This window comes from Streptomyces sp. NPDC004266, assembly GCF_042874095.1.
In the GTDB taxonomy this organism is placed as follows: domain Bacteria; phylum Actinomycetota; class Actinomycetes; order Streptomycetales; family Streptomycetaceae; genus Streptomyces.
This window is the reverse complement of the sequence record NZ_JBIAMM010000003.1, coordinates 556,063-609,970: the sequence shown is the minus strand read 5'-3', so window position 1 is coordinate 609,970 and position 53,908 is coordinate 556,063. Positions and strand designations below refer to the sequence as shown.

Annotated in this window: 57 protein-coding genes and 1 pseudogene (2 of these 58 running past the window's edge); 34 read left to right on the top strand and 24 right to left on the bottom strand. The window is 71.9% G+C overall.

The features are described 5' to 3' along the window. Together ACFYUZ_RS10930 and ACFYUZ_RS10925 are read left to right on the top strand one after the other, a co-directional pair. Nucleotides 1-236, top strand: partial view of a DUF1416 domain-containing protein gene (locus ACFYUZ_RS10930; RefSeq protein WP_389307668.1) — the 3' portion only. 55 nt of this gene lie to the left of the window's left edge; only the last 236 of its 291 coding nucleotides appear in the window; its start codon lies beyond the left edge, outside the window; it ends in the stop codon at nt 234-236. Between the two features lie 228 nt (nt 237-464). Then, nucleotides 465-728: a DUF3099 domain-containing protein gene (locus ACFYUZ_RS10925; RefSeq protein WP_389307666.1), complete on the top strand. Its 264-nt coding sequence runs from the start codon at nt 465-467 to the stop codon at nt 726-728. Between the two features lie 27 nt (nt 729-755). Here the strand turns inward: ACFYUZ_RS10925 and ACFYUZ_RS10920 are convergent, their stop codons facing one another. Next, the gene (locus ACFYUZ_RS10920; protein WP_389307664.1) at nt 756-1,118 is read right to left on the bottom strand and encodes a DsrE family protein; all 363 of its coding nucleotides are present in this window, start codon (nt 1,116-1,118) and stop codon (nt 756-758) included. 130 nt (nt 1,119-1,248) lie between these two features. Here ACFYUZ_RS10920 and ACFYUZ_RS10915 point away from each other — a divergent pair, with 130 nt between their 5' ends. The 6 genes from ACFYUZ_RS10915 to ACFYUZ_RS10890 all read left to right on the top strand — a co-directional run bounded on the left by ACFYUZ_RS10915 (nt 1,249) and on the right by ACFYUZ_RS10890 (nt 6,144). Further along, on the top strand, nt 1,249-2,040 hold the full coding sequence (locus ACFYUZ_RS10915) for a hypothetical protein (RefSeq protein WP_389307662.1): 792 nt from the start codon (nt 1,249-1,251) through the stop codon (nt 2,038-2,040). 17 nt (nt 2,041-2,057) lie between these two features. Continuing rightward, nucleotides 2,058-2,867: a hypothetical protein gene (locus ACFYUZ_RS10910; RefSeq protein WP_389307660.1), complete on the top strand. Its 810-nt coding sequence runs from the start codon at nt 2,058-2,060 to the stop codon at nt 2,865-2,867. Beyond that, nucleotides 2,864-3,712 (top strand): hypothetical protein, encoded by an 849-nt coding sequence (locus ACFYUZ_RS10905; protein WP_389307658.1) that lies wholly within the window; start codon nt 2,864-2,866, stop codon nt 3,710-3,712. The genes ACFYUZ_RS10910 and ACFYUZ_RS10905 overlap by 4 nt, the downstream gene beginning before the upstream one ends. A gap of 229 nt (nt 3,713-3,941) precedes the next feature. Further along, a complete protein-coding gene (locus tag ACFYUZ_RS10900; RefSeq protein WP_389307656.1) occupies nt 3,942-4,514 on the top strand; it encodes an FABP family protein in 573 nt (190 codons plus the stop codon). A gap of 216 nt (nt 4,515-4,730) precedes the next feature. Continuing rightward, a complete protein-coding gene (locus ACFYUZ_RS10895) occupies nt 4,731-5,168 on the top strand; it encodes a Fur family transcriptional regulator (RefSeq protein ID WP_389307654.1) in 438 nt (145 codons plus the stop codon). A 10-nt stretch (nt 5,169-5,178) separates the two neighbouring features. Then, nucleotides 5,179-6,144, top strand: coding sequence for a YgfZ/GcvT domain-containing protein (locus ACFYUZ_RS10890; protein ID WP_389307652.1), 966 nt, complete (start codon nt 5,179-5,181; stop codon nt 6,142-6,144). A gap of 4 nt (nt 6,145-6,148) precedes the next feature. On the opposite strand, the gene dtd is transcribed toward ACFYUZ_RS10890, so the two are convergent. Continuing rightward, nucleotides 6,149-6,574 carry a D-aminoacyl-tRNA deacylase gene (gene dtd / locus ACFYUZ_RS10885; RefSeq protein ID WP_389307650.1) on the bottom strand — a complete coding sequence of 142 codons (426 nt, stop codon included), beginning with the start codon at nt 6,572-6,574 and terminating at the stop codon, nt 6,149-6,151. A gap of 141 nt (nt 6,575-6,715) precedes the next feature. On the opposite strand from dtd, the gene ACFYUZ_RS10880 reads away from it, so the two are divergent. From ACFYUZ_RS10880 to ACFYUZ_RS10865, 4 genes are all read left to right on the top strand, one after another. After that, nucleotides 6,716-7,330: an ABC transporter substrate-binding protein gene (locus ACFYUZ_RS10880; protein WP_389307649.1), complete on the top strand. Its 615-nt coding sequence runs from the start codon at nt 6,716-6,718 to the stop codon at nt 7,328-7,330. Between the two features lie 54 nt (nt 7,331-7,384). Next, a complete protein-coding gene (locus tag ACFYUZ_RS10875; RefSeq protein WP_389307647.1) occupies nt 7,385-8,629 on the top strand; it encodes a GNAT family N-acetyltransferase in 1,245 nt (414 codons plus the stop codon). 56 nt (nt 8,630-8,685) lie between these two features. Then, entirely contained in the window at nt 8,686-9,318 is a 633-nt protein-coding gene (locus tag ACFYUZ_RS10870; RefSeq protein WP_389307646.1) for a TetR/AcrR family transcriptional regulator, read from the top strand. Between the two features lie 62 nt (nt 9,319-9,380). After that, nucleotides 9,381-11,372 carry a HelD family protein gene (locus tag ACFYUZ_RS10865; protein WP_389307644.1) on the top strand — a complete coding sequence of 664 codons (1,992 nt, stop codon included), beginning with the start codon at nt 9,381-9,383 and terminating at the stop codon, nt 11,370-11,372. 69 nt (nt 11,373-11,441) lie between these two features. Here the strand turns inward: ACFYUZ_RS10865 and ACFYUZ_RS10860 are convergent, their stop codons facing one another. The 5 genes from ACFYUZ_RS10860 to ACFYUZ_RS10840 all read right to left on the bottom strand — a co-directional run bounded on the left by ACFYUZ_RS10860 (nt 11,442) and on the right by ACFYUZ_RS10840 (nt 15,329). Continuing rightward, nucleotides 11,442-12,881 carry an MFS transporter gene (locus tag ACFYUZ_RS10860; protein ID WP_389307642.1) on the bottom strand — a complete coding sequence of 480 codons (1,440 nt, stop codon included), beginning with the start codon at nt 12,879-12,881 and terminating at the stop codon, nt 11,442-11,444. Nucleotides 12,882-12,968: 87 nt separating this feature from the next. After that, a complete protein-coding gene (locus ACFYUZ_RS10855; protein WP_389307641.1) occupies nt 12,969-13,454 on the bottom strand; it encodes a MarR family winged helix-turn-helix transcriptional regulator in 486 nt (161 codons plus the stop codon). A 120-nt stretch (nt 13,455-13,574) separates the two neighbouring features. Continuing rightward, nucleotides 13,575-14,141 carry a DinB family protein gene (locus ACFYUZ_RS10850; RefSeq protein WP_389307639.1) on the bottom strand — a complete coding sequence of 189 codons (567 nt, stop codon included), beginning with the start codon at nt 14,139-14,141 and terminating at the stop codon, nt 13,575-13,577. Nucleotides 14,142-14,431: 290 nt separating this feature from the next. After that, nucleotides 14,432-14,848 (bottom strand): VOC family protein, encoded by a 417-nt coding sequence (locus tag ACFYUZ_RS10845; RefSeq protein WP_389307637.1) that lies wholly within the window; start codon nt 14,846-14,848, stop codon nt 14,432-14,434. A gap of 10 nt (nt 14,849-14,858) precedes the next feature. Then, nucleotides 14,859-15,329, bottom strand: a complete 471-nt coding sequence (locus ACFYUZ_RS10840; protein WP_389307635.1) for a helix-turn-helix transcriptional regulator — start codon at nt 15,327-15,329, stop codon at nt 14,859-14,861. Between the two features lie 91 nt (nt 15,330-15,420). Here ACFYUZ_RS10840 and ACFYUZ_RS10835 point away from each other — a divergent pair, with 91 nt between their 5' ends. The 3 genes from ACFYUZ_RS10835 (at nt 15,421) to ACFYUZ_RS10825 (ending at nt 16,873) form a co-directional block, all read left to right on the top strand. After that, nucleotides 15,421-15,810 (top strand): helix-turn-helix domain-containing protein, encoded by a 390-nt coding sequence (locus tag ACFYUZ_RS10835; protein ID WP_389307633.1) that lies wholly within the window; start codon nt 15,421-15,423, stop codon nt 15,808-15,810. Nucleotides 15,811-15,847: 37 nt separating this feature from the next. Continuing rightward, nucleotides 15,848-16,435 carry a hypothetical protein gene (locus ACFYUZ_RS10830; RefSeq protein ID WP_389307631.1) on the top strand — a complete coding sequence of 196 codons (588 nt, stop codon included), beginning with the start codon at nt 15,848-15,850 and terminating at the stop codon, nt 16,433-16,435. A 90-nt stretch (nt 16,436-16,525) separates the two neighbouring features. Beyond that, nucleotides 16,526-16,873 carry a DUF2516 family protein gene (locus ACFYUZ_RS10825; protein WP_351180359.1) on the top strand — a complete coding sequence of 116 codons (348 nt, stop codon included), beginning with the start codon at nt 16,526-16,528 and terminating at the stop codon, nt 16,871-16,873. A 31-nt stretch (nt 16,874-16,904) separates the two neighbouring features. Here ACFYUZ_RS10825 and ACFYUZ_RS10820 read toward each other — a convergent pair whose 3' ends face one another. The 3 genes from ACFYUZ_RS10820 to ACFYUZ_RS10810 all read right to left on the bottom strand — a co-directional run bounded on the left by ACFYUZ_RS10820 (nt 16,905) and on the right by ACFYUZ_RS10810 (nt 20,591). Then, nucleotides 16,905-18,206 (bottom strand): PP2C family protein-serine/threonine phosphatase, encoded by a 1,302-nt coding sequence (locus ACFYUZ_RS10820; protein WP_389307628.1) that lies wholly within the window; start codon nt 18,204-18,206, stop codon nt 16,905-16,907. 312 nt (nt 18,207-18,518) lie between these two features. Next, nucleotides 18,519-19,568, bottom strand: coding sequence for a C40 family peptidase (locus ACFYUZ_RS10815; protein ID WP_389307626.1), 1,050 nt, complete (start codon nt 19,566-19,568; stop codon nt 18,519-18,521). A 228-nt stretch (nt 19,569-19,796) separates the two neighbouring features. Then, on the bottom strand, nt 19,797-20,591 hold the full coding sequence (locus tag ACFYUZ_RS10810) for a class I SAM-dependent methyltransferase (RefSeq protein ID WP_389307624.1): 795 nt from the start codon (nt 20,589-20,591) through the stop codon (nt 19,797-19,799). Nucleotides 20,592-20,900: 309 nt separating this feature from the next. Between ACFYUZ_RS10810 and mshA the strand changes: the two genes are divergently transcribed. After that, nucleotides 20,901-22,268 (top strand): D-inositol-3-phosphate glycosyltransferase, encoded by a 1,368-nt coding sequence (mshA, locus tag ACFYUZ_RS10805; RefSeq protein ID WP_389307622.1) that lies wholly within the window; start codon nt 20,901-20,903, stop codon nt 22,266-22,268. After that, a complete protein-coding gene (locus ACFYUZ_RS10800) occupies nt 22,261-22,755 on the top strand; it encodes a YbjN domain-containing protein (protein WP_389307620.1) in 495 nt (164 codons plus the stop codon). Before mshA ends, ACFYUZ_RS10800 begins: the two co-directional genes overlap by 8 nt. On the opposite strand, the gene ACFYUZ_RS10795 is transcribed toward ACFYUZ_RS10800, so the two are convergent. After that, nucleotides 22,724-23,671, bottom strand: a complete 948-nt coding sequence (locus ACFYUZ_RS10795) for an AraC family transcriptional regulator (protein WP_389307618.1) — start codon at nt 23,669-23,671, stop codon at nt 22,724-22,726. The two genes, ACFYUZ_RS10800 and ACFYUZ_RS10795, sit on opposite strands and share 32 nt — an antisense overlap. A gap of 109 nt (nt 23,672-23,780) precedes the next feature. Between ACFYUZ_RS10795 and ACFYUZ_RS10790 the strand changes: the two genes are divergently transcribed. Further along, nucleotides 23,781-24,713 carry an MBL fold metallo-hydrolase gene (locus ACFYUZ_RS10790; RefSeq protein WP_389307616.1) on the top strand — a complete coding sequence of 311 codons (933 nt, stop codon included), beginning with the start codon at nt 23,781-23,783 and terminating at the stop codon, nt 24,711-24,713. On the opposite strand, the gene ACFYUZ_RS10785 is transcribed toward ACFYUZ_RS10790, so the two are convergent. Further along, nucleotides 24,703-25,989, bottom strand: a complete 1,287-nt coding sequence (locus tag ACFYUZ_RS10785) for an MDR family MFS transporter (protein ID WP_389307614.1) — start codon at nt 25,987-25,989, stop codon at nt 24,703-24,705. The genes ACFYUZ_RS10790 and ACFYUZ_RS10785 overlap by 11 nt on opposite strands. Before the next feature lie 125 nt (nt 25,990-26,114). Here ACFYUZ_RS10785 and ACFYUZ_RS10780 point away from each other — a divergent pair, with 125 nt between their 5' ends. Continuing rightward, nucleotides 26,115-26,876: a phosphoglyceromutase gene (locus tag ACFYUZ_RS10780; protein WP_389307612.1), complete on the top strand. Its 762-nt coding sequence runs from the start codon at nt 26,115-26,117 to the stop codon at nt 26,874-26,876. A 78-nt stretch (nt 26,877-26,954) separates the two neighbouring features. Here the strand turns inward: ACFYUZ_RS10780 and ACFYUZ_RS10775 are convergent, their stop codons facing one another. From ACFYUZ_RS10775 to ACFYUZ_RS10750, 6 genes are all read right to left on the bottom strand, one after another. Beyond that, nucleotides 26,955-28,190: a tyrosine-type recombinase/integrase gene (locus ACFYUZ_RS10775; RefSeq protein WP_389307610.1), complete on the bottom strand. Its 1,236-nt coding sequence runs from the start codon at nt 28,188-28,190 to the stop codon at nt 26,955-26,957. Nucleotides 28,191-28,616: 426 nt separating this feature from the next. Beyond that, nucleotides 28,617-28,841, bottom strand: a complete 225-nt coding sequence (locus ACFYUZ_RS10770) for a helix-turn-helix transcriptional regulator (protein ID WP_389307609.1) — start codon at nt 28,839-28,841, stop codon at nt 28,617-28,619. Nucleotides 28,842-29,082: 241 nt separating this feature from the next. Beyond that, nucleotides 29,083-30,738 (bottom strand): ATP-binding protein, encoded by a 1,656-nt coding sequence (locus ACFYUZ_RS10765; protein WP_389307607.1) that lies wholly within the window; start codon nt 30,736-30,738, stop codon nt 29,083-29,085. Then, entirely contained in the window at nt 30,735-31,280 is a 546-nt protein-coding gene (locus ACFYUZ_RS10760) for an HNH endonuclease (protein WP_389307605.1), read from the bottom strand. The genes ACFYUZ_RS10765 and ACFYUZ_RS10760 overlap by 4 nt, the downstream gene beginning before the upstream one ends. Next, nucleotides 31,277-31,729 carry a helix-turn-helix domain-containing protein gene (locus ACFYUZ_RS10755; protein WP_389307603.1) on the bottom strand — a complete coding sequence of 151 codons (453 nt, stop codon included), beginning with the start codon at nt 31,727-31,729 and terminating at the stop codon, nt 31,277-31,279. The genes ACFYUZ_RS10760 and ACFYUZ_RS10755 overlap by 4 nt, the downstream gene beginning before the upstream one ends. After that, the gene (locus ACFYUZ_RS10750) at nt 31,726-32,055 is read right to left on the bottom strand and encodes a hypothetical protein (protein ID WP_389307601.1); all 330 of its coding nucleotides are present in this window, start codon (nt 32,053-32,055) and stop codon (nt 31,726-31,728) included. The genes ACFYUZ_RS10755 and ACFYUZ_RS10750 overlap by 4 nt, the downstream gene beginning before the upstream one ends. 273 nt (nt 32,056-32,328) lie before the next feature. Between ACFYUZ_RS10750 and ACFYUZ_RS10745 the strand changes: the two genes are divergently transcribed. The 3 genes from ACFYUZ_RS10745 to ACFYUZ_RS10735 all read left to right on the top strand — a co-directional run bounded on the left by ACFYUZ_RS10745 (nt 32,329) and on the right by ACFYUZ_RS10735 (nt 36,301). Then, nucleotides 32,329-33,108 carry a GntR family transcriptional regulator gene (locus ACFYUZ_RS10745; RefSeq protein ID WP_389307599.1) on the top strand — a complete coding sequence of 260 codons (780 nt, stop codon included), beginning with the start codon at nt 32,329-32,331 and terminating at the stop codon, nt 33,106-33,108. Next, nucleotides 33,105-33,665: an AAA family ATPase gene (locus tag ACFYUZ_RS10740; RefSeq protein WP_389307598.1), complete on the top strand. Its 561-nt coding sequence runs from the start codon at nt 33,105-33,107 to the stop codon at nt 33,663-33,665. Before ACFYUZ_RS10745 ends, ACFYUZ_RS10740 begins: the two co-directional genes overlap by 4 nt. Nucleotides 33,666-34,438: 773 nt before the next feature. Beyond that, on the top strand, nt 34,439-36,301 hold the full coding sequence (locus tag ACFYUZ_RS10735; protein ID WP_389307596.1) for a hypothetical protein: 1,863 nt from the start codon (nt 34,439-34,441) through the stop codon (nt 36,299-36,301). 32 nt (nt 36,302-36,333) lie between these two features. On the opposite strand, the pseudogene ACFYUZ_RS10730 reads toward ACFYUZ_RS10735, so the two are convergent. Beyond that, nucleotides 36,334-36,582: pseudogene (locus ACFYUZ_RS10730) on the bottom strand (transposase); the annotation flags it as partial. A gap of 988 nt (nt 36,583-37,570) precedes the next feature. On the opposite strand from ACFYUZ_RS10730, the gene ACFYUZ_RS10725 reads away from it, so the two are divergent. From ACFYUZ_RS10725 to ACFYUZ_RS10710, 4 genes are all read left to right on the top strand, one after another. Beyond that, the gene (locus ACFYUZ_RS10725; RefSeq protein ID WP_389307594.1) at nt 37,571-38,146 is read left to right on the top strand and encodes a hypothetical protein; all 576 of its coding nucleotides are present in this window, start codon (nt 37,571-37,573) and stop codon (nt 38,144-38,146) included. Nucleotides 38,147-38,820: 674 nt separating this feature from the next. After that, nucleotides 38,821-39,687: a tetratricopeptide repeat protein gene (locus ACFYUZ_RS10720; protein ID WP_389307592.1), complete on the top strand. Its 867-nt coding sequence runs from the start codon at nt 38,821-38,823 to the stop codon at nt 39,685-39,687. Between the two features lie 329 nt (nt 39,688-40,016). Then, nucleotides 40,017-40,685 carry a hypothetical protein gene (locus ACFYUZ_RS10715; protein WP_389307591.1) on the top strand — a complete coding sequence of 223 codons (669 nt, stop codon included), beginning with the start codon at nt 40,017-40,019 and terminating at the stop codon, nt 40,683-40,685. A 109-nt stretch (nt 40,686-40,794) separates the two neighbouring features. Further along, nucleotides 40,795-41,262, top strand: a complete 468-nt coding sequence (locus ACFYUZ_RS10710; RefSeq protein ID WP_389307589.1) for a GNAT family N-acetyltransferase — start codon at nt 40,795-40,797, stop codon at nt 41,260-41,262. 51 nt (nt 41,263-41,313) lie between these two features. Here the strand turns inward: ACFYUZ_RS10710 and ACFYUZ_RS10705 are convergent, their stop codons facing one another. Continuing rightward, the gene (locus ACFYUZ_RS10705; RefSeq protein WP_190107204.1) at nt 41,314-41,466 is read right to left on the bottom strand and encodes a hypothetical protein; all 153 of its coding nucleotides are present in this window, start codon (nt 41,464-41,466) and stop codon (nt 41,314-41,316) included. Between the two features lie 91 nt (nt 41,467-41,557). Beyond that, on the bottom strand, nt 41,558-42,238 hold the full coding sequence (gene phoU / locus ACFYUZ_RS10700) for a phosphate signaling complex protein PhoU (protein ID WP_389307587.1): 681 nt from the start codon (nt 42,236-42,238) through the stop codon (nt 41,558-41,560). A 265-nt stretch (nt 42,239-42,503) separates the two neighbouring features. On the opposite strand from phoU, the gene ACFYUZ_RS10695 reads away from it, so the two are divergent. Beyond that, nucleotides 42,504-43,733, top strand: a complete 1,230-nt coding sequence (locus ACFYUZ_RS10695; RefSeq protein WP_389307585.1) for a sensor histidine kinase — start codon at nt 42,504-42,506, stop codon at nt 43,731-43,733. Next, a complete protein-coding gene (locus tag ACFYUZ_RS10690) occupies nt 43,730-44,410 on the top strand; it encodes a response regulator transcription factor (protein WP_017242433.1) in 681 nt (226 codons plus the stop codon). Before ACFYUZ_RS10695 ends, ACFYUZ_RS10690 begins: the two co-directional genes overlap by 4 nt. 243 nt (nt 44,411-44,653) lie before the next feature. Here ACFYUZ_RS10690 and ACFYUZ_RS10685 read toward each other — a convergent pair whose 3' ends face one another. Then, nucleotides 44,654-45,301: a DUF461 domain-containing protein gene (locus ACFYUZ_RS10685; RefSeq protein WP_389307583.1), complete on the bottom strand. Its 648-nt coding sequence runs from the start codon at nt 45,299-45,301 to the stop codon at nt 44,654-44,656. A gap of 664 nt (nt 45,302-45,965) precedes the next feature. Between ACFYUZ_RS10685 and ACFYUZ_RS10680 the strand changes: the two genes are divergently transcribed. The 5 genes from ACFYUZ_RS10680 to rlmB all read left to right on the top strand — a co-directional run bounded on the left by ACFYUZ_RS10680 (nt 45,966) and on the right by rlmB (nt 50,522). Next, nucleotides 45,966-46,448, top strand: coding sequence for a CarD family transcriptional regulator (locus ACFYUZ_RS10680; RefSeq protein ID WP_003953493.1), 483 nt, complete (start codon nt 45,966-45,968; stop codon nt 46,446-46,448). Nucleotides 46,449-46,760: 312 nt separating this feature from the next. After that, complete coding sequence (gene ispD, locus ACFYUZ_RS10675; protein ID WP_389307581.1) at nt 46,761-47,519, top strand: 2-C-methyl-D-erythritol 4-phosphate cytidylyltransferase; 759 nt, start codon at nt 46,761-46,763, stop codon at nt 47,517-47,519. Next, nucleotides 47,509-48,024 carry a 2-C-methyl-D-erythritol 2,4-cyclodiphosphate synthase gene (gene ispF, locus ACFYUZ_RS10670; RefSeq protein ID WP_389307579.1) on the top strand — a complete coding sequence of 172 codons (516 nt, stop codon included), beginning with the start codon at nt 47,509-47,511 and terminating at the stop codon, nt 48,022-48,024. The genes ispD and ispF overlap by 11 nt, the downstream gene beginning before the upstream one ends. Nucleotides 48,025-48,088: 64 nt before the next feature. After that, nucleotides 48,089-49,486, top strand: coding sequence for a cysteine--tRNA ligase (gene cysS, locus ACFYUZ_RS10665; protein ID WP_389307577.1), 1,398 nt, complete (start codon nt 48,089-48,091; stop codon nt 49,484-49,486). Between the two features lie 76 nt (nt 49,487-49,562). Further along, a complete protein-coding gene (gene rlmB, locus ACFYUZ_RS10660; protein ID WP_389307575.1) occupies nt 49,563-50,522 on the top strand; it encodes a 23S rRNA (guanosine(2251)-2'-O)-methyltransferase RlmB in 960 nt (319 codons plus the stop codon). A 68-nt stretch (nt 50,523-50,590) separates the two neighbouring features. Here rlmB and ACFYUZ_RS10655 read toward each other — a convergent pair whose 3' ends face one another. After that, nucleotides 50,591-51,223 carry an NUDIX hydrolase gene (locus ACFYUZ_RS10655; RefSeq protein ID WP_389307573.1) on the bottom strand — a complete coding sequence of 211 codons (633 nt, stop codon included), beginning with the start codon at nt 51,221-51,223 and terminating at the stop codon, nt 50,591-50,593. A gap of 14 nt (nt 51,224-51,237) precedes the next feature. After that, nucleotides 51,238-52,806, bottom strand: a complete 1,569-nt coding sequence (locus tag ACFYUZ_RS10650; RefSeq protein ID WP_389307571.1) for a hypothetical protein — start codon at nt 52,804-52,806, stop codon at nt 51,238-51,240. Between the two features lie 176 nt (nt 52,807-52,982). Between ACFYUZ_RS10650 and ACFYUZ_RS10645 the strand changes: the two genes are divergently transcribed. After that, nucleotides 52,983-53,908, top strand: the 5' portion of a protein-coding gene (locus tag ACFYUZ_RS10645) for a DoxX family membrane protein (RefSeq protein ID WP_389307569.1). Its footprint extends 631 nt past the window's final position; 926 of the gene's 1,557 nt are visible here — the first part of the coding sequence; its start codon is at nt 52,983-52,985; its stop codon lies beyond the right edge, outside the window.

The window sequence follows — 53,908 nt, the reverse complement described above, 5'->3', positions numbered from 1 at the left end:
CGGCCATCCAGGGCCAGGTGACCAAGGACGGCGAGCCCGTCACCGGTTACGTGCGCCTCCTCGACGGCTCCGGCGAGTTCACCGCCGAGGTCCCGACCTCGGCCACCGGCCAGTTCCGCTTCTACGCGGCGACCGGCGAGTGGACCCTCCGCGCCCTGGTCCCCGGCGCCCAGGCCGACCGCAAGGTCGTCGTCACCGAGGCCGGCGGCCTGACGGACGTGGCCATCGCGGTCTGATTCCCTGACGCGCCCCACGCGCCGCTCGGCGCCGGGGCGCCTCACGGGCTTCGCCACGCCGCGCCGACGTGACACCAGCCGCTCCGCGGAGGGCGCACGTCGGGGCCGGCGCGGCGCGAAGTCCCATCGAACGGCCGGAGGGCCGTGCCTCCTGGGGGGTTGGACGCCTATTCCAGGACCTGAGGCACGGCCCTCCGGTCTTTCCCGTTCCGGTCGTACGCTGAAGGTGTGATCGCACGACGTCGGCGCGTCTACTTCTGGATGATGGGCGTCTGCCTGGTGCTTTTCGTGGGCGCCTGGGCCGTCGTGCGCCTGTTCTCGATGCCCGTCGCCATCGGCATGTGCGTCGTCGCCATGGTCATCCCCCCGATCGCCGCGATGATCGCGAACCGCCGGGGCCCGGACGACCGCTGGTGGGACGATCCGTCCGGGGACCCGCAGTCGGACGAGTGGTGGGACGAGCTGGACGGCAAGAAGCGCCGGGGGCCGTGAGGGACCGGCGCGCCCGGAGCGTCGAAATCAGTAGACGAGGGCCTGCGTCCCGTCGGACATCGCCTCCTGGACGAAGACCTGGGCGCCGGCGATGCGGACGCCGTCCAGGACGTCCTTCTCCGTGATCTCGCGGCGGGCCGCGCACTGCGTGCAGAGCGTGACGCGGCCGGCCGCCAGGATCGAGTCGATCAGCTCCGGCAGCGGCGCCGCGTGCGGGAGCTCGAACTCCGCCGCGCGGCCCGGGAGGGCGAACCAGGAGGACTCGCCGGTCAGCCAGAGCGAGACCTCGACCCCGCTGGCGACGGCGACGGCGGCCACCGTGAAGGCCTGGGAGCAGCGTTCGGGGGCGTCGGCCCCTGCGGTCACCTTGATCACGAGCTTCTTCGCCATATGCCGAACTGTAATGCGCGGCGGTGCAACCTCATGCGCCCCTCACGGGTCAGCTGGATGCGCGGGTGACGGAACCCGCGCTTCAGGTCTCGTGGGGGGACTCTTGAGTGTCGAAGAAAGTATCCGAAACGTGGATACACCAGAACCGCCAGGGGCGGAGGCGGCCGCGGAAACCGCCCCTCCGGTCCCGCGCCCGCGCCGCCGGGTCCTCCGTACCGTCGGACTGATCGCCGTCGCCGCCGTCATCGGCCTCGTCGGAGGCACCGCCGTCGGCTACGGCATCCAGGCCGACCGCGAGCCGACCGCCCTGCCGCCGCTGAACCAGCCCGGCCTCGCGTACCCGGCGAAGCCGCTGCCGAAGGGGCAGGAGCCGGCACCGCTCTCGGCGAAGGAGGACCGCCAGGCGAAGGCACAGGGCGACCTGCGGAAGCTGCTGGTGGCCAAGCCGGCCGGCGCGAAGGCGGACGAGTTCGCCGACAACGTCGACGGCTGGATGTCGGTGCCCGTGTACGCCTCGGACTTCAAGAGGCCCAGCGCCGCTCTCGACTACCAGCTGGACCTCGGCATCAGGCGGGTCGCCGCGACGTCCTGGGCGTCGGGCGAGCACCGGCGGACCGAGGTCCGCCTCGTCCAGTACCGCTCCGGTGACGCCCTCGGCGCGCAGGAGCACACCGAGGACCAGCAGGCCTACATGCCGCAGGAGGAGTACGCCCGCAGCGAGGGCACAGCCCTCAAGGGCTCGTCCAACGGCCGCTACTACGTCTTCCCCGTCCAGCGTGAGGCCGGCTACCTGGACATCTACGAGGCCCGGGCCTACTTCCACCGCGGTGACATCGCGGTCGAGATCTTCATGTTCGACACGAAGAAGATCTCCGAGAAGGAGATCCGTTCACTGGCCGAGCGACAGCTGGGGCGCCTGTGAGTGAGGACCGGAACGACGTGACCGAAACCGTGACCGAGCCCGTGGTGGATCAGAAGCCGAGGAAGCGGGGTGCCCGGCGGATCCTGCTCGGCGTCGTCCTGCCCTCCGTGCTCGTCCTCGGCCTGATCGGCGGCGGCGTCACGTACACCGCCGTCACCGTCTCCTCCGCCGACCGCACCGCGCCGACGCAGCTGTGGAGCGCCGAGGAGAAGACGGGGAAGAACGAGGACCCGGCCGCCGCCCTGGCGCGCGGCAAGGCCGGCACGCCGCTGAGCAGGCTCCTGCTGCCCCTGCCGGAGGGGTACGAGTTCGGCCCCGACGAGGAGCTGTACGGGAACGACGGCGAGCTCGGCGCCGCGGAGGCCACCGCGCTGATGAAGCAGGCGGGCGAGGGGCTGTCCGGGAAGAAGCGCCGCGCGTTCGAGAAGGACGTCGACAAGCTCGGCATAGAAGGCATCGGAGTCCGCTCCTTCGCCGACTCGAACAGCGACGTCGTCGTCACGTTCCAGCTCGCGCGGATGAAGGACAAGAAGCAGATCAAGGCCAGCTACCGGATCCGCAAGGAGGTCATGGACGTCCTGGAGTTCCCGAAGGGGCCCAAGGTGAAGGACCACCGGAACGCCGTCTGCTACATGGCGCCCGTGGACGACTCCCTCGACAAGAAGGAGCGGGCCGCGGCGCTGGACGAGATGATCTGCCTCGCGTACGACTCCGAGGTCCTCGTCACCATGACGGCGGCGGGCGCCAAGCCGTTCGACAAGGCGGCCGTGGCGAAGCTGCTGACGCAGCAGCTCGACCACATCGCATCCCCGGGGGAGTACGTATGACCGAGCAGACGCAGACCGAGGAGCTCGTCCCCGCGCAGACGGCGGCCGAGCCCGTCCGCGCGCCGGAGCAGCCGGCCAAGCCGAAGAAGTCCCGCAAGCCCCTCCTCCGGGGCATCGCCCGCTGGACCGCCGCCGTCCTCGTCTGCGGTGGTGTCGGAGCCGGTACGGCCATGGGGATCACCGCCATGGACCGCACCGACGTGCCGGGACTCGCGACCGAGTCCGACGGGCGCTGGAAGTACCCGAAGCTCTCCCTTCCGGCGCTGCCCGCGGACGCCCCGCGGCCGTTCACCGAAGGCAACGACGGCGAGATCCACCACGCCGACCTGCGGAAGCTCCTGCTGCCCGCTCCGGCGGGGGCCACGGTCGACCCGAAGCTCGACGGCGGCTGGGTCGGGCTCGACTCCTATCTGGCGCTGATGAAGGAGAAGGACCGGGGCGAGGTGAAGGAGGAGCTGGCCGACTCCGCGCTCCGGCACGTCGCCGCCCGCGGCTGGACGATGCCGGACGGCACGACCACCCGGATCCACCTGCTGCGGTTCTCGTCGGTGGCGTTCTCGGAGGCGTACAAGGACGAGTCGGTGCGCGAGGTCTCGGCGCAGGTCCGCCGACTGCCCGACGGGGTCGAGTCGGCGGAGATCGACACGTCCACTCAGGGCGTCGACGTGCCGTACCTCTCCGTCTACTCCTACGAGGAGAAGGCGCCGTACGGCCCCGAGCAGACCCGCTGGGCCTACATCCAGGCAGGGGACACCCTCGCGGTGGTCACCCAGACCCGGAAGGGCGGGGCGCTCACGGTGCCGTTCCAGCAGACGGTCGCGCTCCAGGCGCAGCTGCTCGGCTAGCCGTACTCCGCTAGACCCACCTCACAGGGTGGGCCGGACCCCCGCCCACTAAGCTGGGGTCCGGCCCGTTCCGCCTTCACCGCTCAGTCTGAGGAGCACCCCGTGATCGCTTTCTTCGAAACCCTCCTGGTCCTGGTCGCCGTCGGCGTGATCGCCTTCGCCGGTCTGACCGTGAAGAAGCTGTACCAGGGCCAGCGGTAACCACTTCTAGAGAACGCCAGAGCTGCTCATGATCGAGATCCCGTCCGACCTCAACCCGGACCTCGTCCCCCTCGCGTTCCTGCTCGGTACGTGGGAGGGCGCGGGCGTCTCCGACTTCCCCGGCGCCGAGAAGTGCAACTTCGGCCAGTCCGTGACCTTCAGCCACGACGGCCGGGACTTCCTCGAGTACCACTCGCACTCGTGGGTCCTGGACAACGAGGGCAACAAGGTCCGCCCGCTGGAGAGCGAGAGCGGCTACTGGCGGATCGACAAGGACCGCAAGGTCGAGGTCGTCATGGTCCGCGACCAGGGCATCGTCGAGATCTGGTACGGCGAGCTCGCCGACCAGAAGCCGCAGATCGACCTGGCGACGGACGCCGTCGCCCGGACCGCCGCCTCGGACGCGTACAGCGGTGGCAAGCGGCTCTACGGCTACGTGAAGAGCGACCTGATGTGGGTCGGCGAGAAGTCGACCCCCGAGGTCCCGCTCCGCCCGTACATGTCGGCGCACCTGAAGAAGGTCGTGACGCCGGAGGAGGTCGCGGAGATGGCCCGCAACCTGCCCGACATGCCGGACGACGGCATCGCCTTCTTCCGCTAGACACGCAACTCCCGAAGGGCCCGTCGACATGCCCGACGGGCCCTTCGGCGTGCCCACCGGAGCACCCACGTCGGGGTGGGTGATCACTCGTCGTCGAACCGCAGGACGTGGAGACCTCGGGGCACCCGGTCTGTGAAGCGTCAACCGCCTACTGGGCCGCGTGCGGCCTGAGAAGGGCTCTGCCCGTTCAAGGGCGGGGGATGTCAAACTGGGGGCGTGGTGAGCACCGACTGGAAGAGCGATCTGCGGCAGCGCGGCTATCGGCTGACGCCGCAGCGGCAGCTTGTCCTGGAAGCCGTGGACAGGCTGGAGCACGCGACCCCGGACGACATCCTCGTCGAGGTCCGCAGGACGGCCTCCGGGGTGAACATCTCCACCGTGTACCGGACACTGGAGCTCCTGGAGGAGCTGGGGCTGGTCAGTCACGCGCATCTGGGGCACGGCGCCCCGACCTACCACCTCGCCGACCGGCACCACCATCTGCACCTGGTGTGCCGGGACTGCTCCGAGGTGATCGAGGCGGACGTCGAGGTGGCCGCCGAGTTCACGGGGAAGCTCCGTGAGACCTTCGGGTTCGAGACGGACATGAAGCACTTCGCGATCTTCGGCCGCTGCCGGGACTGTTCGAACAAGGAAGCTGCCGCCGAGTCGTAGGCTCTTCTGTATGAAGAGCCCTCTGTTGTCCCTGCCCGGCGCCGTCCCCGCCGAAGGCCGCGACGAAGGCGTCGCCGCCCACTACGGCGACCTGTTCCGCGAGCAGCGCGCCCTCGCCGAAGGCAACGGCTTCGTCGACCTCTCGCACCGGGGGGTCGTCGCCGTCTCCGGCGACGACCGGCTGAGCTGGCTGCACCTGCTCGTCACCCAGCACATGACCGAGCTGCCGCGCGGCCAGGCGACCGAGGCGCTGATCCTCTCCGCCAACGGGCACATCGAGCACGCCCTGTACCTCGTCGACGACGGCGAGACGGTGTGGGCGCACGTCGAGCCGGGGACGCGCGAGGAGCTCGTCGCGTACCTGGAGTCGATGAAGTTCTTCTACCGGGTGGAGGTCGCCGACCGCACGGAGGACCTCGCGGTCGTCCACCTTCCGGCCGGTTCGATCGCCGAGGTGCCCGAGGGCGTGGTCGTACGGGAGACCGCGCACGGACGTGATCTGTTCCTGCCGCGTGAGGACCTGGAGGCCTTCGCGGCCTCGCACGGGCCGGCCGCCGGGATCCTCGCGTACGAGGCGCTGCGGGTCGAGGCGCACCGGCCGCGGCTCGGCTTCGAGACCGACCACCGGACCATCCCGCACGAGGTCGGCCTCATCGGCAGCGCCGTCCACCTCCAGAAGGGCTGCTACCGGGGCCAGGAGACCGTCGCCCGGGTGCAGAACCTGGGGAAGCCGCCGCGCCGCCTGGTCTTCCTGCACCTGGACGGCAGCGAGGTCCTGCTGCCCGCCCACGGCACCCCGGTGCGGCTCGCGTCCGACGGCGAGGAGGGCCGCCAGCTCGGTTTCGTCACGACGGCCGTCCGCCACCACGAGCTCGGGCCGATCGCCCTGGCCCTGGTGAAGCGCAACGTGCCGGTGGACGCCCCGCTGATCGCCGGGACGACGGCCGCCGCGCAGGAGACGGTCGTCGAGCCCTGAGGGCTCAGACCTCGATCAGCACCGTGAACGGGCCGTCGTTCGTGAGGGAGACGCGCATCTTCGCTCCGAAGCGGCCCGTCTCCACGTGGGCGCCCAGGTCGCGGAGCCGGGCGACGACCTCGTCGACGAGGGGTTCGGCGACCGGGCCGGGGGCCGCCGCGTTCCAGGTGGGGCGGCGGCCCTTGCGGGCGTCTCCGTAGAGGGTGAACTGGGAGACGACGAGCAGCGGCGCGTTCACGTCGGAGCACGACTTCTCGTCGTTCAGCACTCGGACGGACCAGAGCTTTCTGGCCATTTGGGCGGCCTTCTCCGGGGTGTCGTCGTGGGTCACCCCGACCAGGACGCACAGCCCTTCGCCGGTGATCTCCCCGACGGTCTCCCCTGCGACGACGACGCTCGCCCCGTCGACCCTCTGCACCACTGCTCGCATGCGCACCAACCTACCGAGCGGGTGGCGGGCCGAAGGACGAGGGGCCGAACGGGTGCAGAGCGCCTGCACGCGCGCGTGCAGGAGTGGCACCATGCGTGTGAGGCGGTGCGGCCGACCGCACCGGTCGAGGGGACGATTCTCATGAGTGCACCTGGCACCGGGCCGACGCCGTCCGGTCCCGTACCGCTGATCCGCTCCGGAGCCCGGGGCGGGGGACCGGGCGGAGGACCCGCGACGCGCCCACCCGTGCAGCGGACCGCCGATCCGGCGGACCGGACGCAGCCCGACCTCGGCGCCCTGAGGCTGCCCGAGCTGCGGGCGCTGCGCCGGGACGCGCAGAGCGACGAGGCCGATCTGAGCTATGTGCGCCGGATGCTCCAGGGCCGGATCGACATCCTGCGGGCCGAGCTGGCGCGGCGGACCGATCCGGAGGCCCCGGTCCTCGACCGGCTCTCCGAGATCCTCGCCGACGTGCCCTCGCGGCACCGCAGCTCGGCGCGGCACGTGACGCTGTCGACCCCGCGCGGCGAGGAGTACCGGCGGCTCGCGACCGAGATGCTGTCGGAGGTCGAGCTGTCGGACCTGACGGCCCGGACGGACGACGAGCTGCACGCGGCGATGGGCAGGCTCGCGGGGTACGAGCAGCAGGTCTCGCGGCGCCGGCAGCACCTCCAGCGGACCGCCGACGACTGCAGCGCGGAGATCGCCCGACGCTACCGGGAGGGCGAGGCCCAGGTCGACGACCTGCTGGCCTGACCGCGGGGGGAAAGTGGGGTGCGGTGCCGGCCGCGCCGTGCGTAGGGTCGGGGGATGGGTGTCGACGTGCGCGCGGTGACGGAGTCCGAGTTCCACGACTGGCAGCGGGCGTTGCGCACCGGGTTCCTGAGGACCCCGGTCGTCTCCGACGAGGAGGTCGCGGACCGGCTGGCCCACGCGGATCTGGCGCGGACGCTCGGCGCCTTCGACGGGGACCGGATCGTCGCCACCTTCCGGTCCTTCCGCCAGGAGGTCAGCACGGTCGGCGGAGGCGGTCTGACCGCCGACGCGATCACCCAGGTGACGGTCTCGCCGACGCACCGCAGGCGCGGGCTGCTGAGCCGGATGATGGCCGCGGACCTCGCCGCCGCGAAGGAGCGGGGCGACGCGATCGCGACGCTGATCGCCGCCGAGTACCCGATCTACGGGAGGTTCGGTTTCGGTCCGGTGAGCTGGACCGCCGAGTGGAGCGTCGACGTGAACCGGGCCGGTCTCGACCCGCGCCGCTCGGGCCGTCCGGAGGACGGCGGCCGGATCGACCTGACGGACGGCGACGAGATCCGCCGGGTGGGCCCCGGGGTGCACCGCCGTCTGGCCGGCGTCCGCGCCGGGGTCACGAACCGCGACGAGCGGGGCTGGGAGCAGGGCACCGGGCTCGGCCACCAGAGCCACCCGTGGCGGGAGCCGTACTACGCGGTGTACCGGTCGGAGTCCGGCGAGGTAGAGGGGTACGCCGCGTACACCGCCGACGACAAGTGGGACGACGCGAAGCGTCCGCTGAACACGGCGACCGTGCGGGACCTGGTGGCCGTCACCCCGGCCGCCGAGCGCGCCCTGTGGCACTACCTCTGCTCGATCGACTGGATCGCCACGGTCCGCTCCGGCTACCGGGCGCCCGACGACCCGCTGCCGCTGCTGCTGCCCGACCCGCGCGCGGCCAGGATGCTGACGTACGTGGACATGCTGTGGGCCCGGGTCCTGGACGTGGTCCGGGTCCTGGAGGGCCGGACGTATCCGGTGGAGGAGAGCCTGGTCCTGGAGGTGCGGGACGCCGACGGGCTCGCCGGCGGGCGCTTCCGGCTCGACGCCTCACCGGTGGGCGCGGCCTGTGTCCGTACGACCGGGTCGGCCGATCTGGCCCTCGGCGTCGCGGAGGTGGGAACGCTCGCGTTCGGTGACGAGTCGGCGGTACGGCTGGCCCGGCTCGGGCGCGTGGAGGAGCTGACGCCCGGCGCGGCCGCCCGCGCCGACCTGCTGTTCCGCACCCCGCTGCGGCCCTTCTCGCCCGACCTCTTCTGAGACCCGGGCGGTGTCGGCGGGCGTCCTAGGATGGCGTCCTACGAAGGAGGCGCCTGGTGGCGGAGGACGGTGTGACCAGCCCGGCCGGTCTTCGCGAGCGGAAGAAGGCGCGGACCCGGCAGGCCCTGTCGGACGCGGCGATCGCGCTCTTCCTGGAGAAGGGTTTCGACGCGGTGTCCGTCGCGGAGGTGGCCGCCGCCGCAGAGGTCTCGAAGCCGACGCTCTTCCGGTACTTCCCCGCCAAGGAGGACCTGGTCCTGCACCGGTTCGCCGACCACGAGGACGAGTCCGCGCGCGTGGTGACGGGCGGGCGGGCGGACGGCAGGGCCCCGCTCGACGCGCTGTGCGAGCACCTGCTCGCGGGCCTTCAGCGGCGCGATCCGGTGACCGGGCTCTGTGACGTGCCGGCGGTCCTCGCGTACCACCGCCTCCTGTACGGGACGCCGGCCCTGCTCGCCGGGATCCACGCCTACCAGCAGCGTTCGGAGGAGGCCCTCGCGCGGGCGCTCGGCGGCGACCCCCTGACGGCGCGGCTCGCGGCCGGGCAGATCACGGCCGTGCTGCGGGTCCTGGCGAACGAGAACGTGGCACGCCTGACGGCCGGAGAGGCGCTCGACGCGGTGGCGCGGGACGCGACGGCCGCGGCGAGGGAGGCGTTCCGGTCGCTGCGGGAGGGGCTGCCGTACTGATCCCCCCTCCGTGACTCGGTAAAAAATGTAACCCGGTAACGTTTTCCGTTAGGCTTGACGGAATGACGTCACTGGACCTTGAGCTCGCCCGCGAACGCTCCCACCACGACGCCTGCCGCGCCGCCCTGATCCGCATGACCGAGGACGTGGCCGAGCAGGTCGTCACCGGCGAGGACGTCGCCGCCTCCGGCGCCGACGCCGAGGCGCTCGGCCACCACCTGCGCAGCCGCGCCAAGGAGATGGGCGAACAGCCGCCCGGGCCGCTGTTCTTCGGCCGCCTCGACCGCGAGGACGGCCAGATCCACCACATCGGCCGCCGCCGGATCGCCGAGCACCCGGCCGCCCCGCCGCTCGTCGTCGACTGGCGCGCGCCCGTCTCCCGCGCCTACTACCAGGCCGGCGCCCACGACCCGCAGGGCGTCCTGCGCCGACGCCGCTTCGGCTGGGCCCCGAACAGCCGGGGCGCGACCGAGGACCTGACCGCCCTGGAGGACGAACGCCTCGCGGACGGCGGGACGGGGACGGTCAGCGCCCTTCTCGCTGGCGAGATCGAGCGCCCCCGCGTCGGCCCCATGCGGGACATCGCCGCCACCATCCAGCCCGAACAGGACGACCTCGTGCGCTCCGAGCCGGCCGCCTCCCTGTGCGTGCAGGGCGCCCCCGGCACCGGCAAGACCGCCGTGGGCCTGCACCGGGCGGCGTACCTCCTCTACACGCACCCGCAGCGGATCCGCCGCTCCGGCCTCCTCGTCCTCGGCCCCCACCGGGCCTTCCTCTCGTACATCGCCGAGGTGCTGCCCTCGCTCGGCGAGACGGGGATCCGGCAGGCCACCCTCGACGAGGAGGTCGCCCGCCACCCCGTCCGGGCCGAGGACGACGAGGCGGCGGCCCGGGTCAAGCACGACGCCCGCATGGCGGAGCTGCTGCACCGCGCGCTGTACGGCAGGGTCGACCCGGCCCCGGCGGAGGACCTGACCGTCCCCGACGGCTCGTACCACTGGCGGCTCCCGGCGGCGGAGCTCGCCGCGATCGTCTCGGCGGTACGGGAGGAGGCGCCGCCCTACGCGACGGGCCGCGAACGGGTCCGGGCCCGTGTCGTCCGGGCCCTCCAGCTCCGGGCCGAGCGCCGCTCCGGGCCGATGGGCGCGGCCTGGGCGCGGCGGATCGAGCGGGCGCGGGCGGTGACGGCGTTCCTCGACGCCTGCTGGCCGAAGACCGTTCCGGAGGAGGTCCTCGCGGAGGTCCTGACGGACCCGGCGGACCCCGGCCTGACCGAGGCCGAGCTCGCCGCGATCCGCTGGGCGCGGCCGCCGCGCTCCTACCGCTCGGCGCGCTGGACCGCCGCCGACCTCGTCCTCCTCGACGAGCTCGCCGGCCTGATCGAACGCCCCGAGGGCTACGGGCACGTCGTCGTCGACGAGGCCCAGGACCTCTCGCCCATGCAGTGCCGGGCCATCGCCCGCCGCACCGAGTTCGGTTCGCTCACCGTCCTCGGGGACCTCGCCCAGGGCACCACCCCGTGGGCGGCCCGCGCCTGGGACGAGCAGCTGGCGCACCTGGGCAAGCCCGGGACGCCGGTCGTGCCGCTGACCCTCGGCTACCGGGTGCCGGCGGCGATCGTCGACCTCGCCAACCGGCTCCTGCCGAGGCTGGGCGCCGACGTGCCCGCCGGGCGTTCGGTCCGCCGGGACGGCGAGGTGACGGTCCACCGGACGGCGGACCTGGCCGCCGGGGCCCGCGAGGCCGTGCGGGCCGCGCTCGCGGCGGAGGGTTCGGTGGGGGTCGTCACGGCCGACCACCTCGTCGACGCGGTGGCGGAGGCGGTCCGCTCCTGCGGGGCGCCGGAACGGGTGACCGTGCTGCCCGCGACCGTCGTCAAGGGCCTGGAGTTCGACCACGTCGTGGTCGTCGAACCGGCCGCGATCGTGGCGGCCGAGGCGCGCGGGCCGAACCGGCTGTACGTGGTGCTCACCCGGGCGGTGTCGCGCCTCGCGCTGGTGCACGAGGCGGAGCTGCCGGAGTTCCTGGCACCGGCTCCCCGTACAGCGCGGTGAGTTCGGCGCCGGTGGCCCGTCGCCGGGGCGGCTGCGGGGAGAGCGGGACGGCGACGCGTCGGCCGGCTCTCATGCCGCCGTCGTCAACGGCTCGTCCTTCTGCCGGGTCCTCCCGGCGGCGGCCGGGCGCAGGACGGTGAGGGCGACGGCCAGGGCGACGAGGAGGAGGCCGGCGCCGGCGCCGAAGGCGAGGTGGTAGCCGCCCGTCAGCGCCTCGGGGCTCGGCCGGCCGGCGGCCGTGAGGGACTCGGTGCGGGCGGCGGCGAGGGTGGAGAGGACCGCGACGCCGAGGGCCATGCCGATCTGCTGGGTGGTGTTGAAGACGCCGGAGGCCAGACCGGCGTCCTCCTCCCGCGCGCCGGACATGGCGAGCGCGGTGAGGGCGGGGAGCGCGAGGCCGAAGCCGGCGGCGAGCAGCATGACGGGGAGCAGGTCGGCGGCGTACGAGGCGTGGACGGGGACGCGGGTCAGCAGGCCGAGGACGCCGACGAGCAGCACGAGGCCGGTGAGCAGGACGTTCCGCTCGCCGAAGCGGCCGATGAGGGGCGCGGAGACGCCGAGGGAGACGGCGCCGATGACGAGCGCGGCGGGCAGCATCGCGAAGCCGGTCTCGGCGGCCCCGTACCCGAGGACCTTCTGCAGGTAGAGGGCGACGAGGACCTGGAAGGAGAAGAGCGCGGCGACCATCAGCATCTGGACGGCGTTCGCGCCGGCGACGCTGCGGGAGCGGAGGATCCGCAGCGGCATGAGGGGGGTCGCGGCCTTCGCCTGGCGGAGCAGGAAACCGGCCAGGAGGACGAGGGCGAGGAGCCCGAAGCCGAGGGTGTGCGCCGAACCGGCCCCGTGCTCCTCGATCTTGACGACGGCGTAGATCCCGGCCATGAGGCCGGCGGTCACCAGCAGCGCGCCGATGACGTCGGCGCCGGCCCCGAGGCCCGGGGCGCGGTCGGCGGGGAGGGCGCGGAGGGCGACGAGGACGGTGGCGGCGCCGATGGGCAGGTTGATGAAGAAGATCCAGTTCCAGGCGAGGGCGTCGGTGAGGACGCCGCCGAGGACCTGGCCGAGGGAGGCGCCGGCGGCGCCGGTGAAGCTGAAGACGGCGATGGCGCGGGCGCGTTCGCGGGGCTCGGGGTGGAGGGTGACGAGGATGCCGAGGCCGACGGCGGAGGCCGTCGCGCTGCCGACGCCCTGGAGGAAGCGGGCGGCGATGAGGACGGCGGGGGAGGCGGCGACGCCGGCGAGGAGCGAGGCGGCGGTGAAGAGGCCGGTGCCCGCGAGGAACATCCGCTTGCGGCCGACGAGGTCGCCGAGCCGTCCGGCGAGGAGGAGGAGCGAGCCGAAGGCGATCAGGTAGGCGTTGACGACCCAGCTGAGGCCGACGGGGGTGAAGCCGAGGTCGCTCTGGATGGCGGGCATGGCGACGGTGACGATGCTGCCGTCGAGGACCGTCATCAGCATGCCGGTGGCGAGGACGCCGAGGGCGAGGCGGGGACTGGCGGGCGTGCGCATGGGGACTCTCCTGTCCGACGGAGCCGACAGGAGAGACGCTAGCAGATGGTTTTGTTGCAGACTATTTTTTACGGGAGGAGTTCGGGCTCATGCCCGCTGGCGGGCCCGGCGGGCGGGCCGGGGGCTCTCGACGGGCGCCTCCAGATGCCCGGCGGCCAGCCGGCCGAGGGCGCGCACCAGCACCTCGCGCTCGTCGTCGGGCAGCGAGGAGAGGGCGCCCTCGTGCACCCCGTCCACGATCTTCTGGCTCTCCCGCGCGACCCGCGCCCCCGCCTCGGTCACCGCGATGATCCGGGCCCGGCGGTCGGTGGTCGACGGCCTGCGCTCGGCGAGCCCGGCCTTCTCCAGGGCGTCCACGGTCACCACCATCGTGGTCTTGTCCATGTCCCCGATCTCGGCGAGCTGCGCCTGCGTCCGCTCCTCCTCCAGGGCGTGCACCAGCACGCAGTGCATCCGCGCGGTGAGCCCGATCTCCCCGAGCGCGGCCGCCATCCGCGTCCGCAGGACGTGGCTGGTGTGGTCGAGGAGGTAGGAGAGGTCGGGCTCGGTGCGGGCGGGGGCCATGGAAGTCATGTCCGCCAGCGTAACGAGAACCGATCCGTCACGGACGATCACGAAGCGGACGAGCGGGCGCCCGGGGTGGAGCGGGCGCCCGGGGTGGAGCGGGGGCCCGGGGTTGAGCTGGGTCCGGGATCACACGCCCCGCGTCCCGTCGATGCGTTCGCGCAGGAGGTCCGCGTGGCCGTTGTGGCGGGCGTACTCCTCGATCATGTGGATCAGGACCCAGCGCAGCGAGACCTCGCCCCGCCACTCGTCCTCGCCCGTGACGTCGAGGTGCGGGGCCTCCGCCGTGAAGCGGTCGGCGAAGTCCACCGCCGCCCGCCAGGCCTCCCAGGCCTCCGCGACGGCCGCCGGGCCGGCCGAGGCCTCGTCGAAGTCCCCGTCGGGGGAGGCCGGCGAGGAGAAGAGGGGGCGTGCGTCCTTCTGGCCGGCGAGGATCTCGCGGAACCAGTGGCGCTCCACGTCGGCCAGGTGCCGGACCAGGCCCAGGAGGGACAGGGTCGACGGCTCCACGGACCGGTGGGCCAACTCCTCCCCCAGGCCCGCGCACTTCAGCACCAGGGTCGCCCGCTGGTCCGCGAGGAACCCGGCGAGCATGGGCAGTTCGTCCCCGGTCGCGGGTCCGGTGAAGCGTCCCGGCCCCGGGGCCGCCGTCTCGTCGAGGACGTCCGCCCGTCGTCGCCGCTCGTCAACTGTCATGTTCTTCCTCCCCGTTGGACCTCGGTCCATGCTGGCACGGCTGCGCCCCGCCCGCGACGCGGATCGCGCGGTGCGGCGCCACCGTGGTCGCGGGCGACTCGCACGCCGAGCGGTACCTGCTGCACTCGACCCGGCCGGTCGGCGGGGAGCGCTGGTGGGCGTTCGCCACGAACGCCGACACCAGCGACCCGGGCACCCTGAAGGTCTTCGCGATCTGCGCGAAGGCGGTCGGCACCCCGGCCCTCACCGCGCCCGCACCGGCCGGTGGTCCGGCTGTCGGGCCGGAGGGGTCAGCCCTTGGGCCGGGCGAAGCGGATCATGTTGCCGGCCGGGTCGCGGAAGGCGCAGTCGCGGACGCCGTAGTGCTGGTCGACCGGCTCCTGGAGCACCTCGCCGCCGGCCGCCCGGACGCGCTCGAAGGTGGCGTCGACGTCGTCGGTGGAGAAGATCACGCCGCGCAGCAGGCCCTTGGCGAGCAGGTCCGTGACCGCCCGGCGGTCGGCCTCCGAGGCGCCCGGATCGGGGAGCGGGGTCTCGAGGACGACCGCCACGTCCGGCTGCGCGGGCGAGCCGAGGGTCACCCAGCGCATCCCCTCGTAGCCGACGTCGTTGCGGACCTCCAGGCCGAGGGCGTCGCGGTAGAAGACGAGCGCCTCGTCGGCGTCGTCGACGGTGATGAAGCACTGCGAGAGCTTGATGTCGTTCATGCCGTCGACGCTACGGCGAGGCGCTCGGACCCGCTTCTCCGTTCCTGACCGGTTCGGCGCCGCGCGCGGGTCCGCCGTTCTTCACCGGCCGGGTGAGCACCTTGGCGACGCACGCGGGGATCGCGGCGTCCTCCTCGTGGCTCCGCGTGTCGTGGCTCCGCGCGCGGTACGCGCTCGGCGTCTCGCCGACCAGTTCGGTGAAGCGCGAGCTGAACGACCCGAGCGAGGTGCAGCCGACCTCGAAGCAGACCTCGGTCACGCTCAGGTCCCCCCGTCGCAGCAGTGCCTTCGCCCGCTCGACGCGGCGGGTCATGAGGTAGCTGTACGGCGTCTCGCCGAAGGCGGCGCGGAAGCTGCGGGCGAAGTGCCCCGTGGACATCAGGGCGACCCTGGCCAGGGCCGGGACGTCCAGTGGCGACGCGTAGTCGCGGTCCATCGTGTCCCGCGCGCGGCGCAGTCGTTTCAGGTCGTCAAGATCCACGCCTCCAGCATGGCACGGCCCGCCCCGCCCCGGCCGCGACTTTTGCAAGCGGCTGCTTGCAAAAGTTAGCAACGGCTGGCATGGTCGGGGCATGGCATCGCTCAACGTCGGCAATCTCGGCGAGTACCTCCGCGAGCAGCGGCGGACCGCGCAGCTCTCCCTGCGACAGCTCGCCGACGCCGCCGGGGTGTCGAATCCGTACCTCAGCCAGATCGAGCGCGGGCTGCGCAAGCCCAGCGCCGAGGTCCTGCAGCAGGTCGCGAAGGCGCTGCGGATCTCCGCCGAGACGCTCTACGTACGGGCCGGGATCCTCGACGAGAAGGAGCGGGAGGAGCTGGAGACGCGCGCCGTCATCCTGGCCGATCCCTCGATCAACGAGCGGCAGAAGCAGGTGCTGCTCCAGATCTACGACTCCTTCCGCAAGGAGAACGCCGCCGACGCCGCCGCGGCCGACGAGGACGCCGTGCCGCCTTCGAGCTAGTACGCCCCAGTACGTCACATCCGGGAGGACCACCAGCATGGCCATCATCGACGAACTGCGTACCCCCCTCTACTTCGCCGCCGGCACCGCCGACCTCGCCGTGCGGCAGGCCCGGAAGGTTCCCGGCCTGATCGAGCAGCTCGCCGCCGAGGCGCCCGCGCGCATCGACGCCGTACGGAAGACGGACCCGAAGGTCGTGCAGGAGAAGGTGACCGCGCAGGCCAAGGAGGCCCAGGCCACCGTGCAGTCGAAGTTCGCCGAGGTCGTCGGCGGCCTCGACACCGACCTCAAGAAGCTCGGCGAGACCGCCCAGGACCTGGCCCTGCGCGGGGTCGGCGTCGCCGCCGAGTACGCGGTCAAGGCCCGCGAGAAGTACGAGGAGGTCGCCGCGCACGGCGAGGAGGCCGTCCGGGCCTGGCGCGGCGAGGTCGCCGAGGAGATCACCGAGATCGCCGTCGTCGTCGAGCCGGAGCCCGCGCGGAAGCCGGAGCAGGAGGCCGGGGCCGCGGCGGAGTCCGAGGCCAAGGCCGACGAGGGCGCCGAGGCCGGGAAGGCGCCCGCGCGGAAGACCACCGCCCGCAGGACCTCCGCCAAGAAGGCGGCCGTCGCCGCCGAGACGGAGTAGGGCGGGCACCAATGGGGGTACCCGGTGCGTTGTACCGGGTACCTTGACCGCGAGGCGCTCTCTCTCCATCCCCACTAGGCGGTGCTCAGCATGTTGCGCGCGGGATTCGACTCCCTTCTCTCCCTGGTGATCTTCCTGGTCTTCACCGGCTTCGCCGTCGCCGCGCTCGTCTTCGCCGCCATGGCGCGCGAGGACGCCTACCGGGCCGCCGACAAGCAGACCAAGAAGTTCTGGCTGATCATCCTGGGCATCAACCTCGCCCTGAACCTGCTGCTGCCGATGCTGTTCCTGCAGATCGCGGGGCTGATCGCCGCCATCGTCTTCATGGTGGACGTGCGCCCCGCGCTCGCGCAGGTCTCCGGCGGAGGCCGTGGCGGCCGCCGTGGCGGCGGCTCCAGCAGCGACGGACCGTACGGCCCCTACAACGGCGGCCGGTAGAGCGGTACGACGGACAGGACCCGGGTGGTGCTCACCCCCGGGTCCTGTCCCTTTCCAGGGCCAGGACGGCGACGTCGTCCGTCAGCTCGCCGCCGTTCAGGGACCGGACCTCCGTCACGGCCGCCTCCAGGAGCTCCTCGCCCCGCAGGCCCGAGGCCAGCTGGCGGTTGATCATCTCGACCATCCCGTCCTGGCCGAGCCGCGGGGAGCCGGGGCCCGCCGAGCGCCCCTCGATGAGCCCGTCCGTGTACATGAGCAGGCTCCACGCCCCGCCCAGCTCGACCTGGCGGCGCGGCCAGCGGGCGCGCGGCAGCAGCCCGAGGGCCGGGCCGCCGTCCTCGTACGGGAGGAGGCGCGCGGCCCGCCCCTGCCGGGCGATCAGCGGCGAGGGGTGGCCGGCCAGGCAGAGTCCGGCCCGGCGCCCGTCGGGCGCGATGTCGACGGTGCAGAGGGTCGCGAAGATCTCGTCGCTCTCCCGCTCGTGCTCCAGGACCTGCTGCATCGTCGAGAGCAGCTCGTCCCCGCAGAGGCCCGCGAAGGTCAGGGCCCGCCAGGCGATCCGCAGCTCGACGCCGAGCGCGGCCTCGTCGGGGCCGTGCCCGCAGACGTCGCCGATCATGGCGTGGACGGTGCCGTCGGGGGTGCGGACGGTGTCGTAGAAGTCGCCGCCGAGCAGGGCGCGGGAGCGGCCGGGCCGGTAGCGGGAGGCGAACCGCAGGTCGGAGCCCTCCAGGAGCGGGGTCGGCAGCAGGCCGCGCTCCAGCCGGGCGTTCTCCTGGGCGCGCAGCCGGGACTCGGCGAGCTTCACCTGGACGGCGTCGGCCCGCTTGCGTTCGACGGCGTAGCGGATGGCCCGGCTGAGCAGCCGCCCGTCGAGCTCCTCGCGGAAGAGGTGGTCCTGGGCTCCGACGCGTACCGCCTCGGCCGCCAGCTCGGCGTCCGCGGAGGCCGCGAGCGCGAGGACGGCGTGGCGCGGGGCGAGGCGCAGGATGTGGCGCAGCGGGGCGAGCGGGTCGTCGCCGGCGGCGGCCCGGGGGCCGGGCAGGGAGAGGTCGACGAGGACGCAGTGGACGTCGTCGGTGAGGAGCCGCTCGGCCTCGGTGAGGTTCCGGGCGGTACGGATGCGGACCCGGGTGCCGGCGGCGTCGGCCGCGTCGAGCAGTTCGGGCACGGCAAGGGCACCCGCCGGGTCGTCCTCGACGACCAGGAGGGTGAGATCGGTGCGGTCGGTGCCTGTGACTGTGCCTGTCATGGGAGTGGCGTCCATTGGGGTGGCGTCGCCGGGTCCCGCAGCGGCAGAGACGTTTCTCTGACGCGGTACGGATACGGGCATCGGTCCGGGTTTCCTTCCCTCCCCCGAGGGTGCGCAGGGCGCCGGGTGGCGTCCCGCCCGTCCCGGACCATAGCGGTAGGGCGGTGCGCAGCGGAATGGTGATCAGCCTGTGAGAGGGCGTGCCGTGCTTGGCATATGCCGCGGAAGGGGAGGTACTTGCCCCCGTACGGTGCCGGACGGGGCCCCGGTCCCATGAGAAACGTCACGCCCCGGACGTGGTGCCCGTCACGCCCCGGACGTGGCTCCCGTCACGCCCGTCGGGCCGCCAAGGTGGCTCGTGTCACGCGGGAGCGGGTCACGACGGGCGGGCGCTCACGAGGGGCGGACCACTCCCAGGATCTCCATCGAGCCCGCGCCCGCGAGGGTCACGTTCCGCCCCGGGCGCGGCGCGTGCACGATCATCCCGTTCCCGACGTACATCCCGATGTGGCTCGCGTCCTTGAAGTAGACGATCAGGTCGCCGGGCCGCATGTCCTTGACGTCCACGTGCGGGAGGAGCCGCCACTGCTCCTGCGAGGTGCGCGGGATGCCCAGGCCGGCCTCGCCCCAGGCGCGCTGGGTCAGCCCGGAGCAGTCGTACGAGCGCGGCCCCTCGGCGCCCCAGACGTACGGCTTGCCGATCTGGGCCGTCGCGAACTCGACCGCCTTCCTGCCCTCCAGGGTCGCGTCCTCCCGCAGGCCCTTGAGGACGCCGGTGCCGAGCCAGGTCGTCTGGGCCCTGTTCTGGGCCTGCTCCTCCAGGAGCCGCAGCCGCTCGCGCTCCTCGGCGGCGAGCTCGGACTCCAGCTTCTCGGCGGCGGCGATCCTGTCGTTGATCTCCTTCTTCGCCTTCGCCTGCCGGACGCGGTTGGCCTCCAGCTTGGTCCAGTTGACGCTGGCGTCCTTGGCGTAGGTGTCCAACTCGGCCTGGGCGCGGGTCATCTCGCCCAGGAGGTCGTGGGTGGCCTTCGCGCCGGCCTTGAGCCGTCCGGTGGCGTCGAGGAAGAGCTGGGGGTCGTTCGTGAGGACGAGCTGCGCGCCCTCCGGGAGCCCGCCGTTGCGGTACTGGGCGCGGGCGGCGGCGCCGGCCCTGGCCTTGAGGTCCTCGATCTTCTCCCGGCCGTCCACGATCATCCGGGCGAGCCGGACGATCTCGGCGGACTGCTCCTCCGTCTTCTCCTCGGCGAGGTTGTACGCGTCGGTGGCGACGGCGGCCTTCCGGTACAGGTCGTCGATCTCCGCGCGCACCTCCTCCAGGCTCTTCTTCGGAGGGGGAGGCGGGAGCGGCGCGGCGGAGGCCTGGAGGGTCAGTGCGGGAGAGGCCAGCACGGTCAGGGCGCAGATCACGGTGATCGCGGCAGTGGCGTGGCGGCGTCGGTTCACGAGCTCCCCCTCGAGTGACCCAAATCTGATTTACCGTCAGTAACTTGATGGTGACCTGGCGATAGTGCCATGCGAAACCGGAAAGCGACAGGGGAAACCGGGGCCTGCCGGGCCCATCCCCCTCACGGGGGACGAGTGAGGTGCGTGTGGCGTTCCCTCCGTACGGGAAATTCAGCGGGAGTTGGGAGAAGCGGGGAAAACCCGGAGGGCGCTCCCGCGGACGCGCCGTCACCCGCGTGGCGCCAGCGCCTCCCAGCGCACCGTCACCTCGCCCTGCCGCCAGCGGCGCGGGCCGTCCGTCAGCGGCCAGTCCGCCGCGAGGTCGCGGACGGAGCGGATCCACCGCTGCCGCGCGCCCAGCGAGGCGTACGGGGCGGCCGCCGCCCACGCCCGGTCGAAGTCCCGCAGGAAGGCGTGCACCGGCTCGCCCGGCACGTTCCGGTGGATCAGCGCCTTCGGCAGCCGCTCCGCGAGGTCCGAGGGCCGGTCGAGCGAGCCGAGCCGGGTCGCGAAGGTCACCGTGCGCGGCCCGTCCGCGTCGAGCGCCACCCACACGTGCCGGCGGCCGATCTCGTCGCAGGTCCCCTCCACGAGCAGCCCGCCGGGCGCCAGCCGCCCGCAGAGCCTCGCCCAGACGGCCGCGACCTGCTCCTCGTCGTACTGGCGCAGCACGTTCGCCGCCCGGATCAGGGCGACCGGGCCGGGCACCGGCACCTCGAAGCCGCCGTGCAGGAAGGAGAGGCCCTCCCGCTCGTACGGCTTCGCGGCCTCGACCCTGGCCGGCTCGATCTCGATGCCGTAGAGGCGGGTGCGGGGCTCGACGGTGCGCAGCCGGGCCAGGAGCTCCACGGCGGTCCAGGGGGCGGCCCCGTATCCGAGGTCCACGGCGAGCGGCGGCTCGGGGAAGCGGCGCAGGGCGGGGCCGTGGACGGCGGCGATCCAGCGGTCCATGCGGCGCAGCCGGTTCGGGTTGGTGGTCCCGCGGGTCGGGGTGCCGACGGGGCGGGTGGTGCGCGGGGCCATGCCATGAGCGTAAGGGGTGCGGGGAAGGGGCCGGCCCCGGACGTGAGGGCGCCTGCTCCCTCCCGCCCGGAGCGCTCCCTCCCGCCCGGAGCGAGGGGGCCCGCTTCCCCTCCGTCCGGCCCGGAGGGCCCGCCCCGGACGGTGGCCCCGGCAACGAATTGGCAAAGCACCCCTTCTGCCGGAAATGAAAGGGACCATTCCGGTGTTGTCGCGGCTGGAGGACGTACCGCGTCCTCCACCTGCCATGCCCGCCCAGCTCAGCTCAGCCCCGGGGCCCGTGAGCGGCCCCCGAGCGGAAGGACCGCCGACGTGAGCCAGTACGTGTCCCGGTTCGCCGGTACCCGGCACCGGCACCCGGCGCCGACCAGGCTCCGGCTCCCCGGCCGGCACCGCACCCCCCGGCGCGTGGCCATGCTCAGCGTCCACACTTCGCCGCTGCACCAGCCCGGCACGGGGGACGCGGGCGGCATGAACGTCTACATCGTCGAGCTGGCGAAACGACTCGCCGCCATCGACATCGAGGTGGAGATCTTCACCCGGGCCACCACCGGCGGCCTCCCGCCGGTCGTCGAGCTGACGCCGGGCGTGCTCGTCCGGCACGTGGACGCCGGCCCGTACGAGGGCCTGGCCAAGGAGGAGCTGCCGGCGCAGCTCTGCGCCTTCACCCACGGCGTGATGCAGGCGTGGGCGGGCCACCGCCCCGGCCACTACGACCTCGTCCACTCCCACTACTGGCTCTCCGGCCACGTCGGCTGGCTCGCCGCCGAGCGCTGGGGCGTCCCGCTCGTCCACGCCATGCACACCATGGCGAAGGTCAAGAACGCCGCGCTCGCCGAGGGCGACACGCCCGAGCCCGCGGCCCGGGTGATCGGCGAGACGCAGATCGTCTCCGCCGCGGACCGGCTGATCGCCAACACCGCGGAGGAGGCCGACGAGCTCGCCCGCTTCTACGAGGCCGACCCCGGCAAGATCGCCGTCGTGCACCCGGGCGTCAACCTCGACCACTTCCGCCCCGCCGACGGACGCGCCGCGGCCCGCGCCCGGCTCGGGCTGCCGCAGGACGCGTTCATCCCCGTCTTCGCCGGCCGGATACAGCCGCTGAAGGCCCCGGACATCCTGCTGCGCGCCGCCGCCCGGCTCCTGGAGCAGGACCCCTCCCTCCGCTCCCGGATGGTCGTCCCGGTGGTCGGCGGCCCCAGCGGCAGCGGCCTGGCCAAGCCGGAGCAGCTGCAGAAGCTGGCCGCCAGGCTCGGCATCTCGGACGTCGTGCGCTTCCACCCGCCGGTGGGGCAGGACCGGCTGGCCGACTGGTTCCGCGCGGCGAGCGTCCTCGTCATGCCCTCGTACAGCGAGTCCTTCGGCCTGGTCGCGATCGAGGCGCAGGCGGCCGGCACCCCGGTCGTCGCGGCGGCGGTCGGCGGCCTGCCCGTGGCCGTACGGGACGACGTGACCGGCTTCCTCGTGCAGGGGCACGACCCGGCGGACTACGCCAGGGCGCTCGGCCGGTTCGTGGCGGACCCGTCGCTGTCGGCCCGGATGGGGGAGGCGGCGGCGCTGCACGCCGGCTCCTTCGGCTGGGACACGGCGGCCTCGGGCACGGCGGACGTGTACACGGCCGCCATGCACGACCACCGGCTGCGCGAGAACCGCCGTCGCGTACGCTCGCACCATGGCTGAGGACGTTCGGCGGATCATCGAGGACACGTTCAACGACGCGGAGCTGGACTGGGAGTCCCCGGAGCCCGGCTCGTACGTCGTGAAGCTCCCGGGCACGCGCAAGCTGTTCACCACCCTGTCGCTCCGCGTGGGCCGCCACTCCCTCTCCCTGAACGCCTTCGTCATCCGGCACCCCGACGAGAACGAGGCGGGCGTCCACCGCTGGCTCCTGGAGCGCAACCTCAGGCTGTACGGGGTGAGTTACGCGGTCGACGGCCTCGGCGACGTCTACCTCGCCGGCAAGCTCCCGCTCTCCGCCGTCACGCCGGAGGAGCTGGACCGGCTGCTCGGCTCGGTCCTGGAGGCGGCGGACGGCGACTTCAACACGCTCCTGGAACTGGGCTTCGCGTCGGCGATCCGCCGGGAGTACGAGTGGCGCGTCTCCCGCGGCGAGTCGACCCGCAACCTCGACGCGTTCAAGAACCTGACGCAGAAGCCCGCGAGCTGACGCCCGGTCCCGTCCGGTACCGCCCCGGCGCCACGCCGAACTCGCGGCGGAAGGCGTGGGACAGGGCGTACGGCGAGCCGTAGCCCACCCGGCGGGCGACGGCGGCCAGCGGGTCCCCGGTGTCCCGGAGCAGCGCGGCGGCCCGGGTCAGCCGCCACCAGGCGAGGTACGCCATCGGGGGCCGGCCCACCAGGGCGGTGAAGCGGCGGGCCAGGGTGGGCCGGGAGACGCCCGCCTCGGCCGCGAGACGGCCGACCGTCCACGGCGCGGCCGGGTCTGCGTGCAGTGCGCGCAGCGCGGCGGCGGCCACCCGGTCGCCCAGGACCGCCGGCCACGCCCCGGCCGTGCTCTCGGCCATCCAGGCCCGGACCATGTAGACGAACAGCAGGTCGAGCAGGCTGGGGAGCGCGAGGGAGGCGCCGGGCCGCTGTTCCTCCAGTTCGCCCGCCAGGAGGGCGAGGGCGGCCCCGAGTCCGGCGTCGCCGTCGGGCCGGGCCGGCAGGTGCACGAGCGGCGGGAGCTCCGCGAGCAGGGGGTGCGCACGGCTGCGGTCGAGCCGGTACTTGCCGCACAGCATCTCGACCTCGTGCCCGCCGTCGGTCGTCCGGGGCGGGCGCGGAAGGCCTCCGTCGGCCCACCGCTCGAAGGGCACCGCCCGGGCGGCCGTCGCCGCGTCGGCGGGCGCGTCGGCGATGACGTGGCCGGTGCCGTGCGGCAGTAGCACCGCGTCGCCCGCGCCGAGCACGACCGGTTCGCCGCCGTCGGGCAGCAGCCAGCAGCCGCCCCTGAGGACGACGTGGAAGCCGGCCCCTTCGTACGGATCGAACCGCGCGCACCAGCGCCCGGTGACCCGCACCCGTTCGGAGGACGGCCGTCCGACGCGTACGGCCGCGATCGCGTCGCTCACCACGTCCATGGCCGGGAGCGTACCGCCGCTCCGGTCGGCGGAGGATGAGCTTTCCGCGCATCGGGAAGAGCGGAACGAGCATTGAGGGGCTCAGCCGCCCCTCCCTACTGTCGGTCGCATGACGAACGAGAGCGCACAGAGCATCGTCCTGGGGGACGTCGAGGTCATCCGGATCGTCGAGTGGCAGGGGCCGTTCGCGCCCGCCCGCACCCTCGTCCCGGACGCCGGGGCCGAGGTGTGGAGGGAGAACGAGGAGTGGCTGGCGCCGGACCACTGGGCGCCGGAGAGCGACAGCGCGGTCATGGCGCTGCAGACCTGGGTGCTGCGCAGCGGGGGGCGGACCGTCCTGGTCGACACCGGGGTGGGCGACGGACGGGAGCGGCCGCAGTCGCCGCACTTCCACCGGCGGCGGGACGGTCTCCTCGGCCGTCTGGAGGGGGCGGGCATCAGGCCCGAGGACGTGGACGTCGTCGTCAACACCCACCTGCACGCGGACCACGTCGGCTGGAACACGCGGTACGCGGAAGGGGCGGGGGAGTGGGTGCCGACGTTCCCGAACGCCCGCTACCTCCTCCCGGCCGCCGACGACTTCCACTTCGGCCCGGCGAACGCGTACGGCGGCGGCCTCCGCGAGGAGGACCGGCTGGTCTACGGGGACAGCGTGGCGCCCGTGCACCGCGCCGGTCGGATCACGCTCTGGGACGGGTCCCACCGCATCGACGAGAACCTCGCCCTGGAGTCGGCGCCCGGTCACACGCCGGGCTCCGCCGTGCTGCGGCTGGCCTCCGGGACCGACCGCGCGGTCTTCGTCGGCGACCTCCTCCACAGCCCGGTGCAGATCCTCGACCCGGCGCGCGCCGGCTGCTTCTGCCTGGACGCGGCCGGGGCGGCGGCCAGCCGCCGCCGGATCCTCGAACGGGCCGCCGACGCGCGGGAACTGGTCGTCCCCGCGCACTTCGGCGGGGCGGGCGCCGCCGAAGTGCGCAGGGAGGGGGAGGGGTTCGCCCTGGCCGGCTGGGCGGCCTACGACGGCGACCGGGTCAGGCGCTGACGGCGGAGGAGGCCGAGGTGCCCTCGGAGACGGGCGCGGCGGTGACGGCGTCCTTCTCGGTCTCCTCGGAGAGGGCCTTCCGCAGTCGGGTGAAGTAGCCGACGGCGGCGACGGCGCCGATCGCGGTGGTCGCGGCCCACAGGACGTCGGGACCGGGGCCGCCGACGATCGCGCCGGCGCCGATCGGGGCGACGAAACCGGCGACGGCCCAGGACATGCCCATCACGCCCTGGTAGCGGCCCCGGGCGTGCTCGGGGGCGAGGCGGGCGGTGGCGGCGGCGTTCGTCGGGACATGGATCATCTCGCCGACCGTCCAGACGATCACGGTCGCGGCGAAGGCGACGGGGGACCCGGCGAGGGCGGTGGCCCCGGTGCCGACGGCGAAGAGCAGGGCCGAGAGGGTCAGCAGGAGCACCGGCGAGCGCTTGTCGGTCAGCTTGTTGACGAGCAGCTGGAAGCCGACGATCACGATGCCGTTGACGGCGATGACGACGCCGTACGAGGAGGGGGAGAGGCCCTGGTCCGCCATGGTGAGCGGCAGGCCGATCCAGGGGGCGGTGAAGACCAGGCAGACGAGGAGGTTGAGGAGGACGAGCGTGCGGAAGGGCGCGTCGCGCAGCACGGTGAGCATGCTGACCTTCTCCTCGGCGACCGGCTCGCCCTGCCGGTCGACGGCGGCCTCGGGGCGGGTCTCGGGGAGCCGGAGGAAGACGATGACGGCGCAGAGGGTGGTGGCGACGGCGTCGACGACGAAGAGGGTGCGGTAGCCGAGGAAGGCGGCGGCGCCGCCGCCGATGGAGGCGATGGCGAAGCCGAGGTTGAGGGCCCAGTAGTTGAGGGCGTACGCCCGGCGCACGTCGTGGGCGGGGACCATGTCGGCGATGGTCGCGTTGATGGAGGGGCGGACGGCCTGCATGGCGACGCCCATGAGGAGGACGACGGCGGCGATGGCCCAGGCGCTGGTGACGACGGCGAGGGCGGCGGCGCAGGCGGCGGCCGCGAGGTGCATGGAGACCATGGTGGGGCGGCGGCCCCAGCGGTCGGTGAGCATGCCGCCGAGCGGGGATCCGGCCACGCCCCCGAGGCCGTGGAGGGCGACGACGAGTCCGGCGAACCAGGCGGAGTGTCCGAGCTCGACGGTCAGGTAGAGGGAGAGGAAGGTCAGGACGAAGGCCCCGGTCCGGTTGACCAGGGTCGACAGCCAGAGCCACCAGAAGCCCTGCGGGAGGCCGGAGACCGTCGCCCGGGCTGATCGTCTGAGCGAATCGATGGACATGTGTGGCGGCCCCCTGTGGTGCGTAAGCCCTGCTTCCGGCTCACGTAACTTACGCATCTCATACGTCGGACGCCAGCGAATTGACGACGCGCGTCAATCGTCAGCGGTCTATTAGGCTCGTACGCATGGCCGACGCACCGTACAAGCTGATCCTCCTCCGCCACGGCGAGAGCGAGTGGAACGAGAAGAACCTGTTCACCGGATGGGTGGACGTGAACCTCACCGCCAAGGGCGAGAAGGAGGCGACGCGCGGCGGCGAGCTGCTCAAGGACGCCGGCCTGCTGCCCGACGTGCTGCACACCTCCCTCCAGAAGCGCGCCATCCGCACCGCGCAGCTCGCCCTCGAGGCCGCCGACCGCCACTGGATCCCGGTCAGCCGCTCGTGGCGCCTCAACGAGCGCCACTACGGTGCCCTCCAGGGCAAGGACAAGGCCCAGACGCTCGCCGAGTTCGGCGAGGAGCAGTTCATGCTGTGGCGCCGCTCGTACGACACCCCGCCGCCGGCCCTGTCCGACGACAGCGAGTACTCGCAGGCCCACGACGCCCGCTACCAGACGATCCCGCCGGAGCTGCGCCCGCAGACCGAGTGCCTCAAGGACGTCGTCGAGCGGATGCTCCCCTACTGGTACGACTCGATCGTCCCGGACCTCCTCGCCGGCCGCACGGTCCTGGTCGCCGCCCACGGCAACAGCCTCCGCGCCCTGGTGAAGCACCTGGACGGCATCTCGGACGCCGACATCGCGGGCCTCAACATCCCGACGGGCATCCCGCTCGCCTACGAGCTGGACGAGAACTTCAAGCCCCTCAACCCGGGCGGCACCTACCTCGACCCGGAGGCCGCGGCGGCCGCCATCGAGGCCGTCAAGAACCAGGGCAAGAAGAAGTAGGAATAGTGATCATGGCCCTGACCTGCGCACACGGCGCAGATCAGGGGCATTTTCGCGCCCTGGGCCCACCCTGGGCCCTCAGCGCGGAGAGTCGTCCGGCCTCAGGGCCCTGCCGAGGGCAAGCCGTGCGCGGTCACGGCTGCTCGGCATCAGGTGGGCGTAGACCTTCAGCGTGAGCCCCGGGTCGGAGTGGCCCAGGTACTCGCTGACGGCCTTGATGCTCTCGCCGGCGTCCAGCAGCACCGAGGCGTAGAAGTGCCTCAGGGCGTGCATGCCGTGCTCCCGCGCGGCGGCGTGCTCCCGGCTCTTTGCTGTGGGAATGACGCCCACCTTGGCCAGCGCGGGCTTCCAGTGGTCCTCGTTCAGCGACGTGCGCCAGACGTGCCCGCCCAGCGGTCCGGTGAAGAGCAGCCGCTTGGTCACCGGCGGACCGCCGGCGCGCATCCAGGGCAGCGTGATCTCGACCGGCGGGAAGAGCTTCATGTGGGCCTTGAGCGCGTCCGCCACCGGGTCAGGCAGGGGTACGTCACGCAGCTTGCCGCCCTTCGGCGGGGCGAACACCGGCTGACTCAGGCTCAGCTTGAGCTGCTGTACGACGTGCAGCGTTGCGTTCTCGAAGTCCAGCTCCTCGACGGACAGCCCGAGGATCTCGCCCTGCCGGAGACCGCATCCGGCGCCCACGTCCACCATGGGCTGGAACCGCTCGACCAAGGCCGCCCGCATGGCGAAGACCCGTTCCGGCGTCCAGGGGACCACCCGCCGCGCGCCCATCTCCGGGAGCGTCACCGTGCGCGAGTTGCAGGGGTTCCGGGGGAGGCAGCCGTCCTCGACGGCCGCGCTCAGGATGGCGCGCACGTTGGAGAAGATGACGCGGGCGTACGAGCCGGACATGCCGGAGGCTTCGAGCTGCGTCACGAACTCGCGGATGTGGCTCGGCTGGAACGAGCCCAGCGGACGCGCCCCGATACGCGGGAAGGCGTGCAGCTTGAGCTGAGACGTCATCGACGCCTTGGTGTTCGGGTCGCCGCTCTGGCTCGCCAGCCACCCCTCCGCGAACTCCTGGAAGGTCGTCCGGGCCGCGTTCGGGTCGATGTACTGGCCCCGGGCCACATCTGCGCTGATGCTGCTGAGCCACTGCTCGGCGAGGCGCTTCTGCCCGTCGGCGAAGGACTTGGACTTCCGCTTGCCGTCAGGCGCGAAGTAGCGGGCCCGGTAGCGCAGGCCGCTGCCGTGGCGGGCGGTCTTGGTGCGGACGGTCTTTCCGTTGGCGTCGGTCTCGGTCTTGAACCAGCGGTCTTGGATGCTGCCAGCCATGTGGGCTGTGTCCTCTCGGGTGGTGGCGTGCCTGCCCTCGGGGAGGGAGGCATGGGGGTGCCGTGGAAGCGGCTGTGGAGGGGGTTCGGGGCGGCTGGGGAGGTTGCCTCCCTGCCTCCCTGGATGGGGATTTGGGCAGGTCACTGGCAGGGAGGTGGGTCAGGGAGGCGGTTAGGGAGTTCTCCCTGCCTCCCTGGCGCCTCCCTGCCCGTGACGGGCGTGTGACGGGCGGAGTCACGGCCGTGACGGGCCCCCTTTACCCGCCTTACCTCGCAGGTCAGTGGCCCTTACCGCCCCCTCTACCGGGGTAAAGGGCTCCCTCTACCTGAGTGGCTCCGGCGGGGGTGTGACGGTGGGGCGTGACGGGGGTGTGACGCCGTCACGGGTAGCGGGAGGGGGGGCTCTACCTCCCGCTCGGCCGGCGGGTCATGCGGCGGTGTCGGCGGCTTCCTGGTGCTGGACCCAGGTGCGGACGGCGGCGGGGTCGTAGCGGACGTGGCGACCGACGCGGAAGCCGGGCGGGCCGGTGCGCTGCTTGCGCCAGCGGTAGACGGTCTCGATGGGGACGGAGAACATCACGGCGATGTCCTCGGGGGTGAGGTAGCGGTCCGGGAGTCCGGCGCGCAGGGTCTCGATCGGCTCGGTGGCCATGGGGTTGGGTGACTCCTCGTGTCCGGTGCGCGGAGGGTGGGAGTGGTGCCGGTGGCCGTCCTGGAGAGTTGCTGCATTTCAGCGTCCGCAGCGTCCCAGCGTCCGCGCCGATCAGACTTCGCAGGTCGGATGGGGTGAGGGTTGCGGACTCTGGTGCGGACGCTGCGGGCACTGGACGGCTGTAGCGTCCGCAGCTCTGGCCGTGTCCGGGCCGCTGGTGTTGCGGCCCGGTCCGGCATCGTCAGTACTGGTCAGAGGGCCTGTGGCCCTGTCCGATCGGGGGTACGTCGGGCCACAGGGAGCCTGCCGGGGGTGTGGACGCTGTCTCCTGTGGGAGGTCGGTCCGGGTCAGGATGAGGAGCTTGTGGCGGTGCCGGTCCCGGCTGCGTTGCGTGTCGTCCACGGTGATGCCGATCGACCGCAGGAGCGGGGCGAGGCGCTTGACCTTCCCGCCGGCGCGGGTGGCGTCCTTGGGCCACGTGGGCGGCCGGATGCCGCCGGGGGGCTGGACGTGCTCCAGGAGCTGGGCGGCGGTCCCCGTCCACGTTCCGCACTGCTCGACCAGGGCGGCGACGGCAGAGCCGAACGGGTCTCCCTCCAGGGCGTCCCCGGCGACGTTCGCGGACGCGGCCAGGTAGTCGTCCAGCGTCGTCCACTCCATGACCTGGTCGACGGCCGCGAGGATGCGGGCGAAGTCGGCCATGCGGGGAAGCGAGTCCAGCTTCACGTGCGGCAGGACGGCGAGGACGGACGCGAGGAGGTCGAAGAGCGAACCGAGGACGGCCGGCCGGATCGTCTCGAACGCGGTCGCCAACTCCTCCTCCGTACGCCGCTGCTCCGGGGCGATCAGCTGCAGGTCGAGCATCAGCAGCCGCTCGGCCAGGTCCCCGGCGAGAGCTCCGGCGTCGATGGTCGTCATGGCCAGCACGCGGCGGAAGGAGAGGACCACGACGTCGTCGTCGGTGTAGAGGGCCCGGTCGACGATCCCGTCGCCGGTGACCGCCTTGCACAGGGTGTCGGAGAGCCACTGCGGCAGGGTGGAGATGTTGTCCAGGCACAGCGCCCAGGAGCTGAACGCCTGTGTCGCCCACGCCTTGTGGTCCCGCGGCTGCGAGCGCTTCGCGGCCGGGGAGGGGTCGATCAGGTTGACCATCATCTGCGCGGCGGCGGACTTCCCGGTGCCCTGCTCGCCCTTGAAGGTGAGGACAGGGTGGGGGATGGTCGGCATCCACGCGGCGATCAGCCACGTGACGAGCTGCCGGAAGGCGGACTCGTCCATGTTCAGCAGGCTGTGGAGCATGGACAGGCCGTCCCCGACCAGCGTCGGCGCGGGCATGGGAGCCATGGCCCCGGACCGGCGGAAGAGGACCGGGGAGCGCTCGACGACGTGCCACCCGCCGGCGGTGACGGTGACCGCGCGGCCGTCGGCGGTGCCGAGGTCCACCACGATCGTCCCGGCGTCGTCGTGCCCGACCCGCAGGTTCACCTGTACCGGGTCGTCCGACTCGGCGATGCCCTCCAGCACGGTCATGGCGTCCGCCAGCGCGGACTGCGAGGCCACGTCGCCGTCGAACGTCTCCGCGTACAGGCGGGCCAGGCGCTGCCGGACCCCGGACCGGCCGCGCAGGGGCAGGGCGATGTTCGGGCCGTCGATCGCGACGGCGTAGGGCCGTCCGTCGGTCGACATGACGAACCGGTACCGCTCCCGCGCGAGGGCGACCAGCCGCACGGCAGCTGACGGCTTCTTGCCCCCGTCGTCGACCGGCGGGCGCGTGTTCACGGACCCTCGTCCGGTGTTCACGGCCGACTGCCCGGTGTTCACGGGCGCCGGGTCGGTCGACCGGTCGGGGTCGATCGGTCGGGCGGTTCCGTTCACCGGCTTGGTGGTGCTGTTCACGCGCTCACCCCTTGATCGGTCGACTGTTCACAGGTGTTCATCCGGGTCGCACGCCGCTGGTGGTCGAGTCGACCGACCCGCACATGGCGCTCGGCCGGTTCGCGGCGCTTTGCCTGGTCAGGGGTGGACCGTGCGGCCGTTGAACGGGCGTGAACGATCCGCGCGAGCATCAACCAGTCGACCTGATCCGGCCCGAACCGACTCGACTCCGAGTCGGCCGACGGGTCGGTTACGGGGGACGTCCGGTCGGTCGGCTGAACACCCGTGAACGCGGGGTCGGTCGACCAGACCAGCAGGAGCGCGAGCGAGAGGAACAGTCGGTCGGCCTTGATGTGATTGCAGGGCTGGCAGGCGAGCACGAGCGCGTTCGCGGACCACGTCCGGTAGAGCGAGATCGGCACGACGTGGTCCATGGTCGCCTCCCGCAGGTCGCGGAAGAGGTGACAGCAGTAGGCGCACCGCCAGCCGTCGCGGGCCGCGAGCTGTGCCTTGCGGCTGCGACGACGGGCAGCGTTGAGCCGTGGAGAGGCGTGCAGGCTCACCCGGTCACCCCGGAGACGTCGACCAGGTCGAGCACGGTCCGCAGCGCGGCGGACAGGGAACCCAGGTGCATGGCCATGGCGGTCGGGCTCGCCGTGCCGAGGTCGAGGTTCTCGACCCGGCTCAGCGCGTCCCGGGCGGCCGTCAGCAGCACGGGCGGGACCAGCACCACGGACGGTGTCTGCGGCGTGAGCTCCTTCGGCCGCATGGCGGGCCACAGGTCCCACACGGTCGTCCCCAGAACGCGGGCGACGGCATGGGCGTGACGGGCGTAGGGACGCCGTCCGGGCTCGTTCACCCAGCGCTCTACGGTCTTGGGGTCGACCTGGAGCTGTTCGGCGAGTTCGGCGTAGGTCAGGTCGGCTTCGACGATGGCCGCCGCCAGCCGCAGGTTTCCCTCGGCGGGCACCGGGGCGGACAGGTTCAGCGGGGTTTCGGGTGCGATCGTCACAGCGCCGCCTCCAGCCCGAACACGCGGGTGATCGCGGATCCGACGCACCGCAGGTACGCGAGCGGCGGCAGGGCGTGGCTCCCGGGTGCGTCGCCCCGGTAGACGGCCATGACGCGCTCGGACCGCTGGTCCAGCGAGAGGAGGTCCGTGGTGATCAGCGCGAACCGCACCGAGTCACGCACTACGTCGTCACTGACCAGGTCCGCGTACTCCAGGCATACGCCCGGGGTCGTTACCAGCAGCGTCAGCAGCTCCGCGAACGACACGTGCGCCGTGACGGGAATGCTGATCCGTACCGGCTCGTTCGGGTCCGCACCGCCGAACACGTCGACGTGACCGCCGGCCGGGCGATCGGCTAACCGAAGAGCAAGAGATCCAGGCATCATGGGATTGCCCCTTCGTGGGTCGGGGAGCGGCTATCTGCTTGGCGGTAGGGAGCCGCTCCCTGCTTCGTCCTAGGTCATTGACCAGGACGTTTCCATGCCTCAGCCCCCATGCAGGGAGCCGTACCCGCTTCGATCGATCCGACCGGCGGGCACATCCCTAAGGTTCCCTAGGGCACCCTAGGGTGTCAAGCGGTACGCTAGGGAACGCATCCAATGAGTAAGGGAGTTGACGTGGTGTCGGATCAGGCCGGCCATCGGGCGCCGTACGCACGGATCGCCGCGCACTACGAGGAACTGATCACGTCCGGCAAGCTGCAGCCGGGCGAACTTCTGCCCAGCATCAAGGCCCTCTCCCAGGAGTGGAGCGTCAGCACCGCGACCGCCGAAAAGGCACTCCGGAAGCTCCGCACCGACGGGCTCGTCCGGGGAATCCACGGCATCGGCACCGAGGTGATCGACCGCCCCGCCCCCATGTCCTCCGGCGCCCAGCGCCAGGATCGGGGCCGCCGCAGCGGGTCGAGCTGGGGAGCGGGCGAACGATCCGACTCCCACGAAGCAGCGGTGGTCCCGGCGCCGGCCGACGTGGCGCAGGTGCTCGACATTGAGCCCGGCGCGGACGTGATCCGCCGTAGCCGCGTCTACCGCGACCGGCACGGCATCGTCGCGCACTCCACGTCGTGGATCCCGGTGCAATACGGGAAGCTCGTCCCCCAGCTGGCGGAGAGCGAGCGTCTGACCGGCGGAACGTCCCTCCAGCTCATCGCCCAGGCCACAGGGCGGCCGATCACCCGCCGAATCGACACGGCGTCGGCCCGACTCCTGACGCCGGCGGACGCGCAGCTCCTGGAGCTGGACCCCGCGAACCCGCCCGCGGAACCGGTGGTCGTGATGACCGCGAAATTCGTCGACAGCGGCGACCACGTGGTGGAGTACGGCGTGGACCTCGGCGGCCCGGGTCGGACGTGGCTCACGGAATCGGAGCTCGCGCAGTGACGGCGGACCAGGCCACGGGGCCCTTCTGCGTGCTCATGGCGGGGCTTCCGGGGTCGGGCAAGACGACGCTCTCTCGCGCGCTCACGGCTCGCGGGTTCGTCCGGCTGTGCCCGGACGAGGAGATGTTCCGCCGGCATGGCGTGTACGGCGTCGACTTCCCGCGGGGCACGTTCCCCACCCTGGAGCGCCCGGTGCTCGAAGAGATCGCCGTGGAGCTCGGTGACCACCTCCGGGCCGGCCGCAACGTGGTGGTCGACCACGGCTTCTGGACCCCCGACGACCGCGCCCGGTGGATGGCGATCGCCACGGACGCCGGCGCCCTGCCGCTGCTGGTCTACCTCGAAGCGAGTCACGAAGAGCTCTGGTCGCGAGTGAGTCAGAGGAACGCCCAGCACGAAGCTGATCCGAACTCGATCTATTTCTCGGAGAACGACCTTGCCCGCTACCGGGCCCGGTTCGTCCCCCCGGATGCTGCGGAGCCTCACGTCCTCTACAGCGGTGACCCCGATTCGGTGCTGAAAGCGCTCGAGGGGGCTGGGCTGAAAACCGAGTGCTAGACGCTAGACCGCAGGTCAGGAGCCCACTCGACTGCTAGCGCCCCTGCTAGACCTAGCGGCAAAGGCTGCTAGATCTAGCAGGGGCGCTGTGGTGTCAGGAGGCGTCACTCGCAGGTGTCAGGGCAGTGTCACGCGGGTGTCAGAGTGCGTGACACCCGCGTTCGCCTAGGACTTGTCCGGTCGATCATGTGATCAGCACTCGCCTGCTCGTTGGTCCGGGCATGGGGCGGGGTGATCTGACGGATACGGACGGCCGGTATGCCAGGAGGTGGACCATCGGGAGATTCCGTTCTCGCGCGGGCATCAAGGAGTCTGGCCGGCTGGCCGCGAGAACGCCGCAGCGTTTCCAGCGAGGCCGAGGTGTCGGCAACTCTGCCCATCCTCAGCGTCGCTTCAGGTGAACGGCGTTCCGGGAGAGGTCATCTCCCCCAACGATGTCCGTCCGAGACCGGCAGCGCGTCCACCGCGCCGCTCAGCGTGGCGACCGTCTCCCCCGCCGGATGGGCAGCAACCGGTGCGGCGGCGGCAGGGGCAGCCAACATCGAGTGGCGGTGGAGGCCGCGACGACGGTGCCACCGGGCAGGCCCTCACGCCGCCAGGCGGGCGCACCCCGCCCTTCATCCGGACCCACCACCGACGGCTCCGGACACGGCACCGGACCTCGACTCGGCGGGTGAACCCGCTCCGTGACCAAAGAGACACTTAGTGTGAGAGCGAATGAGTTCCGGCCGGGCGCGCCCGGCCGCGTCGCCTTGGACGGAAAGGGAACACGGATGACCAGTGCGCCGGCAGTGCGGCCCATGACCGCGCGGGAGTTCCTCGCCACTCCGGCGGGCCTGGCACTGCGCCGGGGGCAACGGCAGGGTCGGTTTCTCGACCACATCGGCACGATCATCGATCTCGTCGACCTGGTGGACTCCATCGCGGGCGGTGGACCAGGCATGGACATCGAGGACATTCTCGACAACCACCAGCAGATCCTCGACCAGATCCTGCAGGAGCAGAAGGAGATCCAGGAGGGCATCGGCGGGATCAACGACAGCCTCCAGGGCATCGGCTCCGATATCGACCACATCAAGGACCTGATCGGCCAGATCGGCGAAGGCCAGGAGGAAGCCAGGGAACTCCTGGAACGGATCCTGGCCGAGCAGCGCCAGCAGGCGCAGCAGATCAACCGGAATCTCCAGGTCATCTCCAACCAGGTCCAGGGCATGTGGACGGAGATGAACAGCTGGTTCGCTCTGACGATCTCCGCGATGGCAGGCCTGGCGGACACCCTCGCGGAGATCCAGGAGCAGCTCGCCCGTATCGAGGAGCTCCTGGAGGAGGTGCTGGCGGAGATCGCCGAGCTCCACGACCGGGTCGACTGGAACGCGGTCATCTCGATGTTCACCGAGCACGAGCACCGGGTCGGCTACTGCATCGAGATGATGATGGCGATCACCGTCCGGCCCACCGGCTCCGAGGAGCAGCGGGACGGCGGACCGGTGCTGCAGGTGGACGCCGGCGGACTCGACGGCTGGGCGCGGGCGGTCACCGACGAGGTGAGCGGTCTGCCGTACTCGCTGTACTGCCTCCACCGCGTCCTCATGGGGGACAACCTGCTCGGCAAGTCACTCATGCAGGTCTTCTGCCATCTGATGGCACACAAGCAGGAGGTCGACTACCGGGGGGCGTCCAGCTATTTCTTCAAGCTCGCCTCCGTCCAGGCCAAGGGCTACGCCGCGCTGAGCAAGGCCCGTCAGGCCATCAGCCTGCCCGAGATCGACTACGCCCGGCTGTTCCACGAGCGGCTCCTCCTCCAGACGCAGAGCGTCAACGCGGCCCTGGAGTCCGGCTACGGGGTCTCGGAGTGGAACGACGCAGTCACCAGGAAGGACTGGATCACCAACAGCATCCCGTCCTACGGCAGCATTGCGCCCTCGGAGACCAGGTACTTCGTCACGAAGGACAACCGTCAGGTGATCGCCGGCATGGCGTTCGCGTGGGACCCCACCGCGACCCCGGCGCGCAGCCAGGTGGAGTTCTACGTCGGCAAGCCTGTGCCCCGCAGCCGCCGCATCGACCCCGCCTCGGTCCAGACCGTGACCGAGCTCACGGACGGCAAGACCATCATGGCGCCCTTCTTCATGACGGCCCGTGAGGAGGAGAACCCCGCCACCGGAGCGACGCACAAGTACCTGCGCTACTACGCGCAGCCCATCGTCTTCGACCCGAAGTACGTCATGGTCGGCCTGCGCCTGTCCGCCCGTGACGGCGTGGCCCTGTGCGAGCCGCTGGTCGCCGAGTACGACGAGGCAACCGGCAGCACGTCCTGGGACGGCACGCAGGGAGGGCTGTGGGTCGCCACCCTCGACGACACCTGCGAGCAGACCGTCATCGACCTCGGCCCCGCCGGCCGGCCCGCCGACCAGATCCCCGCTTGGCAGAAGGGTCCGCACAGCACAGTCCCCCCGCGGGACCACCAGTTCTCGGATCTACGACTCGCCGCCGGATTCCGCATCGCATTCCGGCGCCTCGGCGACAGGATGTGGCTCTGCCCCGGCTTCCACGACGACACCTGGGAGCAGAGCACCCTCCTACCGACCACTCCCCAGTCCGACTACCTCCTGTACGAACCGGTCACCCTGCCCTGACCCCGGGACCGTTCCGGCCGGGCGGGCACCCCCGCCTGGACCCGCTGGAGCAGGCGCTCCCAGGTCCCGTCGGCCGACCACAGCCGGTGACGCTCGTAGACCGTCTTCCAGGGACCGAACCGCTCGGGCAGGTCACGCCAGTGCACCCCGGTCCGCACCCGGTGCAGAATCCCGTCGATCACCTGCCGATGGTCCCGCCACCGACCACAACGCCTGTTGCTGACCGGCAGGAACGGCCGCAGCCGTTCCCACTCGGCATCCGTCAGATCACCCCGCCCCATGCCCGGACCAACGAGCAAGGCGAGTGCTGATCACATGATCGACCGGACAAGTCCTAAGGGTTTGGGTGTCAGGGGCCCGTGACGGTGTCAGGCGTCAGGCTGCTGTCAGGCCCGGTGTTCCGATCGAAGCAAGAACGAAGACGGGGTGCCCTGCGGGCACGCGACCTTTGGCAGCTCGCTCCGCTCGCGCTGCGGCGATCGCCGTCGGGGACGGGCTGGCATGCGCTCCTCGCCTTGTCGCTTGTCTTGTCGCCCGACCGGACACACCCGATCGCCGGTCTTGGCGTCGCCCAGGACGCTCTGACCTGCGGGGCGACAAGCGACAAGACAAGCGACAAGACAAGTGCCCGCGCTCCGTCCTCGGCGGCCGAGTACCCCAGAGCGGTAGCCGCGTACAGACAAGAGGAGCACCCGGGCGGGCGGCGGCGTGCTCCTCTTGTCTGTACGCGGTGCCGTGACAGGAGAGGCATAGCGTGCGCAGCGTCCGACGGCCGGTCTGCTCTAAGAGCGCTCTGACCTGGGTGACGCTCTCAGAGGGGGAGTGGATCTTGCGGACGCTGCGGATACTGGCGGACGCTATACATTTTGTTTAGCGTCCACACGGAAATCGCAGGTCAGGAACGATACGGGAAGGGTTGTGGACGCTGTGGACGCTGTTTTCTCTCAACTCTCTAGGGCGAGAGGAAGAGGCTTTTCAGGAGTGGGGCAGCCGAGGAAGCGCACCGCCGTCCCCATCTGAAAAGCCCTCCCGGATCTTTATGCGGAGGCAGGCGCCCGGGGCCCCTCAGATCAACCCGGCTACGGCTCCGGCGGTCAGGCAAAGGACCACGCCGCGCGGCCGACTCGTGGATTCTTCCGTGCTAGTCAGCGGGAGGCCAGGTCACGGCGCGCTACCTGGCTCGGGATGCCGACGGTGTGGGTCGCCACCTTGGGCGCCCTCGCGCCGGTGTGACGCGCCAACGGAGGACACCGATCCTAGACTCGTTTCATGGACGGAGCGCCGTTCTGGTGGGTAGTCGTCGCGCTGCTCCTCGGCATCGCGTCGACGCACCTAAGCGCGTTTGTGGACACTCGCAGCAAGCGGGCGGAGAGACACGCGATCTTTCGGGAAGAACTGGTTCGTCGCCGCGAGGAGTTCGAGCTGCGACACCTTGTCGAGGTGAGCCAATTACTGCGTGTCCTGCGGGAACGGCAGAACGATCTCGCCGTGTCGAAGTTCCAGCCCTTGCAGCCAGAGGTCGGCGAGGAGGAGGTGCGCCGGCGCAACGAAGCCGCCTTCCATGAGGCGCGGAATGCGGAGGATGCGCTGTCGGCCCAGGTGGGGTTCATCCTCGACGACCGTGTTCGGGTGCTAGTTCTGAAAGCAGTCCACGTCATCAGCGACAGGGTCGGCCGCGTGTACCTGGCCGATCCACGCCCCCGGTTCGTGGAGATGTCCCGCATGGCTGACGAGCTCGGCCGCCAAACCGCCGAATTCGAGGAAGAAAGCCGCGCAGTAGAGGCTGCCTACGAGGCCATATCAGCGAGGGTCCGGGACCTTTATGTGCGCGGCGCCGGGACGTGACCGGGACGACACTATCGGCTGCACCTCGGCTCCTGCTCGGACGCGCTACTGGGTAGGGGGCACGTACTACCCAACAGTCGCCCACGGGCAGACTGATACGGGGCGGTAGGCGCCCGAGGGATGTCTACCCAAAGGGCGGTCCTTCTTACGCTTCCTCAATGACCGGCGATAGCGGCCCGCCGACTGACCCCAACTCCGCGCCTCACGAACAGATTCGGAGTGGCAGTCAGAGGCCGCTATCCGCTAACGCGCTGCTCACAACCCGTTTGGGCCGCTAGCAGTGCCACTATCGTTAGCAGGCACCTTCTGCCTCAAAGCCGGGTCCTCTCTGGGCCCTCTCTGGGCCCTGCGACGGCGACCGGCGACGACCACCAGCGACCAACAACGACCGCTCGACCGCAGGTCACTTGGGGTGCGCGACTCTCTGACCAGGGGCGGAAGACGGGCCCGCCAGACCCAGGGCAAGAAGTAACCCTTACCCACGAAAGAGCCCCCTGCCTGCGGTTTCTCCGCTGGGAGGGGGGCTTCTTCGTGGTCTGGGGCGGCCTGTGGGCCGTCAGCGGGGCGGGGCCGCCCGGCGCCCGCACTCCGGCTCATGCCGAACTCGAAGGCGAACCGCAGGTCCACCGACGTCGTGCGAGACTCCCTCCCTGGTCAGAGGAAGGGGCAGGGGCGTGGAGAAGTCCGAGGCGAAGCAGTTGCTGGAACGGGCCCGCGAGATGTGGGACGCGGAGGAGTGGCTGCGTTCCGCCGAGCTGTACGAGCAGGTCCTCGCTCACTATCCGGACGAGGGTCCCAGCGCGGAGTGGTGGTACGACGCGGCACTGGCGTACAAGTTTCTGCGTAACTGGGCAAAGGCCTACGCACTCGGCCGTGAGGCTGCTGCCCGCTCGCCGCGCGGCGAGCAGGACCCGGCGTTCTGGAACCTGGGGGTCGCCGCCACGATCCAGCGTGACTGGCCGACCGCCCGTGACGCCTGGGAGGGCTTCGGGATCCCGATGCCGGAGGGCGAGGGGGAGATCAACGGCGCCTTCGGCCCGGCGTGCGTACGGCTGGACACGGGTGGCGAGCGCGAGGTGGTCTGGATCCAGCGGCTCTGCCCGACGCGAGGACGCGTGATGAACGTCCCTGCCACGAAGGGCCGGCGCTTCGGGGAGATCGTCGTGCACGACGGGGAGCCGACCGGCGAGCGGACGTACAACGGCCAGAGGGTCGCCGTCTTCGACGAGTTGCTGCTCTTCGAGGCCTCTTCGCTGCCGACGCTGCATGCGACCGTGAACGCAGCGGATGCATCCGACGTCGACGCCCTGGTGGATTCGTTCTTCGCGCAGGACTTCGGTGCCGAGCCGGCGAGCAGCTTCCACATGCTGTGCGCATGCTGCAGCGAGGGGCGGGTCGACTGGGATGAGGCCGGCGTGCCGACACACGGCGGCTCACAGACCGTCTGGCTGGCCGCCCCCGAGACCGAGGCCCGGCAGCTGCTGGACGCGTGGGCGACGGGCGGCGAACGCAGCTGGAACGGGCTGGAGCTGCTTGGTTGAGCCCCGGGGAGCGAGCGGGGAGGGGATCAGACGACCGACGATGACCACCAGGCGCACGAGCCCACCGCCTCCGAGCAGGAGAACGCGGGTCGTCGAGATCCCCGCCAAGGCCCGGGGCCAGAAGTGGTCCTGACGCCCCGCGGGCACGTCGGCCCCCCGCTCGCCGGTCTTCGGCGGGTGGGGGTTCGTCGTGTTCTGCGGGTGTTCTGGGGGCGTACCAGGTGTGTGACATCGCGGGGTGAGGAGCTGTGCCCGGGGGCGGGACGTTGCTACGTTCCGGCCAAGGGGGTGGCCGTGTGGGTGTCGCCCGTGGAAGAGGGGACCTCCCTGTGAACGCCGACCGTCTCAGACCCGCCGTCCTCGCACTCGCCGCCGGTGCGCTGGCCGTCGTGCTCACCGGATGCCAGCAGGGCGGCGCCGCCGCCGGTGGAGCCGCGCCGAGCGCGCCCACCGTGAGCACCGCCGCTCCCGGACCGGCCGGCTCGGGTGGGGGCGGCACGCCGACCGCCGCTCCCACCGACGCGCCGACCGCCGCCCCGACCGTGAAGAAGCCGGCCTCCCCGAAGGCCCCGAAGACCTCCAAGCCCGTGCCCGCGCCGAAGCCCAAGAGCGACGCGCCCGCACCCGCCTGTGTCGACTCGACGCCCGGGCCCGACGACGTCGATCCCGACGAGTTCGCCCTCTACCGGATCGAGGAGCTCGACGGCAGCACCGGCAAGGTGAACCTCGTCGTCCAGCACGGTGCCTGGGGCTGCGGGTCGCCCGACTCCGACGGGGGGCCGTTCGTCGTCACCGGCGAGGAGAGCCGCTGGGCCCTCGACCAGGCCGCGTACGTCACCGCCACCAACCCGATCGTCACCAGCACCGAGAACCAGCGGATCGGCGTGCAGGAGCTGATCGACTGGGTGAAGGCCCACCCCGACTCGGGGCTCGTCTTCCGGTACGAGACCGGGGACGACGGGGCGATCCACCGTCTCGAAGAGGTCTTCACCCCCTAGGACCTCGGGGTCGGGCTTCCGGTCCCTGCGGGCCCCCGATCGTCGTGACCGCGCGCTCCTCTCGATATTCGCGCGCGGTCACCGCGGGTCCGTGGATACCGTCCACCGCATGAGCACGTCACTCCGCCTGGAGCAGGTCACCCCCGCCACCATCGACGCCGCACTCGAACTGCGCGTCCACCCCCATCAGGAGCGCAACGTCGCCCCCGTCGCGCGCTCCCTCGCGGAGGCCTACGCCTTCGGGGAGAACGCCTGGCCGCGGCTGATCTTCGACGGCGACGAGCTCGTCGGCTTCCTGATGGCCTTCCTCGACATCCCGTGGAACGAGGAGCGGGACCCGGACGACCGGCGCAGCGGCCTCTGGCGGCTCAACATCGCCGCCGACGCACAGAGCAAGGGGTACGGGCGCTTCGCCGTCGAAGCCGTGCGCGACGAGCTGCGCTGGCGCGGCGAGCGGCGGCTCCACGTGACCTGGGAGCCCGGCGAGGACGGGCCCGGCGCCTTCTACGAGCGGCTGGGGTTCCGTACGACCGGCGAGGTCAGCGGCGGCCAGGTCGTCGGCGTACTCGACATATAGGGGCACGGGGCAGGGGGCGGGGCGCGTGTCCGCGCCCCGCCCCCTCACCGGTCAGCCCGAGCAGCCCCCGCACTGGCACGGGGAGCCCGACTGGCAGCCGCAGCCGCAGCCCGAGCCGCAGCCGCAGGCGCCGAGCACGGGCAGGAACACCGCCTCACGCGGCGCCTCCGCCCCGGATTCGGTCGTCATGGGGGATTCGGCCATGGGGGTCCCTCCCTTTCGAGGCGCGCTTCGCCTCCCCCCATTGCATGCCCACTCGGACCGGCGCATCAACGGCGCATCGGCGCCCGTGCGCCTACGCGCCCTCCACCGGCGCGTCCGCCGTCTGCAGCTCGTCCGCGTGCTCGCCCGTCACCAGGTACACGACGCGCTTCGCCACCGACACCGCGTGGTCCGCGAACCGCTCGTAGTACCGGCCGAGCAGCGTCACGTCCACGGCCGTCTCGATGCCGTGCTTCCAGCGGTCGTCCATCAGGTGCTGGAAGAGCGCCCGGTGCAGCAGGTCCATCTCGTCGTCGTCCTGCTCCAGCTGGAGCGCCAGGTCGACGTCCTTCGTGATGATGACCTCCGCCGCCTTCGCCATCAGGCGCTGCGCCAGCTGTCCCATCTCCAGGATGGTCGCGTGCAGGTCCCGCGGCACCGCCGTGTCCGGGAACCGCAGCCGCGCCAGCTTCGCCACGTGCTGCGCCAGGTCGCCGGAGCGCTCCAGGTCGGCGCTCATCCGCAGCGAGGTCACCACGATCCGCAGGTCCGTCGCCACCGGCTGCTGCCGGGCCAGCAGCGCTATCGCCCGCGCCTCCAGGTCGTGCTGGAGGTCGTCGACCTTCTGGTCCGCCGCGATCACGCTCTCCGCGAGCTTGAGATCCGCGTCGAGCATCGCCGTCGTGGCGCGCCCGATCGCCGACCCGACGAGCCGGGCCATCTCGACCAGGCCCTCGCCGATCGAGTCCAGTTCCTCGTGGTACGCGTCCCGCATGGATGTCCCTCTCTCCGCAAAACTCCGGGGTCCGGGTGGGGCTTCGGACCCCCACGCTCCCACGTTCGACCCCCTGTGCGTCCGGTTCCACCCCCTGATGTGAATCAGTACTTTCCCCCAGGTGAACTCTGGGCGACGCGCGCCACCCCGGTCGCCGGGGCAAATGAACCACCCGCATCCCCTCGGTGAACTCTGGGCGACGACTGTTCGAGCAGCCGCTCGGACGGCTGGGAGAGTGTCCGTGACCCCGCATAACCTTGGAGACATGGACGTGAACGCGGCGGTCGCCGCATTGGCAGCGATCGCCGGCGTGTGCACCGGCGTGATCGCCATGCTGGCGTTCCGCTGGAGCGAGCGTGACCACGCGCGCCCCACCCGCTCCTCCCTGCACACCGATGCCGTGCTCCCGCCCGGCGTCGACACCGTGCTGTCCGTGCTGCGCTCCTCCGCGGTCGTCCTCGACGAGAGCGACTCCGTGGTGAAGGCCAGCTCGGCGGCGTACGCGCTCGGCCTGGTCCGCGGCGGCAAACTGGCCGTCGAGCCCATGCTCAACATGGCCCGTGACACCCGCCGCGACGGCGAGATACGGCAGGTGGAGCTGGACCTGGCCCGGCGAGGCAACGGACGCGGGGAGGCCCTCGCCGTCTCCGCCCGGGTCGCCCCGCTGGGCTCGCGGCTCGTGCTGCTCCTGGTCGAAGACCTCACCGAGGCCCGCCGTATCGAAGCGGTGCGTCGTGACTTCGTCGCCAACGTGAGCCATGAGCTCAAGACTCCCGTCGGCGCGCTCTCCCTGCTCTCCGAGGCGGTCATGGACGCCTCCGACGACCCCGAGGCGGTCACCCGCTTCGCCGGCCGGATGCAGATCGAGGCGACCCGCCTGACCAACCTCGTACAGGAGCTCATCGACCTCTCCCGCGTGCAGAACGACGACCCGCTGGAGGACTCCGAGCCGGTGTCCGTGGACGAGCTCGTCGCCGAGGCGATCGACCGCTCCCGGCAGCCCGCCTCCACCAAGCAGATCAGCATGGTCTCCGGCGGCGCCGCCGGCCTCTACGTGTGGGGCAGCCGGGGCCAGCTCGCCGCGGCCCTCGGCAACCTCGTCGAGAACGCCGTCAACTACTCGCCGGCCCGTACGAGGGTGGGCATCGCCGCCCGTCACGTGTCGGCGCCCGGCGGGGACCTGATCGAGATCGCCGTGACCGACCAGGGCATAGGCATCTCGGAGAAGGACCGCGAGCGGATCTTCGAGCGCTTCTACCGCGTCGACCCGGCCCGCTCCCGTGCCACCGGCGGTACGGGGCTCGGCCTGGCCATCGTCAAGCACGTGGCCGCCTCCCACGGCGGGGAGGTCACCGTCTGGAGCACCGAGGGTCAGGGCTCCACCTTCACCCTGCGGCTGCCCGAGGCGGGCGCCGTACGGGACCGCCGGTCCGCCTCTTCTCCCACCCCCGATCTCATGACCGAACCGCTTCCCGCCCCGGAGGTCCTTCCATGACCCGAGTGCTCGTCGTCGAGGATGAGGAATCCTTCAGCGACGCCCTGTCGTACATGCTCCGCAAGGAGGGCTTCGAGGTCGCCGTCGCGGCGACCGGGCCCGACGGCCTCGACGAGTTCGAGCGCAACGGAGCCGACCTCGTCCTCCTCGACCTGATGCTTCCGGGCCTGCCCGGCACCGAGGTGTGCCGCCAGCTGCGCGGCCGCTCGAACGTCCCGGTGATCATGGTGACCGCCAAGGACAGCGAGATCGACAAGGTCGTCGGCCTGGAGATAGGAGCCGACGACTACGTGACCAAGCCCTTCTCCTCGCGCGAGCTGGTCGCCCGCATCCGCGCGGTGCTGCGCCGCCGCGGCGAGCCGGAGGAGGTCACCCCGGCGGCCCTGGAGGCCGGCCCGGTCCGCATGGACGTCGACCGCCACGTGGTGACGGTCTCCGGCGGCAAGGTCGACCTGCCGCTGAAGGAGTTCGACCTCCTGGAGATGCTGCTGCGCAACGCGGGCCGCGTGCTGACCCGCATGCAGCTCATCGACCGGGTGTGGGGCGCGGACTACGTCGGCGACACCAAGACCCTCGACGTCCACGTGAAGCGCCTCCGCGCCAAGATCGAGCCGGACCCGGGTGCGCCGCGGTATCTGGTGACGGTGCGGGGTCTGGGCTACAAGTTCGAGCCGTAGGCCGGCCGGGGCCAGGACGCCGGGCGGAGTCCGGCACAGCGTGCCGAAGCCCGTGGGGCCCCCTGGGGCCCCGCGGTGCGAGGGGCGCGTTGCGGGTGGGGTTCGAGCCGGACCCGGGTGCGCCGCGGTATCCGGTGACGGTGCGGGCCCTGGGCCACAGGTTCGAGCCGTGGACGACCGTCGTACACACGCCGAAGGGGCGCCCCCGTCCGGGGGCGCCCCTTCGGCGTGTGCCGGTGTGCCTCAGTGGCCGGCGGTCGTCGGCTCGCCCGACGCCGGGGTCTCGGCGCCGTGCTCCGCGCCGTGCGAGGCCTCGCCCGAGGGCGACGCGGAGGAGGACGGCGTCGCGGTCGGCGCCGCCTCCGGGAGGGCCGGGACGACGGTCGGGCCGTAGTCCTTGAAGTAGCTCTTCGCCGGGACGACGAAGGCGTTCAGGGCGACGTCGCCGGTCCTGCTCAGCTTGAAGACGACCTTCTGCGCGTCGCCGTCGCGGGCGGCCTCGGAGCCGTTCTCGATCACGGCGGAGGCGTTGCCCTCGCCGCCGATGGTGACGGAGCCCTGGGCCGGGACGACGATCGGGCCCGTGCCCTCGGCGGCCTTCAGCGTCACCGTGGCGCGCATGCCCGGCAGGCTGATCGAGTCGAGGGTCTGCGGCAGGCGGCCGTTGTTGAAGACGGTGGCCGAGACGGCGGCCGGGCCCTTGGCGCCGGGCAGGGGCTGGGTGATGACCAGCGCGTTCTGGACCTTGACGTCGTCCACCGTGACGGCGGCGTTGTCCGGACGCACTTCCAGCGTCTGCGCGTCGTTGCCCGCACCACAGGCGGACAGCGCGGCGACGGAGAACACGAGGGCGGTGGCGGCGAGGGCGCCGCGTCGAAGGCTGCGGCTCACGGCGGCGGCATCTCCTAGGACGTACGGACGGGCGTGGAAACCAATGAACAGCTAAGGGTGTGTCAGCGCGCTTAGGTTACCGAGCCTCACTCCGCGTCCCGCACCCGACCCGCCCCTAACCGGTCAGACCCGCCCCCGGGGGCGCCGCCGGGGGCGCCCGCGGCAGCCCTCCCGCGGCTCGCCGCCGGCCGGGCGGCGCGCTCGTCGCGTACGCGCCCATGTGGCTGGATCACGACCCATTGACCTGTTGTTCACATAACCGCCTTGATCAATTCGGAGACGTCCCCGCATTCCCCGCAGCCGCTCCCGCGGAAAATCCCGCACCGACGTCACTTGATGTCCACTGATCAATTTCGGGAATCACCCCCACATGCCTCCGTACGGGTGGGCGATCCTCGAACGGAGCAGGTGAAGAAGGCCACTCCGAGCCGGACAAAACGGGACATCACCCCTTCTTGGGGGACCTCCGGGTATGTGTAACGTGCGCGTTTCTCTCCGTCCACGTAGCCGCTCCGACCTGCGAATACCGCCTTCCGGAAGCCCTCCGCAGCACGTCCGTGTCGCCGTTGTCAAGCCCCGAGATATGCCCTGACCTGCGAAAACGCCATTCAGAAGAAGCCGAATCCGTGTTACCCTGGATAGCCACGGAAGGGGTACCTGTCACATGACGTTCAAGGTTGGCGACACCGTGGTCTATCCCCATCACGGGGCCGCGCTGATCGAGGCCATCGAAACTCGCCAGATCAAAGGCGTGGACAAGACCTACTTGGTGCTCAAGGTCGCGCAGGGCGACCTGACGGTTCGTGTGCCGGCGGACAATGCGGAGTTCGTCGGTGTTCGCGACGTGGTCGGTCAGGACGGGCTGGACCGGGTCTTCGAGGTGCTGCGTGCGCCGTACGCCGAAGAGCCCACGAACTGGTCCCGTCGCTACAAGGCAAATCTCGAGAAGCTCGCCTCCGGCGATGTCATCAAGGTCGCCGAAGTGGTGCGCGACCTGTGGCGTCGTGAGCGCGAGCGCGGACTTTCCGCAGGTGAGAAGCGCATGCTCGCCAAGGCTCGGCAGATCCTGGTGAGCGAGCTGGCCCTCGCGGAGAACACGAACGAGGACAAGGCCGAGGCTCTCCTCGACGAGGTCCTCGCGTCCTGAGCCGCGACTCCGCGGTGAAGCACGTGAAGTAGCGAAGCAGTGAGCTATGCCGCGGTGCCCGCTGGCGTACTGTGATCCACACAGTGCTGTCGCCGGGCGCTGCGGCATGTCCGCATACGTATGCGACTCGTCCATGTGACCGCACCGCTGCAGTAACCCGCACCCCCTGAACTTCTCTACGTCCGAGCCCCTGTGCCGACGCGGCCGCGCCTCGACCGTCGTCACGGAAAGGGCCCGGTCAAGGCGGAGCGTCCGGCACGGTGAGGCCATACCCATGTCGGCCGCGGAAACAAACCTGCCGGAGTGCAACCGATGACAGACGAAGCGCGTCCCCGTCGTACCGCCGTGGTGATCCCGGCCGCAGGGCGGGGCGTACGCCTCGGCCCGGGCGCCCCCAAGGCGCTCCGCGCGCTGAACGGCACACCCATGCTCATCCACGCCGTCCGCGCGATGGCCGCCTCCCGCGCGGTCTCGCTCGTCGTCGTGGTCGCACCCCCCGACAGCGCGGGCGGGGCCGCCGAGGTCAAGAACCTCCTCGACGCCCACGCCCTGCCCGAGCGGACCGACTACCTCGTCGTCCCCGGCGGCGAGACCCGCCAGGAGTCCGTCCACCTCGGCCTCCAGGCGCTCCCCGAGGGCATCGCCACCGTCCTCGTCCACGACGCGGCCCGCCCCCTGGTCCCCGTCGAGACCGTGGACGCCGTCATCGAGGCCGTACGGGACGGGGCCGTCGCCGTCGTCCCCGCGCTGCCCGTCGCCGACACCGTCAAGGAGGTCGAGCCGGCCGAGCGGCCCGGCGACCCCGAGCAGGTCGTCGCCACCCCGGTCCGCGCCCGCCTCCGCGCCGTCCAGACCCCGCAGGGCTTCGACCGCGACACCCTGGTCAACGCCCACGCCACCATCGCCCTCACCGGTGAGGGAGCCACCGACGACGCCGGCATGGTCGAGAAGCTCGGCGCGCCCGTCGTCGTCGTGCCCGGCCACGAAGAGGCCTTCAAGGTGACCCGCCCCCTCGACCTCGTCCTCGCCGAGGCCGTACTCGCCCGCAGGAGGGCCAACGATGGCTTCTGAGCCGCCCCTCATCCCCCGCACCGGCATCGGCACGGACGTCCACGCCTTCGAGGAGGGCCGCGAGCTGTGGTGCGCGGGCCTCCTCTGGGAGGGCTCCGACAGCGACGGGTACGGCCTCGCCGGGCACTCCGACGGTGACGTCGCCGCCCACGCCGCCTGCGACGCGCTCTTCTCCGCCGCCGGCATCGGCGACCTCGGCGCCCACTTCGGGACCTCGCGCCCCGAGTGGTCCGGCGCCTCCGGCGTCACCCTGCTCGCCGAGGCCGCCCGGATCGTCCGCGCCGAGGGGTACGAGATCGGGAACATCGCCGTGCAGGTCGTCGGCGTCCGCCCCAAGATCGGCAAGCGGCGCGACGAGGCCCAGAAGGCGCTGAGCGAGGCGGCGGGCGCCCCCGTCTCCGTCTCCGGCACCACCACGGACGGACTCGGCCTCACCGGCCGCGCCGAGGGCCTCGCCGCCCTCGCGACCGCACTCGTGTACCCCGCATCGCCCCAGGCGCGGTGAAAAACGTCATCGGTGACCCCGATCAGGTATCGGGGCACCACCACACGCCCACTACCCTGGAGTGGTGACTATTCGCCTGTACGACACCAGCGCCCGGCAGATCCGTGACTTCACCCCGCTCACGCCGGGCCGCGTCTCGATCTACCTCTGTGGTGCCACCGTGCAGGCGGCCCCGCACATCGGCCACATCCGTTCGGGGCTGAACTTCGACATCATGCGCCGCTGGTTCGCCTACCGCGGCTACGACGTCACGTTCATCCGCAACGTCACCGACATCGACGACAAGATCATCAGGAAGGGCGCCGAGCAGGGCCGCCCCTGGTGGTCCATCGGATACGAGAACGAGCGCGCGTTCAACGCCGGTTACGAGGCCCTCGGTTGCCTCCCGCCGACCTACGAGCCCCGCGCCACCGGTCACGTCCCCGAGATGATCGAGATGATGCGGGGTCTGATCGAGCGCGGCCACGCCTACGAGGCGGACGGCAGCGTCTACTTCGACGTGCGCTCCTTCCCGGGGTACCTGGAGCTGTCCAACCAGGACATCGACGACCTCCGTCAGCCCGACGAGGGCGTCTCCGGCAAGCGCGACCCGCGTGACTTCGCCATGTGGAAGGCGACCAAGCCGGGCGAGCCCGACTGGGAGACCCCGTGGGGCCGCGGCCGTCCCGGCTGGCACCTGGAGTGCTCGGCCATGGCCCACAAGTACCTGGGCTCCGCCTTCGACATCCACGGCGGCGGCCTCGACCTGATCTTCCCGCACCACGAGAACGAGATCGCCCAGGCCAAGGCCTTCGGCGACGAGTTCGCCCGGTACTGGGTGCACAACGCCTGGGTCACCATGAGCGGCGAGAAGATGTCGAAGTCGCTCGGCAACAGCGTGCTGGTGTCCGAGATGGTGAAGAACTGGCGCCCCATCGTCCTCCGCTACTACCTGGGCACCCCGCACTACCGCTCGATGATCGAGTACAGCGAGGAGTCCCTGCGCGAGGCCGAGTCGGCGTTCGCCCGCATCGAGGGCTTCGTCCAGCGCGCCACCGAGAAGGCCGGGACGACCGTCGCCCCCGCCGCCGAGGTGCCGCCGGCCTTCGCCGAGGCCATGGACGACGACCTGGGCGTGCCGCACGCGCTGGCGATCATCCACACCACCGTCCGCCAGGGCAACAGCGCCCTCGCCGCGGACGACAAGGACGAGGCCATCGCCCGCCTCGCCGAGGTCCGCGCCATGCTCGGCGTCCTCGGCCTGGACCCGCTCGACCCCCACTGGGCCGAGGAGTCCGGCGGCGGCGAGGAGCTCCACGGCGTCGTCGACACCCTCGTGCGCCTCGTGCTCCAGCAGCGCGAGGCGGCGCGCGGGCGCAAGGACTGGGCGGCCGCGGACGCGATCCGCGACCAGCTGGCCCAGTCCGGCCTCGCCATCGAGGACAGCCCCGACGGCCCCCGCTGGACGCTGGGCAACCGTTAGAAGAAGTGCCGCTCGGGACACCGGGCGGCACACTTCAGTTACAGACTTTGTACGTCAGCAGAGGAAACAGGTAGTCATGGCCGGGAACAGCCAGCGCAGGAACCGTCGCACGTCCAACAAGAAGGGTGCGACGGTCGGCAGCGGTGGCCAGCGGCGCAAGGGCCTCGAAGGCAAGGGCCCGACGCCCAAGGCCGAGGACCGCAAGGGCCACAAGGCGTACCGCGTCTCCAACGCGATGGCCCGGCAGGCGGCCAAGCGCCGTCCCGCGCCCCGCCGCGGCGGCCCCAAGGGCGCCAGCGAGATGGTCGTCGGCCGCAACCCGGTCTTCGAGGCGCTCCGCGACGGCGTGCCCGCCACCACGCTGTACGTGCAGCAGTTCATCGACAACGACGAGCGCGTGCGCGAGGCCCTCCAGCTCGCCGGCGCGCGCGGCAACATCAACCTGATGGAAGCCCCGCGCCCCGAGCTCGACCGCATGACCAACGGGCTGAACCACCAGGGTCTGGTCCTCGTCGTCCCGCCGTACGAGTACGCGCACCCCGAGGACCTCACCGCCGCCGCCTACGACGACGGCGAGGACCCGCTGATCGTCGCCCTCGACGGCGTCACCGACCCGCGCAACCTCGGCGCGATCGTCCGCTCCGTCTCCGCCTTCGCCGGCCACGGCGTGGTCGTCCCCGAGCGCCGCGCCGCCGGCATGACCGCCGGTGCCTGGAAGACCTCCGCCGGCACCGCCGCGCGCACCCCGGTCGCCCGCGTCACCAACCTGACCCGCGCCCTGCAGGAGTACAAGAAGGCCGGCATCACCGTCGTCGGCCTCGCCGCCGAGGGCGCGCACGAGGTGCAGGACCTGGAGGCGCTCGGCGGCCCGGTCGTCATCGTCGTCGGCTCCGAGGGCAAGGGCCTGTCCCGCCTCGTCGGCGAGACCTGCGACTTCCTCGTCCGCATCCCGATGCCGGGCGGCGCCGAGTCCCTCAACGCCGGCGTCGCCGCCGGCGTCGTCCTCTACGAGGCCGCCCGCCGCCGCATGGGCTGAGCTTGTACGGCACGGACCGAGCCCGCCCCGGCAGGGGCTGAGCCCGGACCGTCGTCCCCGCACCCGCCTCAGGCCGTCAGGCCCGCGAGGCGGGCGCGGGTCAGCACGGCGATGGTGAACCCGTCGGTGATCCGCCCGTCGGCGATCATGGCCTCGGCCTCGGCGAACGGCACCGCCAGGGAACGGCGGATGCCCGCGCCGCCCTCGAGGCGCCCCACCGCGTCGATCCGGGCGGCGAACAGCAGCACCCGGTCGCCGGTCGCCCCCGAGTCGGGATGCACCGCACCGAGCGGGACGAGCTCCCGCACCGGCGCCCCGATCTCCTCCTGGAGCTCCTTCGCCGCGTTCGCCGCGTCCGAGAGACCCGCCGTGCCGAAACCGCGCGGCACCTCCCAGTGCCAGGACCGGGTGGCGTGCCGGAAGTGCTCGACGAGCACGATCCGGTCACCCAGGAGCGGCAGGACGACGCACCCCTGCTCGGCGGTGGCGCTCACCGAGCGGATGTACACACCGGTACGGCCGTCGGGGAAGCGCACCGCGTCCCGTACGAGCAGCACGTAGGGGTCCTGGTACACCACCCCGCCGGCGGCCTCCACGGCGTCCGGGTCGGTCAGGATCTCGATCCCGCCCGGCTCGTTGCGGAACAGCTCGGGACGCTCGGCGCGCAGCAACTCGTACCGCCGTACCGGTTCGCCGCTCATGGGCGCTTCCCCCTCTAGTCGTGCCGTGCCTGCTGGTCGGCCTGGGCGCCCCGGGACGCGTGCCCGATCTCGACGAACTCGACGCCGGACACGGCCCGGATGGTCTCCCAGTCCTTCCTCAGGTTGCCCAGCCGCAGCGACGGCAATGTCAGCGAGTGCCCGAGGCCGGCGCGGCGGCTCCGGGCGGCCTTGTCCCAGAACTCCAGCCGGACGCTCAGCGCCCCGCCCACCGCCGTCAGCATCCCGATCGCGCCCTGGAGCACGGTCACCGGTTCGCCGCTCGCGATCTGGACCGCGACGCCACCCGACTCCAGCACGAGGACCGTGGAGATCTCCCGGGTGAGGCCCCTGTCCGAGCGGCCGGCCCGGCGCGCCGTCCGCAGCATCCGGGCGTGGTCCCGGGCGATCGTGGCCGTCCGGTCCGTGAACTCGTCCCCGTCCGGGATGCGTCCGCCCCGGAAGCTGTCGTGCAGGAACGCGTCCAGGGACGACACGTACGTCTGCCACTCGCCGGTCTCCCGCAGGGCGACGATGTCGGAGAGCGAGAGCCCCGCGTACGAGTTGGGGCCGTCGACCGAGCGGTGCAGCGAATCGGCGACGAGGTTCCGGATCAGCCGGCCGACGGCCTCCGGGTCCTGCGCCCGCGCCTGCGGCGAGACGTCCTCCTGGAGCGCGCGGCGCGGCGGGGACCCGGGCGGCGTCAGGGCGACGAGCCCGCTCGCGTCGGGCACGCCCAGGTTGTACATGAGGTCGATCAGCTGCTTCGTCGGCAGGATCTCTGCGCCCTCCCGCAGCAGGTGCTGGTACGGGTCGGTGCCCGGGCGGGTCAGGAACTCCTTGTAGACCGCGTTCCTGGTGATGTTGGCGGTGCGGTCCTGCGTCGCCGACCAGAGGAGGATGTCCGTGAGGATGCCCTCGCCCATCGACCGGGCCAGTTCCCGCGAGATCCCGAGGTCCACCGCGAGCTGCTCGTCCCGCAGGTTCCTCAGCTTGGCCAGCTGGCCGGTGAAGCGCTGGCCGACGCGGTCCGCCGCGGCGCGGTTCGCCTCGTCGTCCCAGTCGAGGCGTACGAACGCGGGGTCGGACTCCTCCTGGATGAGCCGCCGCCAGGCGCGCCCCGCGCGCTCGTCGTACCCGAAGGAGAACTCCTCCGTGCCGTCCCGCTCCAGGAACAGGTACGGGACGATCGCCCGGTCGTCGAGGAGCCGGGCGAACGCGGTGCGGTCGGCGGGATCGGCCTGCGGCACGAAGTTCCCGTACAGCCCCTCGTTGTTGAGGAAGAAGGCGCGGTTGACCACCAGGGTGCCGCTGTTGACGAGGGCGCGGCGCAGTTCGGCCGAGGTGGCGGCGACGGCGCCGGGCGTCCGCCGCGGGGCGTCGGCCTCCTGCCGTCCCTCGGCGAGGTCCGCCGGCAGCCACTGGTTGTCGAGCGCCTGGGCCATGACCGGGTAGTGGGTCAGGTCCGAGAAGACGAGCTGGTTGGGCCGGCGCGCGGGCGTGTCCGGGGCCCGCTGGTGGGGGACCCGGACCTCGGCGTCTCGCCGGGTCAGGTCGTCGGGTTCGTCGTGGACGGGGCTTGCCATGCTGTCGCTCCCCTCGACTCGCATCGCGCGCATCACGCGTCTCTCAAAGTAAACTGACGCACCGACAGAGAACAACGGTTCCCCGGTGCGCGCGTTCCCCGGTGGCGTGATCTTGACGGGTCTCGGACATTTGGCAACCGTCAAAGCAGTGTCCTAACCCCGCGTCACTCGGTTAGATGAGTGTGGACACCAGAACGCCCCGGCCGGGGTTCGACGATCAGCCGGCGCTGAGCATGGTCAAGGTGGATTCCGATCCCGCCCAGGTGATCGTGAACCACGCCAGCTTCCGTGTGCGGCTCGCGCCGGCCCCGCAGCCGAAGTTCGCGGGCCGTACCGCCGCCCTGTCCGGAGTGGGCGCGGCCGGTCCGCGCCGTCGCCCCGTCGTGTGGACCGGGAAGTCCACGCCGGGCGCGACCGGCCTCCTCCAGGCCGTGCGCGAGTCGTCCGTCTCCACGCTCGAACCCGTCGGGCACGGCGGCCACGGCGTCGGCGACACCCAGGCCATCCCGCGCATCGACAGCACCATGGCCCATCCCGTGGTGCCCGGCGAGGCGCCGCCGCCCCTGCTGCCGCCGATGCGCCGCGCCGAGGGCGCCTACGACGAGCTGTACGAGCTCAGGACCGAGCCGGCCGAGCCGTACGAGGACGAGGAGCCGGGCGCCCGGACCGCGCAGCGCCACGGACAGGACAACGTCCGGCACGCCTACTACCCCGGGCGCCGGATGAACCTCGGCGTCGTCCTCCTCCCGCTCCGCGTCTTCCTCGGCTTCATCTCCATCTACGCGGGCATGGGCAAGCTCTGCGACCCCGTCTACTTCGACGGCGGCGAGCGCGGCTCCATGGTGAAGTGGCTCAACTCCCTGCACCCCTGGGCGCTCGCCGAACCGCTGCGCGACTTCGCCCTCCAGCACCCCGTCGGCGCCGGACTCACCGTCGCCTTCCTCCAGGTCGTCGTCGGCGTCCTCACGGTCCTCGGACTCTGGCAGCGCGTCGCCGCCGTCGTCGGCGGCCTGCTCTCCGCCGCCCTCCTCCTGACCGTCAGCTGGAAGACCGTCCCGGTCTACGACTCCGCCGACATCATCTACCTGGCCGCCTGGTCGCC

What these genes read in the sequence shown, in the direction of transcription:
- ACFYUZ_RS10920 (WP_389307664.1), bottom strand. Translation starts at nt 1,118, where the DNA reads ATGGCGAAGAAGCTCGTGATCAAGGTGACCGCAGGGGCCGACGCCCCC.
- ACFYUZ_RS10905 (WP_389307658.1), top strand. Translation starts at nt 2,864, where the DNA reads ATGACCGAGCAGACGCAGACCGAGGAGCTCGTCCCCGCGCAGACGGCG.
- ACFYUZ_RS10900 (WP_389307656.1), top strand. Translation starts at nt 3,942, where the DNA reads ATGATCGAGATCCCGTCCGACCTCAACCCGGACCTCGTCCCCCTCGCG.
- ACFYUZ_RS10890 (WP_389307652.1), top strand. Translation starts at nt 5,179, where the DNA reads ATGAAGAGCCCTCTGTTGTCCCTGCCCGGCGCCGTCCCCGCCGAAGGC.
- dtd (WP_389307650.1), bottom strand. Translation starts at nt 6,574, where the DNA reads ATGCGAGCAGTGGTGCAGAGGGTCGACGGGGCGAGCGTCGTCGTCGCA.
- ACFYUZ_RS10880 (WP_389307649.1), top strand. Translation starts at nt 6,716, where the DNA reads ATGAGTGCACCTGGCACCGGGCCGACGCCGTCCGGTCCCGTACCGCTG.
- ACFYUZ_RS10875 (WP_389307647.1), top strand. Translation starts at nt 7,385, where the DNA reads ATGGGTGTCGACGTGCGCGCGGTGACGGAGTCCGAGTTCCACGACTGG.
- ACFYUZ_RS10865 (WP_389307644.1), top strand. Translation starts at nt 9,381, where the DNA reads ATGACGTCACTGGACCTTGAGCTCGCCCGCGAACGCTCCCACCACGAC.
- ACFYUZ_RS10860 (WP_389307642.1), bottom strand. Translation starts at nt 12,881, where the DNA reads ATGCGCACGCCCGCCAGTCCCCGCCTCGCCCTCGGCGTCCTCGCCACC.
- ACFYUZ_RS10855 (WP_389307641.1), bottom strand. Translation starts at nt 13,454, where the DNA reads ATGACTTCCATGGCCCCCGCCCGCACCGAGCCCGACCTCTCCTACCTC.
- ACFYUZ_RS10850 (WP_389307639.1), bottom strand. Translation starts at nt 14,141, where the DNA reads ATGACAGTTGACGAGCGGCGACGACGGGCGGACGTCCTCGACGAGACG.
- ACFYUZ_RS10845 (WP_389307637.1), bottom strand. Translation starts at nt 14,848, where the DNA reads ATGAACGACATCAAGCTCTCGCAGTGCTTCATCACCGTCGACGACGCC.
- ACFYUZ_RS10835 (WP_389307633.1), top strand. Translation starts at nt 15,421, where the DNA reads ATGGCATCGCTCAACGTCGGCAATCTCGGCGAGTACCTCCGCGAGCAG.
- ACFYUZ_RS10830 (WP_389307631.1), top strand. Translation starts at nt 15,848, where the DNA reads ATGGCCATCATCGACGAACTGCGTACCCCCCTCTACTTCGCCGCCGGC.
- ACFYUZ_RS10825 (WP_351180359.1), top strand. Translation starts at nt 16,526, where the DNA reads ATGTTGCGCGCGGGATTCGACTCCCTTCTCTCCCTGGTGATCTTCCTG.
- ACFYUZ_RS10820 (WP_389307628.1), bottom strand. Translation starts at nt 18,206, where the DNA reads ATGCCCGTATCCGTACCGCGTCAGAGAAACGTCTCTGCCGCTGCGGGA.
- ACFYUZ_RS10810 (WP_389307624.1), bottom strand. Translation starts at nt 20,591, where the DNA reads ATGGCCCCGCGCACCACCCGCCCCGTCGGCACCCCGACCCGCGGGACC.
- ACFYUZ_RS10800 (WP_389307620.1), top strand. Translation starts at nt 22,261, where the DNA reads ATGGCTGAGGACGTTCGGCGGATCATCGAGGACACGTTCAACGACGCG.
- ACFYUZ_RS10795 (WP_389307618.1), bottom strand. Translation starts at nt 23,671, where the DNA reads ATGGACGTGGTGAGCGACGCGATCGCGGCCGTACGCGTCGGACGGCCG.
- ACFYUZ_RS10790 (WP_389307616.1), top strand. Translation starts at nt 23,781, where the DNA reads ATGACGAACGAGAGCGCACAGAGCATCGTCCTGGGGGACGTCGAGGTC.
- ACFYUZ_RS10785 (WP_389307614.1), bottom strand. Translation starts at nt 25,989, where the DNA reads ATGTCCATCGATTCGCTCAGACGATCAGCCCGGGCGACGGTCTCCGGC.
- ACFYUZ_RS10780 (WP_389307612.1), top strand. Translation starts at nt 26,115, where the DNA reads ATGGCCGACGCACCGTACAAGCTGATCCTCCTCCGCCACGGCGAGAGC.
- ACFYUZ_RS10775 (WP_389307610.1), bottom strand. Translation starts at nt 28,190, where the DNA reads ATGGCTGGCAGCATCCAAGACCGCTGGTTCAAGACCGAGACCGACGCC.
- ACFYUZ_RS10770 (WP_389307609.1), bottom strand. Translation starts at nt 28,841, where the DNA reads ATGGCCACCGAGCCGATCGAGACCCTGCGCGCCGGACTCCCGGACCGC.
- ACFYUZ_RS10745 (WP_389307599.1), top strand. Translation starts at nt 32,329, where the DNA reads ATGAGTAAGGGAGTTGACGTGGTGTCGGATCAGGCCGGCCATCGGGCG.
- ACFYUZ_RS10735 (WP_389307596.1), top strand. Translation starts at nt 34,439, where the DNA reads ATGACCAGTGCGCCGGCAGTGCGGCCCATGACCGCGCGGGAGTTCCTC.
- ACFYUZ_RS10725 (WP_389307594.1), top strand. Translation starts at nt 37,571, where the DNA reads ATGGACGGAGCGCCGTTCTGGTGGGTAGTCGTCGCGCTGCTCCTCGGC.
- ACFYUZ_RS10710 (WP_389307589.1), top strand. Translation starts at nt 40,795, where the DNA reads ATGAGCACGTCACTCCGCCTGGAGCAGGTCACCCCCGCCACCATCGAC.
- ACFYUZ_RS10705 (WP_190107204.1), bottom strand. Translation starts at nt 41,466, where the DNA reads ATGGCCGAATCCCCCATGACGACCGAATCCGGGGCGGAGGCGCCGCGT.
- phoU (WP_389307587.1), bottom strand. Translation starts at nt 42,238, where the DNA reads ATGCGGGACGCGTACCACGAGGAACTGGACTCGATCGGCGAGGGCCTG.
- ACFYUZ_RS10695 (WP_389307585.1), top strand. Translation starts at nt 42,504, where the DNA reads ATGGACGTGAACGCGGCGGTCGCCGCATTGGCAGCGATCGCCGGCGTG.
- ACFYUZ_RS10690 (WP_017242433.1), top strand. Translation starts at nt 43,730, where the DNA reads ATGACCCGAGTGCTCGTCGTCGAGGATGAGGAATCCTTCAGCGACGCC.
- ACFYUZ_RS10680 (WP_003953493.1), top strand. Translation starts at nt 45,966, where the DNA reads ATGACGTTCAAGGTTGGCGACACCGTGGTCTATCCCCATCACGGGGCC.
- ispD (WP_389307581.1), top strand. Translation starts at nt 46,761, where the DNA reads ATGACAGACGAAGCGCGTCCCCGTCGTACCGCCGTGGTGATCCCGGCC.
- ispF (WP_389307579.1), top strand. Translation starts at nt 47,509, where the DNA reads ATGGCTTCTGAGCCGCCCCTCATCCCCCGCACCGGCATCGGCACGGAC.
- rlmB (WP_389307575.1), top strand. Translation starts at nt 49,563, where the DNA reads ATGGCCGGGAACAGCCAGCGCAGGAACCGTCGCACGTCCAACAAGAAG.
- ACFYUZ_RS10655 (WP_389307573.1), bottom strand. Translation starts at nt 51,223, where the DNA reads ATGAGCGGCGAACCGGTACGGCGGTACGAGTTGCTGCGCGCCGAGCGT.
- ACFYUZ_RS10650 (WP_389307571.1), bottom strand. Translation starts at nt 52,806, where the DNA reads ATGGCAAGCCCCGTCCACGACGAACCCGACGACCTGACCCGGCGAGAC.